The sequence below is a fragment of the Salinimicrobium profundisediminis genome (assembly GCF_026241755.1).
Lineage (GTDB): Bacteria > Bacteroidota > Bacteroidia > Flavobacteriales > Flavobacteriaceae > Salinimicrobium > Salinimicrobium profundisediminis.
The window spans coordinates 1-57671 of the sequence record NZ_JAPJDA010000022.1 but is presented as its reverse complement, the minus strand read 5'-3'; the positions used below and the strand labels follow the sequence as shown (position 1 = coordinate 57671).

The following is a 57671-nucleotide window of genomic DNA, read 5'->3' as shown; positions in this document are numbered from 1 at the left end:
ATAGAGAATATAATTCCGAAACCTGCAATGGCCATGGGAAGAAGGATAGGCCCAATTCCGCCGAAACCTTCAGCAACAATATTACCGCCCATGTCTTTGATCACATAGTTTCCAAGTACCATGGCGGCAAGTACGGTAGCCACATAACTTCCAAAGAGGTCGGCACCCATTCCGGCCACGTCACCCACGTTATCACCCACGTTATCGGCAATGGTTGCCGGGTTACGCGGATCATCTTCAGGAATACCTGCTTCCACTTTTCCAACAAGGTCGGCACCCACATCGGCAGCTTTGGTATAAATACCACCACCTACACGGGCAAATAGTGCAATAGACTCGGCTCCAAGAGAGAAACCGGCAAGGGTTTCAAGCACGATGGTCATTTGGTGAACATCGGTCCACTCCCCGCCCATAAAGACGTGGAAGAAGATAATGAAGAAAGTTGTTAATCCCAGAACGGCAAGACCGGCAACCCCAAGTCCCATAACGGTACCGCCACCAAAAGACACTTTTAGTGCCTGCGGCAGGCTTGTTCTTGCGGCTTGTGTGGTACGAACGTTAGATTGAGTTGCGATGCGCATCCCGATATTTCCGGCGAAAGCCGAAAAAATAGCTCCAAATATAAAAGCTACAACAATTAGAATATGAGTAGTGGGAACAATAAAAGATATTCCTGCCAGCAGTATACTGGCCACAATAACAAAAATAGTAAGGATCTTGTATTCGGCATTAAGAAAAGCAAGAGCTCCTTCATAAATGTGAGACGAAATATCCTTCATCTTTCCATCTCCCGCATCCTGTTTTAAAACCCAGGTGCGTTTTGCCCACATGAAAATGAGCCCTATGATTGCCAGGATAGCTGGCAACCAAATCATCAATGATTCCATAATTTTTTGTTAAATTTATTTTCGCTGTTAAAGTTAGCAAAAGAGGGATAAATATGGATTAATAAAAATGATCTTTCTCATAATCTGGGAGGAAATCTTTGTTTATCCTCAGCCATAACGGGAGATGAGCCTGAAAAAATACATTTTTGAAAGAAAATGTAAGGAAGATTTATTTTTAATTGCAGACTGGCTAAAATCGGGGTTTTAGAAACAGAGGTGAAAATGAGACGTGTATAAAAAAAGAGGCTGCCCGGTAAAGCTTTCTCCCTGTCGCTCCTGAAATATTTCAGTTCCTAATAGGATCCTGAAAAATTAAGAATAACGCGGTAATAGCCTTGCCAGACAGCCTCCTGTCTTATATTCCGAAGAAGTTAAAGGATAGAAAAATTACCTTTCTCCCCATTACTGTCTTTATATCGTTGAATACAATCTTTGATGATGGAGTTTGCTTCATTAACATCGCCCCAACCTTCAACATCTACTTTCTTTTGTTCAAGATCTTTGTAGACCTGGAAGAAGTGTTCGATTTCTTTTATAAGGTGGCCATTCACATCGCCAAGATCGTTAAGCCTGTTCCAGATAGGATCGGAAACCGGTACGCAGATCACTTTTTCATCGGGTCCTTTTTCATCGGCCATATGGAATACTCCAATTGGCTTTACCTCCATAACACAACCGGGGAAGGTTGGCTCTGTTACCAGCACCAGCACATCAAGCGGATCGCCGTCAAGGGCCAAAGTTTCAGGAATGAACCCGTAATCTGCAGGATACATCATCGAAGAAAAGATCATCCTGTCGTAACGTACTTTCTTTAGCTTAAAGTCATACTCGTATTTATTTCGACTTCCCTTGGGGATCTCGATAAGAACATCAAATGTTTTACTCATTACTCTATAGTATAATTTAGTCTGTTTTTGTCTTTAGGGGGCGGCAAATATAATACTTCATTCGGTTTTAAGCAGATATAAAATATTTAGAAGTTGCTCCCTGCCTCAAAGTTTAAGTTTTTCTTCACAAATGGCGTAGCAAATTCCAAACAACAAATCCCAAATTCCAGGCACCAAATTCCAATTTGAATCTAAGTTCCCTTTGGGGGATTTAGGGGGAAGAGAAGCCACAAGAACCCCAAGGTAAACTGTTTTAGAATTTGGCTTTTGGAATTTGGTACTTAAAAAAAGAAGCCTCCCAAAAAGGAGGCTCAAAAATGTCATTTTTGGAAGGGCTTTATTTAGTCCTTATACATCACCTTTTTCACTGCTTTGATCACATCGTTGTGATTTGGCAACCACTCTTCGAGTAGTACCGGAGAATAAGGAGCAGGAGTATCGGCAGTATTGATCTTTACAATTGGCGCATCAAGGAAATCGAATGCCTGTGACTGCACCTGGTAAGTGATCTCTGTAGCTACGTTTCCAAATGGCCATGCTTCTTCAACAATAACAAGGCGGTTGGTTTTCTTTACAGATTCCAGGATAGTTTCATGATCCATCGGGCGAATGGTACGCAAGTCGATGATCTCACATGAAATTCCTTCTTTTTCAAGTTCTTCAGCAGCCTTGTAACAGATCTTGATGATCTTTCCGAAGGAAACAATAGTTACATCGCTACCTTCTCTTTTAATGTCTGCCTTACCAATTGGCAATACATATTCTTCTTCGGGCACTTCTCCTTTGTCACCATACATTTGCTCAGATTCCATGAAGATCACAGGATCGTCATCGCGAATGGCGGCTTTTAAAAGTCCTTTTGCATCGTAAGGGTTAGAAGGTACAATTACTTTTAATCCCGGAGTATTGGCATACCAGCTTTCAAATGCCTGTGAGTGGGTAGCTCCCAATTGGCCTGCCGAAGCTGTTGGGCCACGAAATACAATGGGAACATTAAATTGCCCACCACTCATTTGGCGCATCTTGGCAGCGTTATTTATAATCTGGTCAATTCCCACCAGGGAAAAGTTAAAGGTCATGAATTCTATGATGGGACGGTTTCCATTCATGGCGCTACCAACACCTATTCCTGAAAAACCTAATTCTGAGATGGGTGTATCGATCACGCGATCTGGACCAAATTCATCCAACATCCCTTTTGATGCTTTATAAGCACCATTATATTCAGCAACCTCTTCTCCCATAAGGTACACAGATTCATCCCTGCGCATTTCTTCTGTCATGGCCTGGGCAATTGCTTCCCTGAACTGGATTGTCTTCATTACACGTATTTGATTAAAATTTTCGAATCACAAAAATAGTAATTCAAATAAGGATTATGGCCAACTTCAGAACAAAAATTTCTTATGCACGCACAGTATTTTTCCTCAGTTTTTATGTATCTTCGTAATCCATTTATAATTTTTATTTACAAAATTCTGAGATATATGAAAATATTAGTGTGTATTAGTCACGTTCCTGATACCACCTCAAAGATTAATTTTTCTGAAGGTGATACAAAATTCGACACCGCGGGGGTACAGTTCGTGATCAATCCAAATGATGAATTTGGTCTTACAAGGGCCATGTGGTTCAAAGAGAAACAAGGTGCAACAGTAGATGTGGTGAACGTAGGCGGCACAGAGACCGAACCTACTTTAAGAAAAGCTTTGGCTATTGGTGCCGATAGCGCCATACGTGTAAACACACCCGCTACAGACGGGATCTATGTTGCCAAACAAATAGCAAAAGTAGCACAGGATGGTGGTTATGACCTTATAATTGCAGGCCGCGAATCTATTGACTACAACGGCGGAATGGTTCCTGGTATGGTAGCCGGTCTTATTGGTGCAAATTTCGTGAACACCTGTATAGGGTTGGAGGTAGAAGGAAATGAAGCTACGGCCATTCGCGAAATCGATGGAGGAAAAGAAACACTAAAGACAAATCTTCCGTTAGTAATAGGTACTCAAAAAGGAATTGTACAGGAAAGCGACCTTCGCATTCCTAACATGCGCGGAATTATGCAGGCGCGAAAAAAGCCGCTTAACGTGGTTGAGCCTGTAGATACAGCGACACATTCTGAAGCAGTTAAATTCGAAAAACCCAAACCAAAAGGCGATATCAAGCTTGTTGATGCCGATAATCTTGATGAATTGATCAACCTGCTTCACAACGAGGCTAAAGTAATTTAAAGTCCAGGGTTTAAAGTTTAAGGTTCAAGGTTTGAACTGAAGGCTTTGGAATTTGGAATTTGTTAATTGGAATTTAAAGAAAAAAATATGTCAGTATTAGTATATACAGAATCGGAAGAAGGACAATTTAAAAAGACTGCCTTTGAGGTGGCTTCTTATGCAAAAGGTGTTGCCGACATGCTGGGAACAGAAGTTACAGCTATTTCCTTTAATGCGCAAAGTGCAGGTGACCTTGGGAAGTATGGAGTGAGCAAAGTATTAAAGGTAAATGACGAAAAGCTTCAAAAATTCAATGCTAAAGCCTACGCCGATGCCATTAAGCAGGCAGCCGAAAAGGAAGGATCAAAAGTGATTGTTGTAAGCCAGAGTGCAAACGCAAAATATTTAGCACCACTATTGGCTGTACAACTGGAGGCGGGATACGCTTCAAACGTGGTGGCTTTACCAGAAGGTACAGATCCACTACAGGTAAAAAGGACTGCATTCACCAACAAGGCTTTTAACTTTACCAAATTATCTACCGATGTGAAGATCATTGGGCTTTCTAAAAATGCCTTCGGATTAAAAGAAAATCAAACCGACGCTACGGAAGAAGATTTTTCCCCTTCTCTTTCTGAAGGAGATTTTGCAATCAATGTGGTTTCCGTAGACAAAGCAGCCGATAAGGTGACTATTGCCGATGCCGAAATTGTGGTATCTGGCGGAAGAGGTCTTAAAGGTCCTGAAAATTGGGGTATGGTTGAAGATCTTGCCGAAACCCTGGGAGCAGCGACAGCCTGTTCAAAACCTGTAAGTGACATGGGCTGGAGACCTCATAGTGAACACGTAGGCCAGACGGGTAAACCCGTTGCAGCAAACCTGTACATCGCTATTGGAATTTCTGGAGCAATACAACATCTTGCAGGGGTAAGTGCCTCAAAAACAAAAGTGGTGATCAATAATGACCCCGAAGCGCCTTTCTTTAAGGCTGCCGATTACGGGGTGGTAGGAGATGCCTTTGAGATAGTACCAAAGCTCACCGAAAAATTAAAGGAATTTAAGGCTGGTAACTCATAATTTTTTTAACTTGCAAGCCGTTAAAAGGGCTGTCTCAGATAGGTATTTTGCCCGTTTAGACAGCTTTTTTTGTATTTTTGAAGTATGAGTTTAGTGCGCCTTAACATTAAAGGAATTTCTTACAGCCAAACCCAAAATGGGGCCTATGCCTTAATTTTGAGTGAGGTGGAAGGAGAGCGTAAACTCCCTATTGTAATTGGAGCTTTTGAAGCTCAATCTATCGCTATCGCTCTTGAGAAAGAGATCAAGCCTCCACGCCCACTCACCCACGACCTTTTCAAGAATTTTGCCGACAGGTTTGAGATCGTTGTAAAACAGGTGATCATTCACAAACTGGTAGACGGGGTTTTCTATTCCAGCCTCATTTGTGAGCGCGATAAAATCGAAGAGATCATTGATGCCAGGACCAGCGATGCCATTGCACTTGCTTTGAGGTTCCAGGCGCCCATTTTCACCTATAAGAATATTCTTGACAAGGCCGGTATCTACCTCAAGGGAGATGCTGCAAAAGAGAAAGAAGAGCAGGAGAAAGAAGATATTATAGTAGATGAACTCTTTTCTAAGGAAGTCGAGATAAAATCTGACCAACCCGATTACAGGAAACTGTCACTCAACGAACTCAATAACATGCTAGACCAGGCCGTAAAAAACGAAGATTATGAGAAAGCGGCCCGTATACGAGATGAGATCTCCAAGCGAAAATAACCCCCATTCATAATGAATAAAATCTGGTGCTTCCTGTTCCTGATCTTCTTCGGAATTTCCCCATTACTTGCACAATCAATTTCTAAAACCTGGGATTTTGAAGCCGTAGAAGGCAGCCCCCAAAACACCATTTTTGACATCTCCCCCGGAAATGACTATTTAAAACTGGACAATGGAGGTTTTGAACTCGCCCTTACCAATGAAGACGCTCCCAGATCAACCGGGAATTATGTTTTTCAAAATGATGTACTGGTACTATTCTTTGACAGCCCGGGCGACAGTATCCAAAACTTTAGAGTAAAAACCTTAACCGATTCTACGCTGGTGCTTAGCACAAGAGATGTGACCTACTCCCTTAGGGAAGTGCCACAAACTGTACAGGAAGTACTGCCCGTAGATACCGCAAAGACCGTAATACCCAACCAGGGTTTTACCTTCACAAGTTTCTGGAGAGGTGCACTGGGAATGGTCTCTCTCATCTTACTCGCTTTTATCTTTAGCAGCAACCGCAGGGCTATAAACTGGAAGACTATTCTTGTAGGATTAGGCGCCCAGCTTCTTTTGGCAATAGGGGTTTTAAAGATCACTGTGGTTCAAAACGTATTTGAGACCGTAGGTTACTTTTTTGTACTTATTCTTGATTTCACCGCGGCAGGAAGCGAATTTTTGCTCGGCGGACTAATGAGTGTAGAAAGCTATGGTTTTATCTTCCTGTTCCAGGTATTACCCACCATCGTTTTCTTCTCTGCCTTAACTTCTGTACTGTTCTACCTTGGGGTGATACAGATCGTTGTAAAAGGAATGGCATGGGTACTAACCAAGCTCATGGGCATCTCGGGGCCCGAAAGTTTAAGTGTTGCCGGAAATATCTTTTTAGGACAAACTGAAGCCCCATTAATGATCAAGGCCTACCTTGAAAGAATGAGCCGATCGGAGATCCTTTTGGTCATGATTGGCGGAATGGCTACTGTGGCAGGAGGCGTACTGGCTGCTTATATTGGCTTTTTGGGGGGGGATGATCCTGCTCTTAGAGTAGAATTTGCAAAGCACCTGCTGGCTGCATCGGTTATGGCAGCACCGGGAGCTATCGTTATTTCAAAGATCCTTTATCCGCAGCAGGACAAGATCACTACCGATGTAGAAGTTTCTTCGGACAAAATTGGATCTAATATTTTAGATGCCATTGCCAACGGTACCACCGAAGGTTTAAAACTGGCAGCCAATGTCGCTGCAATGCTCCTGGTTTTTATAGCTTTTATCGCTATGATAAACTACGGCCTCGGAAAAATTGGAGACTGGACAAGCCTTAATGGTATCATGGCAGCAAACACTCCCTACGCCAGGTTGTCTCTTGAATCTCTCCTCGGAATTATTTTTGCTCCGCTCATGTGGCTTATTGGAGTAGCAAAAGCCGATATGATGCTCATGGGGCAGCTGCTGGGAATAAAACTTGCAGCCAGTGAATTTGTAGGATATATACAGCTGGCTGAACTAAAGAATCCGGTAAATGCGCTAAGCCTTACCTATGAAAAATCTATCATCATGGCCACTTACATGCTTTGTGGTTTTGCCAACTTCGCTTCTATTGGAATACAAATAGGCGGAATTGGTTCCCTGGCACCCGGACAAAGAAAAACCCTGTCGGAATTTGGTATGAAAGCGCTTATTGGCGGTACCCTCGCTTCTTTACTTTCGGCTACAATTGCCGGGATGATCATTGGATAATTTTCATTTCAAGAGAATCAGGAATCAGGAGTGAAGAATCAAGATTACTGTTACTCAGGCATAGCTAACCCTGAACACGATAGTTAATAAGTCTCTAATAATTCCTTTTTAGAATTAACTTCTTTAATTAGGACAGTTTTCTATTTTAGCTGAAATTGATCCGGAATTTGCCATTTTTGGCAGGTAAGCATCAGCACTATCTTTAAAATATAAACCCTTCATAATCAATTCATAATGAAGCAGTATCACGACTTGATAAAACACGTCCTGGAAAACGGAAATGAAAAAGGAGACCGCACCGGCACCGGCACAAAAAGCGTGTTTGGTTACCAGATGCGGTTTGATTTAAGTGAAGGTTTTCCCATGGTTACCACAAAAAAGCTCCATCTAAAATCTATTATTTACGAGCTGCTTTGGTTCCTCAACGGCGATACCAACATTAAATATTTACAGGAAAACGGAGTGCGTATCTGGAACGAATGGGCCGACGGGAACGGCGATTTGGGTCCGGTGTACGGTCATCAATGGCGCAACTGGAACAGTGAAGATATAGATCAAATAAAAGAGGTAGTAGAAACATTGAAGACCAGCCCCAACAGCCGCCGCATGCTGGTTACCGCCTGGAACCCTTCGGTACTGCCCGATACCTCAAAATCCTTTTCAGAAAATGTAGCGAATGGAAAAGCCGCGCTTCCTCCATGTCATGCATTTTTTCAGTTCTACGTTGCTAACGGCAAATTATCCTGCCAACTCTACCAGCGAAGTGCAGATATTTTTCTGGGGGTACCGTTCAACATCGCTTCCTATGCCCTGCTCACTATGATGATTGCGCAGGTATGTGGTTATGAAGCAGGAGATTTTATTCACACTTTTGGTGATGCTCATATTTACAACAACCACCTGGAGCAGGTAAACCTACAGCTGTCGCGGGATGCGAGGCCTTTGCCTGTCATGAAACTGAATCCTGAGGTGAAAAATATTTTTGATTTTAAGTTTGAAGATTTTAAATTGGAAAATTATGATCCGCATCCGGCTATAAAAGGGCAGGTAGCGGTTTAATTTTTGTCCAATTTTAAATTTTTTAAGCATTATGAAGAAGTTATTAGTTATTGCATGTTTTTTCTTTGGAGGAATAGCAGGTGCCCAGGCACAACAAACCTCACCAGTTTGGCCGGGCTGTGAAGACGCTGAAGATAAATCGGAATGTTTTAACGAAAAACTAAATGCCCATGTAAGGGAAAATTACGAATACCCCATGAAGCAGAATGCTTACGTTCGGGGAGAAGTAAAAGTATCTTTCAATATTAATGAAGAAGGGAAAGTTATTGTGAATTCGGTTGAAGGATCGGAGCCACTGGTGAATGAAGCTGCCAGGGAAATGCTCAAAAAGATTCCAGATATGAAGCCCGGGACTTTAAACGGAGAGCCCGATTCCCGGAATTTTACCACTACCTACCGCTTCTAAGAACAAGCCCCAGATCATGAAAAAATTATTTTTTGTCCTTTTCCTGTTTAGCGCAGGAGCAACATTTGCCCAGGAAGGTGTAAGTGTATCCAAAAATACGCTCACTACCAAAGAAACCCCTCCGGTTTGGCCGGGTTGTGAAGATTTTTCGGGGAATTCAAAAACCTGTTTTAAGGAGAAGCTCACCCAGCATCTCAAGGAGAATTACAAGTTCCCAAAAGATAAAGCTGGCAACTACATTAGGGGGAAAGCTATAGTTTCTTTTGTGATCAATAAAGAAGGGAAGCCGGTAATTTCTAAAGTTGAAGGCGCCAAAAAGGAACTCAATGAAGAAGCAAAGAGGATCATTCTTGCCATTCCGCCGATGACGCCGGGGCAGATGGCCGGGAAACCTGTGGAGGTGAGCTATAAAGTTCCTTTTACATTCTAAGCCTATTCTTATTATTCCTTTAACTAAAAGGGATACATAAAAGTTTAAATTTGAAGGAAACCTGCGGGTTTCCTTTTTTTATTCCCCAAAAAAGGTAATTACGCCGGAAATTTTTTTCCTTATGAACAACACCAAACCTCCGGAATTCAAAACCCAGTTTGCCGAAGACGTCTTTAAAGGCCTTACTTCATATCCTAAAAAAATTAGCTCAAAATTCCTTTATGATGAAAAGGGAGACGAGCTCTTTCAGCAGATCATGGACCTGCCCCAGTACTATCTTACGGGCAAGGAATATCAAATTCTTAAGCGCCACAGGGAAGAATTAGGAGATGAATTTGCCTCTTTAGAAGGTTTTGACCTTATAGAACTTGGTGCCGGGGACGGGAAAAAAACAAAGGTGCTGTTAAGTCACTTTGAAGAAAAGAACTATGACTATAAATACCTGCCGGTAGATATCAGTAAGAATGTGCTCGAGCAGTTAAAAGGCAGCCTGCAACAGGAATTTCCTGCTGTAGAGGTAGAACCACAGCAGGGCACATATGCCGAAGTACTCAGCCGCCTGGCCGATTACCGGGAGCGTAAAAAAGTGATCCTTTTCCTGGGTTCGAATATTGGGAATCTCACTCCCGAAGAAGCTGTGAACTTTTTAAAGAAGATATCTTCTGCAATGCATGAAAAAGATCTTTTCTTTATGGGAGTGGATCAAAAGAAGGATCCAAAGGTGATTTTGGATGCTTATAATGACGGCGCCGGAGTTACCGAAGCATTCAATAAAAACCTGCTCACGCGAATGAACAGGGAACTGGATGCCGAATTTGATCCTGAAGATTTTATGCACTGGCCCCTTTATGATCCAGAATCAGGAGTAGCCAAAAGCTTCCTGGTGAGCAAAAAGGAACAAACTGTAGCAATAAATGCTCTTGACATTAAAGTGCATTTTCAAAAATGGGAGACCGTACACACCGAAGTATCCCAAAAATATGATGACACCTCCATAGCCTGGCTGGCCAAAGAAGCCGGACTGGAGATTTCAGGCTGTTGGGCCGACAAAGACAGCTGCTTTAAAAACTATCTTTTTAAAAGAATAAAATAATGAAAGCAATTTGGAATAACACCGTAATAGCCGAAAGTGATCAAACTGTTGAAGTAGAAAACAACCAGTATTTCCCCCCGGAATCTATAAATTCTGAATTCTTCAACCTGAGCGATACCCATACAGTGTGCCCCTGGAAAGGCAGAGCCTCTTATTTTCACCTAAAAGTGGGAGATGAAAAAAATACCGATGCGGCCTGGTTTTATCCGCATCCAAAACCCGAGGCAGCACAAATTAAGAACCACGTGGCTTTCTGGAACGGAGTGAAAATAGAAAAATAAATTTGCCATTTAAAAAAAATGACCTAAGTTTACCAAAATCAAAAAAGAACAATCCAGGTGATTTTAAATAATAACAATAATAATTTCAATAACAATCTGAATCAAATCAGATTGCGGAGAGCTATTATTGTATAAAAAATCCCTTAAACAATATTCAAAGCCTTTCCGCCACCCGGAAAGGCTTTTTTTTTTGCAGAATAATGAAACGACTTCAAAATAATAATATCAATAATAATAGTCCGCCACCCGGGGGAGAGGATCTCTGTGCTTTAAAGCCTGCCTCCTTCCCGGGGCAGGCTTTTTTATTTCTTAAACATTTAAAACAAACATTATGAAAACTACATTACAACTATCACAAAAACTTGAAACTGAAGAAGCTGTTGACTTCGTAAAATCTGAATTTGAAAAACACCTTAAAGCACAGCTTTCACTGGTAAAAATATCGGCTCCCACCGTTGTACTTCACGGCACCGGCATCAACGACGATCTAAACGGAATTGAAAGACCGGTTGGTTTCCCTATAAAAGCTATGCAGGAGCGCCGCGCCGAAGTGGTGCAATCTCTCGCTAAATGGAAAAGATTAAGACTGCGGGAGTATGAAATTGAACCCGGAATGGGAATAGTGACCGATATGAAAGCCCTGCGGCCCGATGAAGAACTGGGGCCAATACATTCCATTTCGGTAGACCAGTGGGACTGGGAAAAAGTAATACTCCCCGAAGACCGTCAATTGGAATTCCTAAAGACCCAGGTACGCAGCATATATTCTTCCCTTCTCGCCACCCAGGCTGCCATCACCAAAAAATATCCTCTCCTCTCCCTCGACCTGCCTGAAGAAATCACCTTTTTACACACCGAAGACCTGCTGCAAAAGTACCCTCACCTCAGCCCAAAACAACGCGAAGACAGGGCAGCTAAAGAATTTGGGGCCGTATTTCTCATTGGCATAGGTGGAATTCTGGAAAGCGGAGAACCTCATGACGGCCGGGCTCCAGATTATGATGACTGGAGCACTCCTACCTCGGCTTCTACAAAAGGCCTCAACGGCGATATTTTAGTCTGGAACAGTGTACTGGAACAGGCTTTTGAATTGTCTTCAATGGGAATTAGGGTAGACAAAAAGACCCTGGAGCTACAACTACAAGAAAGAAAAGCCGAAGACCGTAAAAGTTTATACTACCATGACCAGCTACTTTCAGAAAAACTCCCTCAAACCATTGGTGGCGGGATAGGACAGTCAAGGCTGTGTATGTTCCTGCTTCAAAAAAGACATATTGGGGAAGTACAGGCGAGCATCTGGCCCGATGAAATGAGACAGGAATTAAAAACCGAAGGTGTGTTTTTGCTTTAAAAACACAGAGACTTCACAAAGACCTCACAGGTTTTTGAAACCTGTGAGGTCTAAATTATCGTCAATCATTGTAAAGGAAAAGACAAAATAAAACCTTTCAAAAATGGCATTTTTGGATACCCTTTTTATAACTGCTTCAGCAGGTTTTCCAGGTCTTCTTCGGAATTGAAGTAGTGGAAACTAAGCCTTATCCCCTCACCTCGTTGGGAGCAGATAATCCTGTTGGTACGTAGCTTCTGAAACAATTTATCATCTCCCCTGATGTTAAAGATCGAAGAATGCAGTTCCCGGTTAACCACTGCAGATTCCAGCACTCCTTTTTCACTGAGTTTAGCCTTGGCAACGGAAGCAAGTTCTTTGATGCCGTTTTCAATTTCTGCTATTCCCACCTGTTTTATAAGATCTATGGCGGTTTTAAGGCTTCCGAAGTTTAAAGTATCAAGGTGCCCTGGTTCAAAAGTCCCTATAAAACTACCTTTGTGAGGCTTGTTCTTTCCCTGCAGGTCTTTGATCTCAAATTCTCCCGACTGTACTTTTTCCTGCATATGTTCTTTGAAGAGAAAAAATCCATTCCCGTACCCGGCATTAAGCCATTTATAAGCACTGGCCCCAAGTACATCAAGTGCCGAGGCTTCAAAATCGAATTTTTCGGTACCACAAAATTGGGTGCCATCGGCGAAAAGGAGAAGCCCGGGATTATCTTCCTTAAGCTTCAGAAGAAAATCGGGATCTATTTTAATTCCGTTGATGTACTGCACAAGGCTGAAAGCAAAAATATCAGGCTTTTCGCGGGAAACTACTTCAGCAATATTATCTTCAAGGTTTTCATCAATTTCAGCATAACACACCTCAAACCCGCGCGATTCTACAGCCCAATTTACCGACGGATAATCGTTTTTGAGCAAAAGCACCTTTTTGCTGTGGTCAATTCCTTCCAGTAACGTATTAAATCCGAAGGAAAAGTTTGGCGTAAGCGCTACCAGATTGGGTGCACAGCCAAACAGATCTCCCACCGCTTTTCTTACTTTTAGAAAGAGAGCGTCACGTTTATCACGAAATAAACTGCCGCCAATGAGAAAGTCGAGATCATGGTCCTGCCTGAATTCCAGCAGATTTTCAGACAACAAACCGGAAGCCGCAGTATTGAGATAAGTATACTGTTCTAAAAGAGGAAACTGTTTTTTAAAATTCTTCATAAACAAGGAAGATTCCGTAGTAAAATCAATAAATTTGAGAATATCTCTAAAATTACGTTTAAATATGGGGCTGGAAAAAAATAGTGCTTCAAAAATAGATCCGGAGCAACGCAGACTTATTGAAAGGGCACAAATGCGGGCTCGGCAAAAAAGAAGATTGTACCAACATTTTATAGTCTTTCTACTGGGATCGGTGGTTTTAATCCTGCTCAATGTGATCTTTGACATAGGCCGCAACATTAATCCTTTTGGGATAGACTGGTTTGTGTGGGCCATCATCTTCTGGGCTTTGCTACTGCTTATTCATGTTTTCAACGTGTTTATCACCAATAAATTTTTTGGAAAAGACTGGGAAAACGAGCAGATTGACCGACTGGTGGCGAAGCAGCAAAAGAAAATTGCCGAACTTCAGAAGAAAGTGGAAAAAGACTATCCCCTCCCTACAAAAGGAGAACCATACATTCCTCCCACGACCCAAAAACCAATTGATCCTGATGCTCCAATAAATTCTTAACAATGGGAAAAGTTACTTTGATTGCAGCTGCAGGTGAGAACAATGAACTGGGTAAAGACAAAGACCTGGTGTGGCACCTGCCCGACGATTTTAAGAGGTTTAAAAAGTTGACTACCGGTCACTACATTATAATGGGACGCAAGACGTTTGAGACATTTCCTCAATTGCTTCCCAATCGCACCCACGTGATCATCACCCGCAAGGACGATTACAATCCCGAAGGCACCATTGTGGTAAATTCCCTCGAAAAAGCACTCGAAGCAGCGAAAGATGATCCGCAACCTTTTGTGATTGGCGGGGGCGAGATCTATAAGCTTTCTCTGGATAAAGCTGACGCCATTGAGCTCACGCGTGTGCACGGGAGTTTTGACGCCGACACCCACTTTCCCGATTTTGATGAGAAGAACTGGAAACTGGTAGCAAAAGAAGAACACCCTGCCGATGAGCGCCACAAATACGCTTTCACCTACCTCACCTATGAGCGTGTCAAATAATCAACAGGTCATATACGAACTGGCAAGCAGCCATGGCTTTACCGTAAAAGGTATCGATTCCCTTGCCGGCGGCAGCATCAACCAGGTGTACCTTATAAATACTTCGGAAGGAAAAAAAGTGGTGAAGGTCAACTCTGCCCACAAATTCCCCGGAATGTTCGCAGCCGAAAAACAGGGACTGGAAACCCTGAAGCAGGAAAATGCTTTTGATGTACCGGCTGTTTTTGGTCTCGGGGAAGTTGGTGGTAAGGCTTACCTCCTACTGGAATACAAAAAAGAAGAGCCTCAAAAAGGGCATTTTTGGAAGGTATTTGGGAAACAGCTTTCCCAACTTCATAAAACTTCTGCTGAAAGCTTCGGCTTTGCGGCATCCAATTATATTGGAAGTCTTCCGCAGTACAATGAGCCGCGAGAATCGGCAGCCGGTTTTTATGTAAATCAGCGGTTGGAACCGCAGGTGAAGATGGCTTCAGAAAGAGGCTTTTCGCTGGGCGATCTTTCAGGATTTTACAGGAATATTTCAGAAGAAATTCCGCAGGAAGCTCCTGCCCTGCTCCACGGAGATCTATGGAGTGGAAATTACATTACTAATGAAGAAGGCCTGCCCTGCCTTATAGATCCTGCTGTTTGCTACGGGCCAAGAGAAATGGATCTCGCCATGATGCAGCTGTTTGGTGGTTTTCCTTCAGAAGTATTTGATATTTATAATGAGCATTTTCCGCTTCAGCAGGGATGGGAAGAAAGAATCCCTCTTTGGCAATTTTATTATCTCCTGGTGCACCTCAACATTTTTGGCCGCAGTTACCTTCCGCAGGTTGAGGAAATAATCCGTCGCTTTTCATAATCTTAACAGCCCGCGCTCTTCTTTTAGGAGTTCTTTAGTGCACATAGGGCGCTAATTATTTTATATTTAAATAGTTAAATTAAAATAAGATATGAGCACAGAAAATCTAAATAAAGAAGAATCGTGGAAAAAACTAAGGGAACTGGTAGACGACATCAAGGTAGCAATGATGGTTACTGGGCTCGAAAAAAGGCCAATCAACGCCATTCCCATGAGGACAAAAAAAATTGATGATAATGGAAATATCTGGTTTGTGAGTGCAGGTAATAGTGAACACAATAAAAACCTGCAGATCAACGAACAGGTACATCTCTTATACAGCGACCCCGATGATAACGAATTTGTTACCCTCTATGGAGAAGCAGAGATCACCAAAGACAAAAAAATACTGGAAGATCTTTACAGTTCAACTTCCGACAATTGGTTTGACGGCGTAGATGACCCCAACCTCACGGCAATAAAGGTAAAGCCTGTAGAGGCATATTTTTGGGATAGTAAAACCAATAAATATGTCACCCTCTTTAAAATGGGTATAGGAGCTTTAACCGGTGAGAAACAGGATGTGGGTGAAAAAGGCAAATTAGACCTCTAAACCTATTAACATATTAGGAATCCCTTACGGCTTTGCTGTAGGGATTTTTTTATTTTCTTAATTTTGCAGCCTAATCACTAAAGTTATGAAAGCATACGTATTTCCGGGACAGGGAGCCCAATTCACAGGAATGGGACAGGATCTCTACGAGAAGTCCCCTCTAGCGAAAGAACTTTTTGAAAAAGCCAATGATATTCTGGGGTTCTCTATAACTCAAACCATGTTTGAAGGAACCGCTGAAGACCTTAAAAAGACAAAAGTGACCCAGCCTGCAATATTTCTTCATTCGGTAATCCTGTCTAAGGTTTTAGGCGATACCTTTAAACCAGATATGGTTGCCGGGCACTCTTTGGGAGAATTTTCGGCCCTGGTTGCAAATGGAACATTAAAGTTTGAAGATGCCTTAAAACTGGTTTCCAAAAGAGCACTGGCTATGCAAAAGGCCTGTGAACTGGAGGAATCTACAATGGCTGCTGTTTTGGGCCTTGAAGACCACCTGGTAGAAGCGATTTGTGCCGATATTAAAGGTACAGTGGTTGCTGCAAATTACAACTGCCCCGGGCAACTGGTAATCTCGGGAGACCTGCTGGCGGTAGAAAAAGCCTGTGAAGAATTAAAGGAAAGAGGTGCTAAAAGGGCCATGATCCTTCCTGTGGGAGGAGCTTTTCATTCGCCCCTTATGGAACCGGCAAGAGAGGAGCTGGCGGCAGCTATAGAAGAAACTGAATTCCATAAACCAGTTTGTCCTATCTACCAAAACGTCTCGACTTTTGCGGTAACCGATAGTGCCGAAATCAAGAAAAACCTGATCTTCCAGTTAACGGCTCCTGTAAAATGGACACAGAGTGTGCAGAATATGATCAAAGACGGGGCTTCAGAATTCATTGAAGTAGGTCCGGGAAAAGTATTACAGGGACTGGTAAAGAAGATAGACCGAAGTGCGGAAGTAAGATCTGCAGAAGTATAGGAGTTGCGGGTTGGAAATGTTGCAGGTTGCGGGTTATAAAACGTTGCAAGGTGCGGGTTGCGGGTTGGAAATGCTAACCAAAGAATCTTCTAATTTATATTATAGATAGATACAAAAAACCCGGAGCTAAAACTCCGGGTTTTTTGTTGCCCTAAGGCCAAAGTCTTATAAAAAGATTACTTCTTTAGAAAATCAGCAATAGTTTCTGTAATAAAAGAAATTTGCTCATCATCCAATTCGGTATGCATGGGCAGTGAGATCACCTCTTCTACCAGTTGATTGGTCACCGTGAAATCTTCTTCCCTGTACCGGTCATCTTTATACGCCTTTTGGCTGTGGAGTGGGATAGGATAATAAATCCCGAAGGGAATACCCTTTTCTGAAAGGTGTTTAGCCAAAGCATCTCTTTTTCCGTCCGCAATCTTTATGGTGTACTGGTGGTAAACATGTGTATCAGCAGCACCTTCGGTGTAAGGGACTGTCACCCCTTCTACATTTTGTAAAGCCGCGGTATATTTTTGCGCAGCCTCCTGCCGTGCCTTGTTATATTGATCTAATTGAGGAAGTTTCACCCGCAATACTGCAGCCTGTAAACTGTCAAGCCTGGAGTTCACCCCTACTACATCGTGATGGTAACGTTCATACATCCCGTGATTCACAATCCCTCTAATAGTGTGGGCCAGCTTATCATCATTTGTAAAAATAGCACCTCCGTCACCGTAACATCCTAAATTCTTAGAAGGGAAAAAAGACGTGGATGCCACATGACCTATTGCACCAGCCTTTTTTGTTGCACCGTCTTTAAAGTGATAATTTGCACCTATAGCCTGGGCATTGTCTTCAATCACGTAAAGATCGTGTTCCTGTGCAATTTCCATAATTTCATCCATATTTGCTGCCTGCCCAAAAAGGTGCACCGGCACTATGGCTTTGGTATTTGGTGTGATAGCTTTTTTGATGGCTTCGGGATTTATATTGAAGGTATCTGGCTCCACATCTACAAGTACAGGCGTAAGCTGTAGCAAGGCAATGACCTCTACCGTTGCCGCAAAAGTAAAGTCGGCAGTAATCACCTCATCACCTGGTTTTAAACCAAGGCCCATCATGGCAATTTGCAAAGCATCTGTACCATTGGCACAGGGAATCACATGTTTCACATCCAGGTACTCTTCCAGTTCTTTCTGAAAAGCATGAACTTCGGGGCCATTGATAAATGCAGTGGTATCAATAACTTCTAACATTGACTGAGTAACTGTGTCTTTTATTTTCTCGTATTGACCCTTAAGGTCAACCATTTGTAATTTTTTCATCTTAAAAAGTTAGGCTTACGAAAATACGAAGAATGCCAGTATTCCCAATGGTAATTTCTTAATTTAGCACTCAAAATACCCCATTTGCACTATCTCTATAACATAGCAATTAAAGCTACAGATTTCTTACTTCCCCTGGCCGGCAGGTACAATGAAAAGCTTGGGAAGTTTAGCCAGGGCAGAAAAGGCCTTTTTGAGAGTCTGGTTGCTCAAATTGCCCCCACCGATAAAACTATATGGATTCACGCCGCTTCTCTGGGAGAATATGAACAGGCAGTACCGGTTATTATCAAATTAAAAGAATTATTCCCGACTCATAAGATCGTTTTAAGCTTCTTCTCCCCTTCAGGTTTTGAAGTAAAGAAGAAAAATTCGCTAGCCCATGTGGTAACCTACCTCCCGCTTGACACCCCTGCAAATGCTGAAAAATTCCTGAATATTGTTCATCCCGACTGGGCGCTGTTCATCAAATATGAATTCTGGCCCAACTTCTTAAAAGAGCAAAAAAAACGAAATCTAAGAAGTGTATTAATTTCAGGTGCTTTCAGGGAAAATCAGGTGTTTTTTAAGCCCTACGGAAAATGGATGCGGAAGTACCTTAAAGCTTTTGAATTCTTTTTTGTTCAAAATGAAAGATCAAAACAGCTCTTACAGCAAATAGGCTTTGAGAACTGCAGCGTGAGCGGCGACACCCGTTTTGACAGAGTGTACGCCCAACTACAGCAGGACAATCACCTGGATTTTGTGGAAGAGTTTGTAGACGATCACCTCTGCATAGTCGCGGGAAGTACATGGCCCGAAGACGAAGACCTGATTATAGATTTTGTAAACAAGGAACATCAGAAGGTGAAGGTTATTATTGCCCCGCACGCCATAAAACCAGAAAAAATAAAGAGTTTACAGTCAAAATTGGAGGCAGACACCATACTGTTTTCAGAAAAAGAAGGCAAAACTTTAAAAGATGCCAATGTATTGATCATTGATACTGTTGGCCTATTGACGAAGATCTACAGTTATGCCCACATTGCCTATGTAGGAGGTGCGGCCGGCAACACCGGTTTACATAATATACTCGAACCCGCAGCTTTTGGTGTTCCGGTGATCATTGGGCAAAACTTTGAAAAATTTCCTGAAGCCGGAAAGCTTAAAGAAGCCGGGGGACTCTTCTCAGTAAAAAACAGCGCCGAAGCGAATGAAATTCTTGATAAGCTCATTAATGACAGGGACTTCAGGGAGAAATCCGGCGAAAATTCAGTTGCTTTTATTGAAAAAAACAAAGGTGCCACAAATAAAATTTATAATTATTTCTTAAAAAATAAAGAAAAATAACCTCGCTTTAACACCATGAGCGGGAGTTTATTGAAAGTGTGTTTTGCATATATAAAAAATAGTTTAAATTTGTTCCAACTAATTAAACATACTAACATGAAAAAATTATTTTTAGGATTGCTTGTAGCTGCATTTACGCTTTCTATCTACTCTTGTAGAGAGACTACAGAAGAAAATGTAGAAAATAACTTGGAAGAAGTAGAAACTGATCTTGAAGAAACAGGAGAAGACATCGAGTCTGGTCTTGAAGAAGCAGGAGATGAAATAGAGCAGGCTGGAGAACAGACTGAGCAGGAAATTGAAGAAGAAATTAACGAAACTGACGATATTCAGTAGACTTTTTCTTTAGAGATTTTCTCTAAAACTTTAAGGGGCTGCCTAAAAAGCCGTGTTTGTGTCAACCTGAGCATATTTTCAGGTTCTGTTGAAATCTTGAATGAGATTTTATTAGATTCTGAAGTAAAATCAGGAAGACCTTATTCTAGCTTTTTAGACAGCCTCTTTTAATTTGAATAAGTGAGTATGAAAAAAATAATTCTAAGCTTTGCAGTGGCAGGGATAATCTTAACGACCTACTCCTGCAGGGAATCTACACAAGACAAAACCAAAGATGCTGTAGAGGCCATTGGTGAAGATATTGAAGACGGAACCAGGCGTGCTGCCGAAGAAGTAGAAAAAGGTGCTGAAAAGGTAAAAAAGGAGATCGATGAAGAGATTCACGAAACCGATGATCACATTCAGCAGGAAGAACCGGGAGCAGTAGAACGATCCGAATAACTACCTAAAAAGCTGCCCCTGAGCAGCTTTTTTTATATAAAGCAAAGAATATAAAGTGTCAAAAATGGCATTTTTGAGGAAGGCTTTCTCCATTAAATAAAAATAAGGCATTTAAAATCAGATGAAATACATCCCCTTTCCTACTATTTATTTCTGAAGATCTATTTATCGCTGAAGCATTAAAAAAAGAGCTTCCGAAGCGAAAAATGAGACAAAAAACACACTTTTTACACTGAAAGTCCCTAAAAAGCAGCAGCTGTATGATCCTGTTTATCCGAATTTCTCAGATGCATGGAAATTGCATCTGAAAAATGGCATTTTTGGGCCTGCTCATAAGGAAAAGGCATATAATCAGCACCTTTTTACGCCTAAATATTGAAGCAGACTACTTCAGCCAGAAGCCAAATTAGATTATTCGTTCCGTTAGGTTTTCCGCAGAAAATCACCTCCTTACTTTGCCATTTTTTGCCCCAGGATTAATTGTATCTTTTCCACAAGGTCATCCATTTCGAAAGGTTTGGCTATAAAATCATTTGCCCCCGCTTCTTTACATTTTGCACCGGCATCATGCAGGGCAGACATCATGAGCACCGGAGTATCTTTAAATTCGGGGTTATTTCGCAGACGGGCACAAACATCGGTACCATTTATACCAGATATGAGCATGTCCAGCATCACCAAATCGATGTTTTCTTCAAGAATAAGCCTTTCAGTCTCTTCTGGTCTTGCCGTAACTATCACGTCAAAATCGTAAAACTCGAGAAGCGTCTTGAGCATTTCCCCTATTCCGGAGTCATCATCGACAACCAGTATCTTCTTTTTATTCATTTTCCTGTTTATTTTCAAGAAGCACAAAACTAAAGTCTGAACCTTCCCCTATTTTACTTTTTACTTCTATATAGCCGTTGTGGCGCTCAATAATTTCATTGGCAAGATACAAACCTATTCCAAAGCCTGAGTAGGTCTCTTTACTTTCCACTCCTATCCTGTAGAACCTTTTAAAGATATTCTTATGGAATTTTGCATCAATACCTATTCCTTTATCCCTAACACTCACCGCTACCTTATCTGAACCTACTTTTATAACGTGAATTTGAATGTACTGGCTGTCGGGTGAATATTTGATAGCATTGGTAATAAAATTAATAAGCACCTGCCCTATCCTGTCTTTATCTGCAAATACACGGGCCCTATGGGAGTGGAAAATCTCCATTTGGTGCTGTGTGTTGGTAAGCTTTATATCCTGAATGGTTTGCTCTACCATCTCGTTGAGATCAAATTCCTCTTCTTTTAGCTCCAGCTTGTTTTCTTCGAGCCTTGATAGATCAAGAATTTCGGCAATGAGCCTTGTGAGCCGCACAATCTGGTTATCTATGCGCTCCAGGGACGGCTTAAGCGGAACATTACCGGGGATCTCCAATTTATACTTTTCAAGCAGGTTTAGTAAGAGCTGCACGTAGCCCTTAATAGAAGTTACGGGAGTTTTTAGTTCATGGCTCACCATCTTGAGAAAATCTTCTTTTCTTTTTTCTTCTTCCTTAAGCCTTTGTATTTCGGTGCTTATACCAATCCACATGGTAATTTCTCCGTTCTCCCCTTTAACTGCTTCATTCCGGCTTAGGTGCCACAAGTAATTTCCATCTTTATCCCTAAGCCTTAACTGCATTTCAAAGGTTTTCCCGGTTTTAAGGGAATGGCTCCATTTTTTTCTTACCTCGTTCTCTTCGGAAGGGTGAATGAAGTTCTCCCAGCTATACTCTTTTAATTGTTCAAAATCAAGACCTACAAAGTCATACCAATTTTGATTGAAGAAGATAGGTTTACCACTGGCATCTGTATTAATAACCTTCCCCGGCATAAGATCGGCCATCAGTTTAAAATGGCGTTCCCTCTCCTTCAGAAGTGTTTTTGACTCAACCATTTCGGTGACATTAAGCCCCATATTGAGTATGCCTATAATCTCACCTTCCTCATTCCGCAGAGGCTTATAAGTGAAATTATAGTACCCGGTTTCCAAGCTGCCATTTCGCATAAGGTCTACCCTGTCTTCTTTACCCCAGTAAGTCTCCCCTGTAGTAAAAACTTTGTCCAGCAGGTCGTGAAAAGGCTGCCCTTCAAGTTCGGGAAGCGCCTCCCGCAGCGATTTGCCTACTACCTCGCGTGTTTTCCCCCAAAGATCGATCATAGCATCGTTAGCAAGCTCTATGGTCATTTCCCTCCCCGTATAGACAGCCGTGGCTACAGTTGCCTGTTCTACTATAGAGCGAATGCGGTGCTCATTCTCTTTGATCACCTGTTCTTTGAGATAGTCGTCGTGCACATCGGTCACCGTACCTATGAGGCCTTCAAATTCTCCTTCAGAAGTCCATTTGGGTCGGCCACGATCTACCACCCACCTGTAGGAACCATTCTTATTCCGAAGCCTGAATTTTGCGTGATATTCTTTTCGTTCCCGGTGAGCTTCCATGAAATTTTGATAGATCTTATCGCGATCTTCAGGGTGTAATGCCTCCACCCACCCGGCACCCAACGACTCTTTCCTGGTTTGCCCGGTATATTGATACCATTCTTTATTGAGATAATTTCCTTCTCCCAACGGATTGGTAATCCAAATAATTACGGGTACAGTATCAATGACATTTCGCAGTTCTTTTTCACTGTTCTCCAGGCTTTGACGGTTAAGCACTTTTTCGGTGACGTCTACGGCATGAACAAAAATTCCCTCCACATTTCCGGCTGCATCTTTTATGGGCTGATACACAAAATCGAGCATCACAGTTTTTCCCCCATTCTCTCCCTTAAGATCAAGGCTTATTTCTTTACCAATAAAGGGTTTGCCGGTATTGTATACCCCATCAAGCATTTTTATAAAGCCCTGATTCTCTACTTCAGGAAGAACTTCTTTGACAGATTTCCCTATAATTTCACGAAATTCTAAAAGGTCCTGGTATTTGTGATTAGCGAGTTCAAAAATATGGTCTTTCCCTCTCAAAGTACAAATTAAAGCAGGTGCTTCAGAAAGTACTTCATGCAACAATTTACGGTAGTCAATATTCCCATCGGGAAGAACATGCACTTCGGTAAAACACAGAAGAAAATAAGTTTTTTGATTATAAAGGGGCAGCCGATTAGCATTAATTGAAAAACGATGCCTTTTAAGATTGGCTGAAGATAACAGAACCGGGAAATCTTTAACCGCCTCTTCTGAAGTTCTTAAGGTCTCCAGAAGTTCAGGAATTCGCGAACTCTCCTTCTTATCTTCAAGTAAAGACAGAAGGTTCATTCCTTGAAGAGTAGCAGGAGGCGTTTCAAAAACCTCATACATTTTGCGAGTTGCAGCCAGTATCATTCCCTCTTCATTGATCACCACGACAGGATCGCGCAGGGAAATGAGGATATTTTTAGCAAATTCTATCTGTTCAGGATCTTCCTTAAAAGGAACCTGGCTACTCTTCATAAAAAAGATATTTGTTAGGAAAAAAGCTAAAATAAACTTTTCGGGATGCTATTTTACAAAAGAAATCTCAAAATTTTAAATTAGAGCTAAAGCACAGAAACATTTATAGAATTTCCCTAAAGACTTCTCCCTAAGTACAGAAACTTCCCTGATATTTTTATTTGCAAACATAATTTATATCGTAATATCACAATAGATTAGGTAAATTGGCTGCCCGGCATTATTTAAAAAAAAGCCGGAAAATTATTGTGGCTCCAGGTGCACTTAAATATGATTTTGATGTACATATGCTCAATGTAAAATTTAAAAAATGGGAGTAACGAAAAGCGACCTCTTCACAGAAGCTCAAAACGATGTAGCACTGGCCGCCAAGGCACTGGCTCATCCTGCACGGATCGCCATTATTGAATTCCTGCTAAAGTCAAACACCTGCTTTAACGGAGATCTGGTAAATGAACTGGGGCTGGCACAGGCCACTATAAGTCAGCACTTACACGAACTAAAAGATGTTGGCATCATACAGGGAACTATTGAAGGCACGAAAGTGTGCTATTGCATCAATCCGCAGCGATGGAAGGAAATTCAGGAGAAGTTTAACGGCCTTTTCAATAAGTTTGAGGATCCTTCTACAAATGACTGTTGCTAAATTTGCAACTGTCTCTAACTTCTCATGGCTTACTTAAGCTTATACAAAGTAGTTACTAAAACTCCTTTAAATCCGGGAGATCGAACAGACAACAATTGTTTTTCTTCCCTGGCCTGAAAATTAAACGGGGATGCGGAAAGGACAACGCCACTTTGTTTTTTTAACCGGGTACCCTGCCCGGAGATAATGTTCATATTAGGTTCAAAATCTCCTTCCGGGATGTGCTCAGTTAGAAGGACATATTTAAAACCGTATAATTTTTCAACCACGCTTTTTATTTCCTCATTCGATAAATGTTGCAGGACCTGTCTAAGAATCGCAACGTCTCCCAAAGGCAATTCATCTTTTGCAAGATCCAGGGTACAAAATTCTAAATTTTCTGCTTTAAACTTTTTCTTATTATGTGCTATAAGCTCTGGAACTATGTCCAGTGCAATATACTTCCCTGAGTATTTCACCAGGTCTTTACCCACATTAAAATCCCCACAACCAAGGTCACAGACTATCGGAGGAGTTTCAAATTTTGATAAAAAAGGAGATACCACAGCTAAATATGGATTCACTGTCTCGGGTTGATGAGAGCCTGAACCCGAGTAGAATTCAGATTTATTACCACCCCACAAGTTGTTTTCATAGATCTGTACCATGGCATCTTTGGTAGGCCAAGGCTTCTTCGTTTTACTATTTTTGGACATTATCAGCTGAAAAAGGTTTTTTCTTTAGAAGCGCGAGTAATCAAACTAAGACAAAAATATAAAACCCGGAAGCACTAAAGATTGGAAACCACAATTCAATACACATTCTCAACGCTATAACCTTTTAGGATAATTATTTGTTAAGTTTCCAATTCTAATTGGTTTTAAGCCAGCTGTAGCAGAAATTTGCACGATGCAAGAAGATTATGGTGTAAGAGACAAAAAGCGGGAAAAGATAATACTCCTGGTACTGGGAACTTTAATCGCCCTCGGGCCATTTTCCATAGACATGTACCTTCCCGGCTTTGAGAGTATCGCAGAAGAATTCAGTATTACCAAAGCCCAGGTAGGCTTTTCACTTACCAGCTATTTTATAGGAATTGCCCTGGGGCAGTTAGCTTACGGACCTATTATGGACAGGTATGGCCGCAAGCGCCCCCTGCTCATTGGGCTGGTGATCTATGCAATTGCAGCAATGAGCTGCTTTTATTCACCAAACCTTACGTGGCTCATCATTTCCCGTTTCTTCCTTGCGGTAGGAGCATCTGCAGGAATGGTGGCTTCTAAAGCGGTAGTGCGGGATATCTTTCCTTCTGAAGAAGTGGCCAGGGCTATTTCCTTCCTCATGTTGATCATGGGAGGTGCGCCAATTATTGCTCCTACAGTGGGAGGTATGGTAATCGCTTACTTTTCCTGGCATAGTATTTTCCTCGTGCTGGCAGTTTTAGCCGGACTAATGTTTTTTAGTGTCCTCAAATTTCTTCCTGAAAGTGTAGCTCCCGATGAGTCGGTCAAGCTGGAATTGAAAAACATGACTTCTAAGTACTGGGGAATCTTTAGAAACAAAATTTTCCTGACTTTTTCCCTGGCCGGGAGTTTGACTATAGGTGCAATGTTCGCCTACATCTCAAACGCGCCTGTTTTGTTTATGGACAGGTTTAATATGAGTGAAACCCATTTTGGCTGGTTATTCGGACTCAATGCCGCCGGATTAATAGCCGGAAGTCAGCTAAACCGGCTGGTATTAAAACGCTACACCACCTTTAGAGTTACTGTGGTGATAAGCGTGATCCTGGTAGGCCTTTCTATGCTCTTCGTGCTAAACAGTTTTTTTGGAGGAAATTTCTATACGACAACCCTGTTGTTATTCCTGATTCTGTTTTTACTGGGCTTTCAAAACCCGAATACTACTGCCCTTTCCCTGTATCCGTTTGAAAGGAAAGCAGGAAGGGCATCAGCTTTGGTTGGCAGCCTAAAAATGATTTTGGGTGCTGTGGCTTCTTTTATCATTAGTAAGTTCACCGGCATTAGCATGCTCCCGCTGGCACTTACAATTCTGGTTTGCCTGAGCCTTAGTTCTCTACTGCTCTTCCGGTTTCAGGCCAAAGAGAAAAGATCAATGGTGTTGATCACCAGGTAAGGAGGTAAATAGTTTTTTTTTTAAAAATGTAGCAATTTAGGAAAGTCATAAAGACATTTACATCTAAAGCATCCTGTATTCTTCGACTGTACAAGATAATGTCAAAAAGATAGAGCTAAAAACTAAAAACCCTCTAAATCAATAAGATAAAGAGGGTTTCTGTACTCGGAGCGGGACTTGAACCCGCACGAACATTGCTGTTCATTGGATTTTAAGTCCAACGTGTCTACCAATTCCACCATCCGAGCGTGGAACTTTATATGGAGCTCATTGGATCTTAAGTCCAACGTGTTTAAAAAACAAACCCGGGCAACCCGGGTCTCTCCATGCAGAGCGAAAAACGGGATTCGAACCCGCGACCTCCACCTTGGCAAGGTGGCGCTCTACCAACTGAGCTATTTTCGCGTTTTAAAGAACTTCTCTCCTATTAGAGAGTATTGCGGTGCAAATTTAATACATTTCTGAAACTGGCAAAGATTTTTTTGAAAAAACAACAGGGTTTTTTCTAGCCTTAAACCCCCGCCTTCTGTCTGCTGGTAAGCATCCGCTTGATCTCATTGAGCTTCATCAAAGCCTCTACAGGCGTAAGTGTATTAATATCAAGATGATGAATCTCTTCCCTGAGCTCTTCAAGAATAGGATCATCAAGATTAAAGAAACTAAGCTGCATATCTTCTTCTGCCGATTTCTTTAAGGCTCCCGATTTTTCTTTCATCCCGTGGGAGTCTTCCAGCTTTTTCAAGATCTTATTGGCTCTTCTCAACACCTGTTGCGGCATCCCGGCCATTCGGGCCACATGAATTCCGAAACTGTGCTCACTACCTCCCGGCACCAGCTTCCTTAAGAACAGCACATTGTCTTTCAACTCTTTTACTGAAACATTGAAATTCTTAATACGGTTAAAGGTTTCTCCCATATCATTCAGCTCGTGATAATGGGTAGCAAAGAGCGTTTTTGCTTTGGCAGGATGTTCATGCAAATATTCGGTGATCGCCCAGGCGATGGAAATTCCGTCGTAGGTACTTGTACCCCGGCCAATCTCGTCGAGCAAAATGAGGCTCCTATCTGAAAGGTTATTCAGGATACTCGCCGTTTCATTCATTTCTACCATAAAAGTAGATTCTCCCATAGAAATGTTGTCACTGGCACCCACCCTGGTAAAGATCTTATCAATAAGACCAATTCTTGCCGTCTCGGCAGGCACAAAACTGCCCATTTGTGCCATGAGTACGATAAGTGCTGTTTGCCGTAGAATGGCCGACTTACCACTCATATTTGGCCCGGTGATCATGATGATTTGCTGATTCTCCCTGTCCAGGTAAACATCATTGGCAATATAAGCTTCCGAAAGCGGCAACTGCTTCTCTATTACCGGGTGCCTTCCATTAGTGATCTCCAGTTCAAAAGAGTCATCAATTTCGGGTTTGCTGTAGTTTGCGAGGATCGCGTGCTGTGCAAAAGAACACAAACAGTCCAGCTGACCTATTATAGTAGCGTTCTGCTGTACCGGCTGAATATAATCTCCAATCCACGTGACCAACTTTGTAAAGATCTCCTGCTCCAGGTGCAGTATTTTCTCTTCAGCCCCCAGAATTTTCGCTTCATATTCTTTTAGCTCCTGGGTAATATAACGTTCGGCGTTTACAAGGGTTTGTTTTCGCACCCAGTTCTCGGGCACCTTATTTTTATGGGCATTACGCACCTCAATATAATAGCCAAAGACATTGTTGCTCCCAATCTTGAGCGACGTGATCCCGGTGGCGGCACTCTCCCGCTCCAGCAGCTTATCTAAATAATCGCGGCCCGAAAATGCTATTTCCCGAAGTTCATCCAGCTCGCCTGAAAATCCTTCGGCAACAGTATTCCCCTTATGAATATTCACCGGCGCATCCTCGTAGAGCGTCTCTTTTATTTTATTCCGAAGCAAATCACAGCTCTGCAAATTCTCCCCCAGTACTTTTAGCGCCTCTTCCCCCGACTCTGTTGCCAGGGCTTTCACAGGGATCACAGCCTCCAGGGAATTCTTTAACTGAATTACCTCCCGCGGACAAACCTTACCCGTGGCTACTTTAGAAATAAGCCGCTCCAGGTCACTGATCTTCTTGATATGGTTTCTCGTTTTTTCGAGAATTTCGGTCTTCTCTACCAGGTGGGCCACCACCCGGTGCCGTCTTTTAATTTTTTCAGAATTCTTAAGAGGTAACGCCAGCCAGCGCTTCAACATTCTCCCGCCCATAGGCGAAATAGTGTGATCAATAACATCTAGCAGCGTCACTGCATTTTGTGCGTTAGAAGTATATAGTTCAAGGTTGCGGATAGTAAACCTGTCCATCCACACATATTCCTCTTCGGCAATGCGCGTAATCCCGGTAATGTGCTGCAGGCGATGGTGCTGGGTCTCGCCCAGATAATAAAGTACTGCCCCTGCCGCGACAATTCCCTCAAGCAGGTGCTCCACTCCAAAACCCTTTAAAGATTTTGTACTAAAGTGGGTATTGAGGTTTTCATAAGCGTAATCGTGCTTAAACACCCAGTCTTCAAGAAAGAATACGTGATGATCCTGCCCAAAACTGCTGTAAAATTCCTTTTTCTTCTGCTTTGGCACCAGCACTTCACTGGGACTAAAATTTTGAAGTAGCTTGTCAATATAATCTGCCGTACCTTCTGCAACCAAAAATTCTCCGGTAGAAACATCCAGGAATGATATTCCCAGCGACTTTTTTCCGAAGTGAACCGCACATAAAAAATTATTGGTCTTGCTTTGCAGCACCTCATCATTCATAGCCACGCCGGGCGTTACCAGTTCGGTCACCCCACGCTTTACGATCGTTTTGGTAAGTTTAGGATCTTCAAGCTGGTCGCAAATGGCCACCCGCTCCCCCGCTTTTACCAGCTTTGGCAGGTAAGTATTAAGGGAATGATGCGGAAAACCGGCCAGTTCACTGCGCTCACTCCCATTATTGCGATTGGTAAGCACAATATTGAGAATACGCGAAGCTTTCACAGCATCTTCTCCAAAAGTCTCGTAAAAATCGCCCACCCTAAACAGCAACATGGCATCAGGATATTTCTTCTTGATCTTGTTGTACTGCTGCATTAACGGCGTGACTTTCTTCTCTGATTTTCCTGACACTGGGCTCAATTTTTTTGCTGAGGGCTAAAATATGCATTCTCTCCCTTTAAAGATAATCTTCCCTTTTCTCATTTTCAAACTTTTATCCACAAGCTGTCAACCAAAGCTCTTAATTTATGCTGAAGTGAAATTCATCGCCCTGCTATTTTCTGAAAGTACTGCTGAATTCTCTATTTTTGGCACATGGAAAACCGAAAGCTGAAGAACAGCGAACTCGATAGAAAATCTACTGAAGAATTCAAGTCGGCCAGAAAGACCCCGGTAATTGTCATTTTAGACAACGTGAGGAGCCTGAACAATATAGGTTCCGTTTTTCGTACTGCCGATGCTTTTTTAATCGAAAGAATCTATCTCTGCGGAATCACAGCCACTCCGCCACATAAAGATATTCATAAAACAGCCCTTGGGGCTACCGAAACTGTTGCCTGGGAGCATCGCGAAGATGTTCTGGAACTGGTAAAAGAACTGCAGCAGCAAGAAGTAAAAGTATACTCGGTAGAACAAGCCGAAGGCGCCGAATTCCTCGATGCCTTTACTCCTCAAAAAGGGCAAAAATACGCCCTCGTCTTTGGTAACGAAGTAAAAGGCGTACAGCAAAAAGTAGTATCGGCCAGCAACGGCGTCCTGGAAATTCCGCAACTGGGCAGCAAGCATTCTTTAAATATTGCCGTAAGCGCCGGAGTGGTGCTATGGGATATTTTTTCGAAAATGAAATATTCTTCCTAAATAATTTTACCCTGTTCTTTTCCCATTGATGAAAAAGAACCAAAAAATCTAGGCTTAAGAACCTTTGCCTAAATTTTTCATTTGCTTCCTAAATTTTAGGAACTCGCGGGAATTAAGGTGCAAAAAAGAAACAATCTTCACGCTCAAACCTGCCTACCGGCAGGCAGGCAGCCTAAAATTTTACGGCAGCTGCACTTCAAATTTTACGTCAAATGTTCTTAGGCCGTTGAACACATTATCGAACTAGCGTGTAGAGGTCAGGTTCAACCTCGAATTTTTAATCCTTTTTATCAATTTTTAAAAATAAAGCTTACGTTTAAATCGATCCTACGGAATTCAAAACTGCAAAAGAGAATTTCTGCGAAGATCTGCGGAATCAGCGGGAAACCTGAAGAAGTTAGAAGTACGAAGAAAAAAATAGGAGATTTCTTTTGCGAGCTTTGCGCCTCCTTAGCGGTCTCTGCGTGAACTCATAAAATCTCCCTGAACCTTAAACATTGAACCAGTTTAGCCAGTGATATCCTTGAGAAGGAGCAAATAATCTTCCCTCTTTTGCACAAAATCAAGTTCAGATATATCGATGATCTTGACGTTTAGTCCGGGTTGCGACTTGATAAAGGAGAGGTAGCTGCGGTTGATGTTTGCCAGGTAATCGGCTTCAATATTCTGCTCGTATTCCCTGCCACGCTTTTTGATGTTTGCCAGTAATCTTTCGGTATTTTGATAGAAATACACATAAAGATCGGGCTTTACCAGCTCCTTATACATGAGGTTGAACAGCTTCTGGTAAAGTGAGTATTCATCTTCGTGCAGCGTGATCTTGGCAAAAATGAGAGATTTGAAAACATCATAATCTGAAACCACGAAATCTTTAAAGAGGTCGTATTGCGCAAGATCATCTGAAAGCTGCTGATACCTGTCGGCCAAAAAAGACATTTCCAGCGGAAAAGCATATCGCGATTTATCTTCATAAAACTTCGGAAGGAAAGGGTTATCCTTAAACCGCTCCAAAATGAGTTTGGCATTGAAATCCTGCGACACCATGGTCGCAAAGCTGGTCTTCCCGGCACCAATATTTCCTTCAACCGCGATGTAATTGAAGTTGGAAAAGGAAAATTTCTTCGGAAGCTGAAGTTCTTCAGAAATACGTTTTAAACCTGATTTTTCTAAGGTGTCAAAAAGGGCATTTACAGATAGCTTTTTTACGGGATGTTTTATTTCCGAAGCAATATCGGCAAGCGGCGCCAGTACAAAATTGCGGTGATGCATTTCGGGATGTGGCACTGTAAGATCTTCCGAAGTGATTATTTCATCTTCAAAAAGTAAAATATCAAGATCTATAGGCCGGTTTTGATATCCACTACCAATTTTTCTCTCGCGGCCCAGCTTTTTCTCTATCGCGAGCAGTTGCTTTAAGATTTTATGTGGCTTAAACCTGGTTTCTACCAAAATACAGGCATTGAGGAAAAAACTGCCTTCAAATCCCATCGCAGGGGTTTCATAAACCCCCGAAACTGCCCTTACATCTCCTGTCTTTTGCTGAATTTCTTCAATAGCGCGTTGTAAAAAAACAAGTCTGGCACCTTCATTGCTTCCTAAAGCTATAAATACGGTTTTTAAAGGGTTCAAGAGATCTTAAGAAAATTTTAGTAAGACGGGATCAAGTATTTCACAGCAAATTAAACAAAACAAATGCACATACCCTTAACTTTGTTTTAAAGAGTTTCAACAAAATTAACGCTTCCTGCTACTTGCAGTTAAAAGCAGACTTTGAGGAAAATGGAACTTAAAAAAGGTAAAAAATGAAAAAGTTTTTAAAAATACTGGGAATTGTTTTAGGAGTAATACTACTTATTTTGTTCTTAACGCCCTTTTTATTCGAAAAGCAACTGAAGGACCTGGTGCAGGAAACCATCAACAAAAACGTTAATGCCACAGTCACTTTTGAAGATATTGACCTTAGCATCTTCAGGAATTTTCCCGATGCTACGCTTGCCATTCAAAATCTAAAGATCATCAACAATGCGCCATTTGAGGGCGACACGCTGGCTTTAAGCGAAGAAGTGACCCTTCAAATGTCACTTGCAGAACTTTTTAAAGGTGGAGATGAACCCAAAAAAGTAGATGCTTTAAAAATTGACAATACCTTTCTTAACATCGCAATAGATACCCTGGGAAACAGCAATTACGACATTGCCATACAGGACACGATTTCTACCAAAACTTCGGAGGGCGGCGGCTTTAGCTTTGATGTGGACCACTATGAGATCAACAATTCACGAGTGAAATACGTAGATAAGGGGTCAAAAATGGCATTTCTCGTGGAAGATTTGAATCACCGCGGAACAGGCGATTTTTCGGCCAGCACCTCAACCCTTAGCACCTACTCTACCGCCCTGGTGAGCTTCGAGATGGACAGCGTAAATTACCTGAACCGAAACAAACTGAAACTGGAAGCCGATTTTGAAATGGATCTTGAAAAACAGAAATATACTTTTCTTGAGAACGAGGCCCTTATCAATCAGTTGCCGCTCACTTTTGACGGTTACGTGCAGGTCAATGAAGATAATAATGAAGTAGACATCAGCTTTAAAACCCCTACTTCCTCCTTTAAAAACTTCCTGGCTGTAATGCCTGAGGAGTACGCAAAGAATATTGAGAACGTGGAAACCACAGGAGATTTTGTGGTAGATGGATTCATCCGCGGAATTGTAGATGAGACTTACATTCCTAAAATGGAGATCAACATTGTTTCAAATAATGCTGCTTTTAAATATCCAGACCTTCCGAAGGCTGTAAAAGATATAGACATAGCAGCTGTGCTTAAAAATGATACAGGGCTGGTTGAAGATACTTATCTGAATATCGACAAGCTTAACTTCAGGATAGATGAGGATGCCTTTAGAGCCAGCGGAAGCATTAAAAACCTTACCGAAAATATGCTCGTGAACCTGGCTTTGCAGGGCACCATCAACCTTGCAAACATCACCCGGGCCTACCCGCTTGACCTGGAACAGGACCTCAACGGAATTGTCACGGCAGATCTCACCACCAGTTTTGACATGAACTCTTTAGAGAAGGAACAGTATCAAAATGTGAAGAGCAGCGGTACTGCAGTGATCAGGGATTTTAGTTACACTTCTCCCGAAATTCCCAATGAGATAAAACTCTCTACTGCCAATCTAAAATTCAATCCCACAACAGTGAGCCTTGACAATACCGTATTGACCACGGGAAAAACCGACCTTGCCGTTAACGGTACCATACAAAACTTCATGGGATTTTTGTTCACAGACCAAAAGCTTAAAGGAAACTTTACCGCAACTTCCAATACATTTTCGGTCAATGATTTTATGGTTAAAGAAACTGCAACCGAAGAAGCTGAAGCTACACCCGCTACCACAGCTGAAGTACCGGGAGATGAAGCCATTAAAATTCCGTCATTTTTGGATGCCAACATAGACTTTTCGGCAAAGAAAGTCCGTTATGATAATCTGGTGCTTGAAAACACCAGCGGAAGTTTAAGAATAGTAGACGAAACGGCTACTTTGTCTAATGTTTCCTCAAGTATCTTTGCCGGAAAGATCTTGTTAAACGGACTTGTTTCAACACGAGATGCAATTCCGAATTTCTCGATGCAACTCGGTTTACAATCTATTGATATTGTCCAGGCGTTTAAGGATATGGAGTTATTAAGAAACCTCGCCCCAATTGCACAGGCGTTACAGGGTGAACTTACCACCAACATTGACCTGCGAGGGAACCTGAACGATGACCTCACCCCGCAGCTACAAACGCTAACCGGAAATGCGCTTGCAAAAATACTGGGAGCAAAGGTAAACCCTGCACAAACTCCGCTGCTTACAAAGCTGGATCAAAACCTCAACTTTATTGATCTTAACAATCTAAATTTAAAAGACCTGGAGACCAGGCTTACCTTTAATGACGGGCAGGTAGAGGTGCAGCCGTTCGATTTTAATATTAAGGGAATTAAAGCGAGGGCCTCGGGTACCCACGGGTTTGATATGGACATGAATTACAAGGTGGCCCTGGAGATACCTGCAAAATATTTGGGAAGCCAGATAGGCACTACCCTCTCTCGCCTAAGCGCACAGGAGCAGGAAAATATGACGGTTGGCTTGCCTATAAATATTTCAGGTAGCTTTAGCAACCCTAACATCAACCTCAATATGCAGCAGGCGGTGAGTAGCCTTACCCAACAAATTATTGATAATCAAAAAGAGACGCTAAAAGAAAAAGGACGGGATGTTTTGAGCGACATTATTAGCGGCGGAAAAAACAAGGACACCGCAGATACCACAACCACACGGACACCCGCGCAAAAAGATTCTATTGTTCGCAAGAACACCAGCGACGCTGTAAAAGAAACTGCAAGAGACATTTTGGGTGGCATTCTGGGAGGTTCCAGAAAGAAAAAAGATACGACCCAAAATCAGTAATGCTTTAGTCTAGTTGTCGCAGATGACTTTACTTATGTTGTGTAACCGGAAAGTACAGGTTCTAAAACTCTCCGGAAGGCATGATCAAATTTTTCTGATCACTGCTAACCTATTGCAGGGAAAGATTAACGTTAAAGCCTTCGTGCTTTCGTACATTAAATACCATGCCGTCTTCAAATATGAGGTACTGCCCTTTGATCCCTTTTAGAACACCCTCGTAAAATGGCGTTTTTGCGAGGTTAAGGGTTTTGCATTTTGCAGGATAATTAAGCACCGGAAACTTAATTTCAAGTTCGGTGGAACTTGCCAGGTAGTAGTCCTGAACTTCTTCCGGCAAATATTGTCTCATATCATCTCGTATAGCCGCAAGATCAAGATCTTTCAGGTCATTTGTGAGCATACTGCGCCAGTTGGTTTTATCTGAAAGATGTTCTTTTAGGGCAACTTCTGTGATTCCGGCAAGGTAACGGTTGGGAACTTCCACTACTTCTATGGCTTCGTGTGCCCCCTGGTCGATCCAGCGGGTTGGGATTTCACTTTTTCGGGTCACCCCCACTTTCACATTGCTCGAGTTGGCCAGGTAGACCACATGCGGCTGTAGCTGTACCTTTTTTTCAAACTCAAGGTCACGATGCTCCTGGTCAAGATGGGCCTTACTGAGTTCGGGGCGTATTACCCACTCCCCCATTTCGGGCCGTTCCATAAAGCAATTGTAGCAAACGCCATTAGCAAAAACCTTCTTTTTCTTACCACAACCCGTACACTCATAATTGAGGAAATTGATAGCAAGGCGTTTATCAAGTACCTGATTCACATTCAGGAAATCCTGCTCAAAAATGAGATAATACTGTACTGTTTCTGCCAATTCAGTTTTCATTTTTCTGAGCACACCTTCATAAGTCATAGAAAAGAGTATTTTTATCGCCGCTTAATTTTTTGCCAGCTGTAAGAATAGTTTTAATTTTAACCGATTACATCCCGGTTTGAAGGGGTCAAAGATAAAAAGAAAAAATGCCAATTCCGTTAGTACATTCTGTAGCTTCCTGGTTTCTCAAGAAGCGTATTCATCAAATGGAATTGTTCATTAAATACCCGCATGACGTTCAGCTTGAACTTTTGAAAAAACTCCTTCAGAAAGCAAAAAACACCGAAGTAGGCCTACAGTACGATTTTGCCTCAATAAAAACTTATCAGGAATTTGCAGAAAGGGTACCGTTACAACAGTACGAGGATTTTGAACCTCAAATAGAACGTAGCCGCCGGGGTGAGAACAATATATTTTGGCCTACGCCCATCAAATGGTTTGCAAAATCCAGCGGCACCACCAACGCCAAGAGCAAATTTATCCCGGTTAGTGATGAATCGCTGGAGAACTGTCACTATGCCGCGGGCAAGGATATGTTGTGCATGTACCTCAACAACAACCCCAACTCGCAGTTATTTAGCGGTAAGAGCTTGAGGTTGGGTGGCAGTAAGGAATTGTACAGGCAAAACGGTACCCAGTTTGGCGATCTTTCGGCTATTCTTATAGACAATATGCCTTTTTGGGCAGAATACAGCAGCACCCCAAGCAATGAAATCTCCCTTATGAGCGATTGGGAAGTGAAAATGCCGGCTATAGTAAACGAAACCATCAACGAAAATGTTACCAGCCTTGCCGGAGTGCCGTCATGGATGCTGGTATTGCTCAACAATGCCCTTGAAGCTTCGGGCAGGAACAACCTTTTTGAGATATGGCCCAACCTGGAAGTGTATTTTCACGGCGGCGTAAACTTTGCTCCTTATGTAGATCAATATCAAAAGATACTGCCTTCAAACAGCTTCAGGTATTTTGAGATCTATAATGCTTCGGAAGGATTCTTCGCCATTCAGGATACCAATGAATCTAAAGAATTGCTACTAATGCTCGACTACGGAGTGTTTTATGAATTCATTCCTATGGAAAGCTTCAGCACTTCCGAAGAAAAAGTAATACCTCTTTCTGAAGTTGAGCTGGGAAAAAATTATGCGGTGCTCATTACCACCAACGCCGGATTATGGCGCTATAAAATTGGGGATACCGTGCGGTTTACTTCGCTGGATCCTTACCGCATAAAAATTACGGGCAGAACAAAACACCACATCAACGTTTTTGGTGAGGAACTCATCATTGAAAACGCCGAAGAAGCTTTAAAAAGAGCTTCCCAGCAAACCGATTGTGAGATTGTAGATTATACGGCTGCCCCAATCTTTATGCACAACAAGGAAAAAGGCGCGCATGAATGGATGATCGAATTTAAGACACCGCCGCAGGATTTTAGCTTCTTTGTTGAATGTCTTGACAATCACCTGCAAAACATTAACAGCGATTATGAGGCCAAACGCTTCAACAACATGACCCTGAACGCCCCAAGGGTGCATGTAGCCAGAGAAAAGTTATTCTACGACTGGCTCAAGAAAAAGAATAAACTGGGAGGCCAGCATAAGATCCCACGACTTTCCAACCAACGTGTTTATTTGGAAGAACTGCTGGAGATGAATGGGAAATAGATTTGAGTAGTTAGAATTGAGTAGTGAGTGTTTTAAGCTACGAGCTCCTGTTTCAAACAAGAAAACCTCACAGGTTTTTGAAACCTGTGAGGTTTAGCTTCATATATATTCTAGCCTTACAACTCCTTAGACACCTGATGCACGGCCTCAATAGTCGCATCAAGATCTTCATAAGAGAGCGCATCTGTAATAAACCAGGTTTCAAAAGCACTGGGTGCAATGTAGACGCCGTGTTCCAGCAGCCCATGGAAAAATTTCTTGAATTTCCCATTACCCGCAGATCGTGCTGCAGATGCAAAATTTGTTACCGGTTCTTCTCCAAAATGCACCGAGATCATTGAACCCTGACGGTTAATCGAATGAGCAACCTTATTTCGGTTAAGCACATTTACAAGTCCCTTATGCAGGTAAGCTGTTTTCTCTTCAAGCCTGTTATAAATTTCAGCATCTTTATTTAGTTCCTGGAGCATGGCCAATCCTGCTGCCATTGCCAGCGGATTCCCGCTTAAAGTTCCGGCCTGGTACACAGGTCCTGTTGGGGCCAGGTAATCCATAATTTCATTGCGTGCGGCGAAGGCTCCTACAGGGAGTCCGCCACCAATCACTTTTCCGAAGCACACAATATCGGCATTCACGCCATATACTTCCTGTGCCCCGCCTTTAGCAAGCCTGAAGCCGGTCATTACCTCATCAAAGATCAGCAAGACATCATGCTGGTCACACAGCTGGCGAAGACCTTCCAAAAATCCCTTTTTTGGAGGGATACAGCCCATGTTTCCAGCCACAGGTTCTAAAATGATACAGGCCACCTCGCCTTTGTTCGCTTCAAGTACCTCCTTTACATTCTCAAGATCATTGTAAGTTGCCAACAAAGTATCTTTTGCCGTACCATTCGTGACGCCGGGACTATTTGGCGTTCCAAAAGTCACTGCCCCACTGCCAGCCTGAATAAGAAATGAATCACTGTGCCCGTGATAACAACCGGCAAATTTGATGATCTTATCACGGCCTTTAAAGCCCCGTGCAAGCCTCACGGCACTCATAGTGGCCTCGGTACCCGAATTCACCATGCGAATCTTATCGATATTCGGCACCATAGAAACTGCAAGTTCGGCAATAGTGGTTTCCAGCTGTGTGGGAGTTCCAAAAGAAGTTCCTTTTTTGGCCTTTTCAACCACTGCATCCACTACCGGTTCATAAGCATGCCCAAGAATGAGCGGCCCCCATGAATTGATGTAATCAATATATTTATTCCCATCTTCATCGTACAGGTAAGCTCCTTTAGCTTCTTTTATAAAAATAGGTTCTCCTCCAACTGCGGAAAAAGCCCGTACAGGAGAATTTACCCCGCCGGGAATTACTTTTTTAGCTGCAGCAAACAATTCACTGCTTCTTTTATAGATCATAATTTTGATTTATTGAGGCACGTAAAGTGTTTGGCCAATGCCAATGTTAGTACCTCTAAGGTTGTTCATTTTTTGTAACTGCTCTACCGTTAAATTATGCCTTTTCGCGATGGAGTACAAAGTATCTCCCTGCTGCACGGTATATTCTCTCGTTGAAGAATTCCCGGCACTTTGCGACGCTGAATAGGCTATCTCGCGTGCAGGGGCATCGCCATCATAAAGATATAATTGATATCTTTCTATAAGGCTAATGAGTTTATCGGGGTACTTCCGGTCGGTAGCATATCCGGCAGCTCTTAAGCCCCTGGCCCATCCTTTATAATCCTGTATGTCAAGATCAAATAAAGCTGCATAGCGTTTTCTTTCGGCTAAAAAAAGTGAATGATCCCTGTAAGAATATTTAGGATCCTTGTATTTCCTAAAACATTCCTGCCTTTCATCATCATCGTGATATACTTTTTGGCCGCTCCAGCCGTGACATTTAATTCCAAAATGATTATTAGCCCTGCGGGTCAATTGCCCTTCTCCCGCCCCACTTTCAAGGATTCCCTGCGCAAGCGTTATACTCGCGGGTATCTTATAAAGCTGCATTTCCTCCTGGGCAATAGGTGCATATTCGTGAATGTAAGCCTCAATTTTATCGGAGTATGTTCGCGGAGTTGATGGCACCTGGGTCTTCCCTTCCCGGGGAGCATTTCTATCTACAACAGCAGGAACTTCCTTTTTAGAAGATCGCTTTGAAGCTTTTTTACCTGTCCCACAGGAAACCGTAAAAACGAGGAGAAAAAGGGTTAGAAATTTAAATGCTGCTTTCATCATAAGTCAAAATTGGAGGTAGATTCTTCATCTTTAACACCTTGTTCATACCGGCAATGCCCTGGAGGCCTCCCGTATGAATGGCTAAAATATGAGTATTTTCCAAAAAATATCCTGTCCGGGCGAGATCAAAAATGCCGTATAGGAGTTTCCCTGTGTACACGGAATCCAACTGAATACCATAACGACTTCGGAAGTCATTGATAAAGTTTATGAGCTTTTCATCCACCTTAGCATAACCTCCAAAATGGTAATTTGTTATAAGGTCCCAGTTATTTTTTTTGCTGAAGCGGGCAATCTCCGGCTTCAAAAAATCCCCTTTTAGCGCAGGAAATCCCAACACCTGCTGATGCTCTTCAGAAGCATTTATGATCCCGCTGATGGTTCCACCCGTGCCCACCGCACAACAAATAACATCAAATTCTGCATCCTGTGGAGTCAGGATCTCTTCACAGCCCTGTACCGCAAATTCATTAGTACCACCTTCGGGCACCAGGTAAAAATCTCCGAATTGCTTCCGAAGATCTTCAATAAATGCTTCGGAAGTTTTCTCCCGGTAATCGCTTCGGCTTACAAAATGGAATTCCATTCCGCAGCCATGTGCAAACCTTAAAGTCGGGTTCTCCTGAAGGGTCTTCTCAAGATCTTCCCCGAGCTCCTCACCTCTTATAACCCCAATAGTTTTAAAACCCGAGATCTTACCGGCGGCTGCAGTGGCCGCAATATGATTAGAGTATGCCCCGCCAAAGGTGAGCAAAATTTGCCTTTTTTGAGAGGTAGCTTCAGTGATGTTATACTTCAGCTTCCGGAATTTGTTGCCCGATACTTCAGGATGCAAAAGGTCTTCCCGCTTCAGGTGAATTGAAACGCCATTCACTTCAGCAATAAACTGATTGGGCACTTTTGCTGAACTGGTAAAAAGGTTTGCGGGTTGAGACATTTTCAAAATATAAACTATTGCGGACTAACCACGAGGCTGCAAATATTAAGAACTAATTATAAGAAACAAAGGACGGTTTGTCAAAAAGTATATTTAATTTCTGAAATTAATTTAGACCCGATGAAAAAATTTGATGCCATTATAATTGGAACGGGACAGGCAGGCCCTCCCCTGGCTTCCAGCCTCGCCAAAAACGGATTGCAAACTGCCATTATTGAGAAGAGGGAACTGGGCGGTACTTGTGTCAACACAGGTTGTACGCCCACAAAAGCTTATGTTGCCTCGGCCAGGAGAGCCTTTATCGCCCGAAACAGCCGGGAAATGGGCGTGAACATTGAAGGACATGTGCAGGTAGATCTTAAAACTATCAAAGCCCGGAAAGATCAACTAATAGCCGATTCTCATGAAGGTCTCGAAAGAACTTTTGAAAAAGAAGAGCTTATCACCCTTTTTCGGGGAAAAGCTGTGTTTCTCGATGACCATACTATTTTGGTTAACGGGGAAGAGTTAACGGCAGAAAAGATTTTTATCAATGTGGGAGGCAGGCCAAGGGTACCAAAAGATTTTGAAGCTGTAAATTATCTCACCAACCGCAGTATGCTCGAGCTGGAAGAGGTGCCCAAAAATCTTGTTATTGTAGGAGGCGGATATGTGGGGCTGGAATTTGCCCAGATGTTTAGCCGCTTTGGGAGTGAAGTGACCATTCTTGAGCGGGGTTCGGCCCTCATGAAAAAAGAGGACGACGATATTGCTGAAGCCATTACAGAGATCATCAAAGAAAGCGGCATCAATGTTCTACTGAATTCTGATTGTATCAAGGCTGCTGAGAAAAATGGAGAAATTGAAGTGACCTATAATTGTGAAGCAGGAAGTAAAAAAATAACCACCTCTCACCTTTTACTGGCAGTGGGAAGAGTTCCAAATACAAATGATCTCGGGCTGGAAAAAACCGGTGTAGAGCTGGACGATCACGGTTTCATCAAAGTAAATGATGAGCTGCAGACATCGGTGTCGCACATTTGGGCTTTGGGAGATTGTAACGGAGAAGGTGCCTTTACCCACACCGCCTACAATGACTTTCAAATTGTAAATTCTACTTTTTATGAAGACCGGAAGAGAAAATTATCTGACCGTTTTCCCTGTTATGCCGCATATATCGATCCGCCGCTTGCCCGGGTAGGTCTTGATGAAAAACAGATCAAAGCCAAGGGAATAAAAGCTAAAGTTGCTGAAATGCCCATGAAGAAGGTTGCACGTGCTAAAGAAAAAGGAGAGACCGCCGGAAAAATGAAGATCTTCATTGATGCCGATACAGACAAAATCCTGGGAGCAACATTTTTAGGAACCGGGGCAGATGAATACATCCACACCGTAATAGACCAGATGTATGCAGGCGCAACCTACCAGGTAATGCGGGATGCCGTACATATTCACCCCACGGTAAGCGAACTTATTCCCACCATGCTAGAAAATCTTCGGGAGCTATAGCCTTGAAAAGGCCTTTTAGAGATATTTTCTGAAACCCCAGAATGAACGTCGGGGAATGTAATTCAGGTTTCTTTCGTTGGCATAAGCTTCGCGCTCAAAACAAATTCTACTATAAGCTTTATAGGAGTCCCTGTACTTTATGAGCCTGATGAAATATTCAAAAAAGTACCACACAAAGAAGAAGATCACCAGTAGCTCCACCTGTTGCTTGAGGTGAATGCGCTCATGGTTCATGAAGACCGGGTTACTTTTAAGATCTTTTCGCTTTATTATAATAAATGGCCAAAGGACTACGCCATCAAAGTGTTTGGCAAGAATAAATTTATTAACCACCACAAACATTAGGGCAAGATAAGAAAATGCTATTTTTGTGATATGAGTTTTTCAAGAAAAAAAATTCCGCTTGAAGAAGGCGATTATTATCTCACCCCCGAAGGCTACTGCTGCTTTACCGAACAATACCACCTCAAAAGAGGTTATTGCTGTGAAAGTGGCTGCCGTCACTGCCCTTACGGCTTCAATAAAAAAACGAATCAACAGAAAAAATAATTCTATATGGACTTCAAAAATGCCATTTTAGAAGGTATTCCCAACATCCTGCCTCCCGCAAAAGATTATGATCTCAATGTAAATCATGCTCCAAAACGCAAGGACATCCTCTCTGCTGAAGAAAAAAAACTCGCCCTGCGCAATGCACTTAGGTATTTTGACAGCAAACATCACGAAAAGCTGCTGCCCGAATTCCGCGAGGAACTTGATACCTACGGAAGGATCTATATGTACCGCCTGCGTCCCGATTATGAGATGTATGCCCGGCCAATTTCTGAATATCCCGGAAAATGTGAGCAGGCAAAAGGGATCATGCTCATGATCCAGAACAACCTGGATCCTCAGGTGGCCCAACATCCGCATGAGTTGATCACCTATGGCGGCAACGGCGCTGTTTTCCAGAATTGGGCACAATACCGCCTGGTGATGAAATATCTGGCCGAAATGACCGAAGAACAAACTTTGGTGATGAACTCAGGTCACCCGCTGGGACTCTTTCCTTCACATAAAGATGCACCGCGCGTGGTGGTAACCAATGGCATGATGATCCCCAACTACTCCAAACAGGACGACTGGGAAAAATTCAATGCGCTTGGCGTAACTCAATACGGACAAATGACTGCGGGCAGCTATATGTATATAGGCCCTCAGGGAATCGTTCACGGCACCACGATTACGGTACTGAATGCGCTTCGGAAAATTGCTCAAACGTCCACCTCTCCCCAGGGCAAGGGTGTCAAAAAGGGCATTTTAGGAGAGGGTTCTTTGTTTGTTACTTCAGGACTTGGTGGCATGAGCGGCGCACAACCCAAAGCCGGAAATATCGCCGGTTGCATTACGGTTTGTGCCGAAGTGAATCCAAAAGCAGTAGAAACACGTCACTCTCAGGGCTGGGTAGATGAAGTTGTTAAAGACCTCAATGTGCTGGTCCAAAAAGTTTCTGAAGCAAAAAAAGTAGGAAAAACCATCTCTTTTGCATACCTCGGAAATGTGGTAGAAGTATGGGAGAAATTTGATGAAGAGAATATTCATATTGATTTAGGAAGCGACCAGACTTCCCTGCACAACCCGTGGGCAGGAGGTTATTATCCGGCAGGCCTCACGATGGAAGAAGCAAACACCATGATGAGCCGCGATCCCGAAAGGTTCAAAGAAAAAGTACGGGAAAGTCTGCGGCGACAAACCGAAGCCATTAACCGCCACACCAAAAAAGGCACCTACTTTTTCGATTATGGAAATGCCTTTTTACTGGAGGCTTCGAGAGCAGGTGCCAAAATCTATAAAGACGAGGCAGGTGATTTTGTTAGCGGAGCTGCAGCAGGAGAAGACAAAGATTTCGCATACCCGAGTTACGTGCAGGACATTATGGGGCCCATGTGTTTTGATTACGGTTTTGGTCCCTTTCGCTGGGTATGCGCTTCAGGAAAGAAAGAAGATCTGGAGAAAACCGACCAGATTGCACGGGAAGTACTTCAGAAGTTAAAACAAGAGGTTCCCGAAGAAATTCAGCAGCAAATGCAGGACAACATCAAGTGGATCGAAGGTGCCAGGGCGAATAAGCTGGTGGTAGGTTCACAGGCCCGAATTCTTTATGCCGATGCTGAAGGCAGGATTGAAATCGCACGTGCCTTCAATAAAGCCATCGAAAAAGGGCAAATTGGAACTGTAATTTTGGGGCGTGACCATCACGATGTTTCGGGCACCGATTCTCCTTACCGCGAAACTTCCAATATTTACGACGGCTCCCGCTACACAGCCGATATGGCCATACAAAATGTGATTGGCGACAGCTTTAGAGGCGCCACCTGGGTGAGCATTCACAACGGCGGCGGTGTAGGCTGGGGTGAAGTGATCAATGGAGGGTTCGGTATGGTTCTTGAAGGAAATAAAGAGTCGGAGAGACGACTTAACTCAATGTTATTCTGGGATGTAAACAACGGGATTGCCCGTAGATCATGGGCCCGAAACGAAGGTGCTGTGTTCGCCATAAAACGCGCGATGGAAGTAGAACCTCGTTTAAAAGTCACTATGCCCAACATTGTAGATGATCGCCTGTTGGACAATTAACCTAAAAACAATATTTATATGAGAGCGATTAAAATTACTTCGGTACTCGTTCTGTTCGTGCTGGTAATGACTTCCTGTAGTACCGTGAAAGTAGCGACAGATTACGACAGGGAAGTCAACTTCTCACAGTACCAGACCTATGCCTTCTTCAAACCCGGTATTGACAAAGCAGAAATTTCTGATCTTGACAAAAAAAGGATTTTAAGAGCCATAGACCAGGAAATGCAGGAAAAAGGCTTTACAAAGTCAGATAATCCGGACATGCTTGTAAGCATTTTCACCAAGACCAAGGAGAACGTGAACATCTATAACAACGCCTACGGCTATGGTTACGGATGGGGCTGGCACCCTTGGTATTGGGGATCTGGATATAACACCGTAAGCTCTACTACCGAAGGTACTTTGTATATAGACCTTATTGATGCAGGAAAAAAAGAACTGGTATGGCAGGGAATGGGCACTGCAGCCCTTTCTACCAAAGTGGAACAAAAACAGGAAAGGATTAACGAAATTGTGGAAGAGATCCTGGAGAAATATCCACCTTCTTTGAACTAATTTACATTTTAAGTCCCCCACCTAAAGCCGCTAAAAACTTAAAAGATTAGCGGCTTTTTTGATTTACACTGAAGCCTATACAAATGGCATTCAATAGATTACAAACTTTATATTTTTGTATCTTTAAAACCTGTTCATTACCTATAGCTATGGAAAAAGAATTTGAATCGAATGAGATCATTGACCGGCTTCCGGCACACCTGAAGCAATTCATAAAGCCTCAGAATTACGAAGACTACACGCCAATCAATCAAGCGGTATGGCGGTATGTGATGCGCAAAAATGTAGATTACCTTAGCAAGGTTGCCCACTCCTCTTATCTCGACGGACTCAAAAAAACAGGAATTTCCATAGATCATATTCCCAATATGTACGGGATGAACAGGATCCTCAAGGAAATTGGCTGGGCCGCCGTAGCGGTTGACGGATTTATTCCGCCGGCAGCTTTTATGGAGTTTCAGGCTTTTAATGTACTGGTGATAGCCAGTGACATCAGGCAACTCGAGCACATAGAATACACCCCGGCACCTGATATTATCCATGAAGGTGCAGGCCACGCTCCTATTATTGCAAATCCCGAATACGCCGAATACCTCCGGCGCTTTGGGGAGATTGGTTGCAAAGCCATTTCCAGCGCAAAAGATTACGAGATCTACGAAGCCATTCGCCACCTTTCCATCATCAAAGAAGCCGAAGATACACCGCAGGAAGAGATCGAAGCTGCCGAGAAAAAAGTTGACGAACTGCAGAATGACCAGCGGGAGCAAAGCGAGATGGCCCAGATTAGAAACCTGCACTGGTGGACCGTGGAATATGGACTCATAGGTACGCCCGAAGATCCCAAAATATATGGCGCCGGACTCCTTTCCTCGATTGGGGAAAGCGCCTGGTGCATGACCGATAAGGTTAAGAAAATACCTTATACCATTGAAGCTGCACAGCAGGAATTCGACATTACAAAACCTCAGCCACAGCTGTACGTAACACCCGACTTTGCTCACCTGAGTCTTGTCCTGGAACAGTTCGCCAATAAAATGGCACTGCGCGTTGGCGGCCTGGAAGGCCTTCAAAAACTTATAAATTCCAAAAATATTGGTACGATAGAACTCAGCACCGGGATACAAATCTCGGGTAATTTCACCCGCGTGATTGAAGATCATGGAAAACCGGTTTATTTCCAAACAACCGGAGAAACTGCCCTGGCTGCCAGAGAGAAAGAACTGGTGGGCCACGGCAAGAAAAACCATCCCGATGGCTTTGGTTCTCCCGTTGGAAGGTTAAAAGGCATCAACCTTGCCATTGAAGATATGAGTCCGCGTGACCTGCGAGCTTACGATATTTATGAAGGCGAACAGGTGAATTTTGAATTTGAAGGCGGGATAACTGTTAAGGGGGAGATCATCACCGGCACCAGGAATTTACAGGGAAAGATCATACTTATAAGCTTAAAGAATTGCACCGTCACCTGGAAAGATGAGGTGCTGTTTAAGACAGAGTGGGGTAATTATGACATGGCCATTGGAAAAGAAGTGATCTCGGCCTTTGCAGGACCTGCAGATGCAAAATCCTTTAATCTTATCACTCACACTCCTTCCTCGACCACCATTAAAAGTAAAAAAACACCGGAGCGGGAGGAATTGGAATCCCTCTATGAATCTATTAGAAATATAAGGCAGGGAAAAAACACCAAATTCTCGCTGGAAGCAGCTTTTGATCTTGTGAAAAAATATCATCCTAAAGACTGGCTGCTTTCCGTAGAGATCTTTGAACTTGCCAGCGGGAAGGATGAGAAACTGGCTTCGGCAGTACTGGAACATCTGGAAGATATCAAACAAAGAAGACCAGAAGTTTCACACCTTATCGATAACGGGATCGGTTTGGTAAAACCCGGGTTAGTAACGCACTAATTACAGCTTCAACTCCTGCATTTCCTGTTCGGCGCTAAATTCCTGATCGTTATAGGTAAGCGTCCAGCCAAGGGTGTTGGTGAGGATATAGATCTTTTGCAGCTCACTTATCAGCCGGTTTTTGGCGTTGGATTTTAAAGTGGAATTCTCCACTTTTTCCCGCATTGATTTATTGATGCGCGTTTTGATCTTGTTATAATCATCGGCCGTAAACTGGTTAAGGTAATCCTGGGTGATGTCGTAATATTTTATATCGGGGTAGATATTTATCTCCTCTTCCGGAATATGTTTTATGTGAACCGTTTTATTTTCAACATCAACCTCAGTGACCAGTTTACTCAGGTCGTACGCCACCGTCGCTTTCGTATTCACAATAATTAGTGCCCTTTTTCGGGCCGGGAGCACATCCAGAAACCTGTTTTTTGTGTCTTTATAAGTATAAACCTGCGAAAAAGTTCCCTCGGTCACCACAAGTTTCCCAACGTTCTTAATTTGCTGCTGAATAAGCGCAGTGCTTTCCTCCAGGCGATCTCTTTCGGCATTTCGGTTCTCAAAATAGCGATAAACCATGAAAATAAGCAGTACTGCAAGGGCACCAAGAATGTATTTCTTCATGTTCTAAAAATACAAATTAGGAACCTGCTTTTTTTGAAGAAAATGTGAAGATTTCCCTTAAAAATTAATCTGAGGCACTTCTTTTTCGAGTTTTTCTATTTTTTGTTGAAGATTTATTCGGAATTTCTGATGTGCTTCAGAAGTTTCATTAAAAGGCCGGTGTAAAAGCCCTTTTTGGATGGTATCTACCTGTTTCATTACTTCGGAAGCTGCTGAAGCTATCCAGGTCTGCCTGAATTTTTCCCAAATATAATCTACCGCCACACTATTAGGGTGCACCATATCTTCAGTATAGAACCTGTAATCCCGAAGCTCGTCCATCATGATCTCATACGACGGAAAATAGCCAGAATTTTCTTCTGAAGCCACTACTTCCTGAATCGCAGTGATGAGTTTTGCCTTGCTTAACTGATTTTCAACAAAACCATCCTTTAAATGTCGCACAGGGGAAACAGTGAAGATAATTTCGGCTGAAGGATTGAGCGACCTCACAATTTCTGAGATGTCAAAAATGGCATTTTTGACATCTGTTATTTCCTTGCTAAAATTCGCCTGTGGCACTTTATGGCAATTAGCCACCAGCCGGCCAGTTTCATTTAGCCTATAGCCCCAGGCTGTTCCCGGCGTGATGATCACATGAGTGGCTGTCTTCAAAAACTCGCGGGTTTCCTTGACTGCAGCGTTCAATTTGCTCAGGATCTCCTCTTTTTCTACGGAATTAAGATCGGAATGGGCTTCATAGCATTTCCAGGTTTCATTGTGGTAAAAAATATCTGCTTCAGTAAAAACATGCTGCTCTTTTACCCTTTTTAAGAAGTTGTGAATGGCCGCAGGATGAAAAAGAATTCCGAAGGGATTGAGCAGGCTCGGGAATTTAAAGTACTCCAGTTTCTTTCCGATATTTTCCACAAAACAGGAACCCAAAAGCAGCACTTTTGAAGAGTAACCGATTTTTGGTTCTTTCGAAATGACGGGAACTTGAGTACGGAATTCCATTTGTTTCTATTTGCAGACCTACAAGGTTTTAAAACCTTGTAGGTCTTTTTAAATGAGAAATATTCTAGCAAAAACCTACAAGGTCAAAAAAAGACCTTGCAGGTTAATTTGAGATATAAAACCTAACAGGTCTTGGAGACCTGTTAGGTTTAGACGATTTAAAAATCTTATTTTACAAACTCCTCAGCCTTTTGCAGGGCCTCGTCCAATCCGGCAGGATTTTTACCTCCTGCGGTGGCGTAAAATGGTTGTCCGCCGCCGCCGCCCTGGATGTAGCGACCGAGTTCCTTTACTACCTTTCCGGCATTAAGACCTTTTTCCTGTACCAGGTTCTTTGAAATGTAACAGGACAGCATTGCTTTTTCATCCTGCCGGGTACCAAAAAGAAGGAATAGATTATCCATTTCATCTCCCCACTGGAAAGAAAGGTCTTTGATGCCGCCTATGTCTAAATCCACTTTTTGAGCCAGGAAGTTGATGCCGTTAATTTCTTTGATCTGGTTTTTAAGATCTCCCTTCAGGTTTTTTGCCTTATCGCGAAGCAGAGATTCGATCTGCTTCTTTAATTCGGCATTTTCTTCCTGCAGGTTCACCACTGCTTTCACGGGATCTTTGGCGTTCTTAAGCACAGCTTTGATCTCGCTGAAGGTTTGGGTTTGGGCAGTAAAATATTCTTTGGCAGCCTCGTTGGTAATAGCTTCAATCCGGCGAATCCCCGAAGCCACGGCACCTTCAGAAATGATCTTAAAATGCCATATATCGGCTGTATTTCCAACATGCGTTCCGCCGCAGAGTTCCATAGATTTTCCGAAGCGAATAGCGCGGACTTTATCGCCGTATTTCTCTCCAAAAAGGGCAATTACACCCTCGTTTATAGCATCCTGATAAGGCATTTCCCTGTTCTCAACAAGCGGCAGTTTATCGGCAATCCGCGTGTTCACAAAATCTTCTATCTGCTGCAATTCTTCCGAAGAAACTTTGCTGAAGTGAGAGAAGTCAAATCTTAAATAATCGCTTTGCACCATAGAACCTTTTTGCTCTACATGCGGCCCGAGAATTTCCCTGAGCGCCTGGTGCAATAAGTGCGTGGCACTGTGATTGGCCGCAGTACGTGCGCGTTGAGCCGCATTTACTTTGGCCGAAAAAGTACCCGAAAGATCTTCGGGAAGTTCTTTGGTGAGGTGAATAATAAGGTTGTTCTCTTTACGGGTGTCTAAAATGTAATTTACAGCGCCATTTTTTGACTCCAGAGTTCCTTTGTCACCTACCTGACCTCCGCCTTCAGGATAAAAAGGCGTCTTACTGAAGACCAGCTGGTATAGCTCCCCTTCTTTTTTAGATTCCACTTTGCGGTAGCGCAAGATCTCCACTTCGGCTTCAAGGCTGTCATAGCCCACAAAACCTTCGGTCTCTGCTTCCTTCACCACCTGCCAGTCTCCCGAAGTCACCTTGGAGGCATTCCGCGAACGGTCTTTTTGTTTCTGAAGCTCGGCTTCAAATTCCTTTTGGTCAAGGCTGTAGCCTTTTTCACTCAGAATTAGTGCGGTAAGGTCAATAGGGAATCCAAAAGTGTCATATAATTCAAAGGCTTTTTGGCCGGAAACTTTTTTGTCTTTGCTCTCTTGCATGATCTGATCCAGCAGCACCAACCCCTGATCAAGCGTGCGTAAAAAGGAATTTTCTTCTTCCCTTATCACGTTTGTGATGAGGTTTTGCTGAGAACGAAGTTCGGGAAATGCTTCTCCCATCTGGCTTGCCAGCGTTTTAACCAGTTTATAAACAAAGGCTTCTTTTTGGTTGAGGAAAGTGAAGCCATAGCGAATGGCCCTTCTAAGGATACGACGAATCACATAACCGGCGCCGGTACTACCCGGCAACTGCCCGTCGGCAATGGCAAAAGATACCGCCCGCACATGATCGGCAATTACGCGAATTGCGATGTCGGTCTCTTCGCTCTTCCCGTATTCTGAAGTTGTCACCTCGCTAATCTTCTTGATGAGCGGGGTGAAAACATCTGTATCGTAATTGGATTTTACGCCCTGCAGCGCCATACAGAGACGCTCAAAGCCCATCCCGGTATCCACGTGTTTCTCCGGAAGTTTTTCGAGGGAACCATCGGCTTTTCGGTTAAACTGAATGAAAACCAGGTTCCAGATCTCCACTACAAGCGGATGATCGTTATTAACAAGGTCCCTTCCGGGTGTTTTTGCTTTCTCTTCAGCCGATCTAAGGTCAATATGGATTTCAGAAGAAGGTCCGCACGGCCCCTGATCACCCATTTCCCAGAAATTATCTTTTTTATTTCCGTAGATAATGCGGTCTTCGGGCACTATTGCCTTCCAAAGATCTAATGCTTCCTGGTCTACTGGCAGATCTTCTTCTTCACTGCCTTCAAAAACCGATACATAAAGGTCTTCCTTGTTCAATTTATAAACTTCCGTGAGCAGTTCCCATGCCCAATGTATCGCTTCCTTCTTAAAATAATCTCCAAAACTCCAGTTGCCCAGCATCTCGAACATGGTATGATGATAGGTGTCTTTACCCACCTCTTCAAGATCGTTGTGCTTCCCGCTCACGCGAAGACATTTTTGGGTATCGGCGATGCGGCGGCTGGTTGGGGTTCCGTTTCCAAGAAAGAATTCCTTGAACTGGTTCATCCCGGCATTGGTAAACATGAGCGTAGGGTCATCTTTGACTACCATGGGCGCCGATGGCACTATGCTGTGGGATTTATTTTGAAAGAATTCGAGGAATTTAGAACGTATCTCCTGGGATTTCATGAAGGCTAGAATTTAATATTATGCTGTCGGGAAAACAATTTTTATATTTGTTCGTTTCTCAAGCTGATTGTTGCACTGTTTTTGCAACATATTAAGTAACGCAAAAATAGAATAATTTAACTTATATGTCTAAGGTTAAATATTATTACGACAGCGAGACGCTATCTTACAAAAAGATTGAGCGCAAAAAAGGCCGCCGCCTTGGAATTGCTGCTCTTAGTGTGCTGGGGACCTTCCTGGCAGGCTTTGTTCTCCTGGTAATCTACCTCAACATCCCGCAGCTGGAAACTCCCAAAGAAAAAGCACTTTCCCGCGAGCTGGAAAATATGAAGTTACAGTACAGCATGCTTAACCGTAAAATGGAGCAAATTGAGAATGTACTGGCCAATGTAGAAGATCGCGATAACAACATTTACCGTCTTTACTTTGAAGCAAACCCTATACCCGAAGAACAGCGCCTTGCCGGATTTGGAGGGATAAACCGCTATAAAGACCTGGAAGGTTTTGACAATTCAAAACTTATTATAGAAAGCCACAAAAAGCTGGATATGCTTACCAAGCGCCTGGTAGTACAGTCCCGCTCCCTTGACGAGATCGTAGAGCTGGCCAATGATAAAGAGAATTTGCTGGCTTCAATTCCTGCAATTATTCCTGTGAAGAACGAAAACCTAAAAAGGATGGCTTCAGGTTATGGCTGGCGCACAGATCCTTTTACCAAAGTGCGAAAATTCCATTATGGAATGGACTTTACAGCACCACGTGGCACGCCTGTTTATGCCACTGGTGACGGGGTTGTAGAACGCGCAGACAACCGTTCCAGCGGTTATGGTAACCACATTAGAATTAATCACGGCTATGGCTACGTGAGCCTTTACGGACATTTGTACAAGTACAATGTAAAGAGAGGACAAAAGGTGCAAAGAGGAGATCTTATTGGCTTTGTTGGCAGCACCGGCCGTTCACAGGCGCCTCACCTGCACTACGAGATCTTTAAGGATGATGAAAAGATCAATCCTATCAACTTTTACTACGGACATTTATCTCCAGCTGAATACGACGAAATCCTGGAGCAGGCACAACTTGAAAACCAATCTCTGGATTAATGCACGTAAACCTGCCAGATAAATTGTACTATTCTATTGGCGAAGTGGCCGAAGCTTTTAACGTGAACACCTCTCTCATCAGGTTTTGGGAGAAGGAATTTGATGCCATAAAACCGCGGAAGAACGCCAAGGGCAATCGTAAATTCACTAAAGAAGATATTAAAAACCTCGAATTGATCTATCACCTGGTCAAAGAAAGAGGCTTTACCCTGGAGGGTGCAAAAATCCATCTGAAGGAAGAGAAAAGCCGGAAAACATTGTCTAACTTTGAAGTCATTCGCAAGTTAGAAAATATAAAGTCTACACTAATAAACTTAAAAAAGGAATTGTAATATGAAAAAGTGGCTCGTCCCCGTATTGATCATTGGGGCTATTGTCTTAGGTCTTTACCTGTTAACCGTTGGAAAATACAACAATGCTGTAGTAAAGCAGGAAACTGCACAAACAGCCTGGTCACAGGTAGAGAGTGCATACCAACGCCGAAGCGACCTCATCCCAAACCTGGTGAATACCGTGAAAGGTGCGGCAGACTTTGAAAGAGGAACACTTACCGATGTTATTGAAGCCCGGGCAAAAGCAACTTCTGTAAATGTAGATGCCAGCAATATCACGCAGGAGAACCTTCAGCAGTTTCAGCAGGCACAGGGAGAAGTTTCTTCAGCTTTGTCGCGTTTACTGGTAACCGTTGAAAGATATCCGGAACTTCGGGCTACACAAAATTTTCAGCAGCTACAGTCACAGCTTGAAGGCACAGAGAACCGAATTAACGTAGAGAGAAACCGTTACAACGAACAGGTAAGGGATTACAACACCTACATCAGGAAGTTTCCTAACAACCTTATTGTAGGCATGTATGGTTTTGAAAGAATGCCTCTTTTTGAAGCCGATCCAGGTTCAGAAAACGCACCCGAAGTAGATTTTGATTTCTAAAAGTTCCAAAAATGTCAAAAATAGAAGAGTTTCTTTCCGAAGCAGACGAAGCCGAAGTGGTAGCAGCCATTAGAGAGGCCGAGAATAAAACTTCAGGAGAAATTCGGGTACATATTGAGAAGACCAGCAAGGGCAAAATCTGGGACCGTGCTATGGAAGTTTTTCATTTGTTAAAGATGGATAACACCAAAGAAGACAATGGGGTGCTCATCTATGTTGCCATTGAAGACCGGCAGTTTGTGATCTACGGCGATAAAGGGATCAATAAAGTGGTGCCCGAAGGTTTTTGGAAAACCACCAAAGATGCTATTTCTTCAAGGTTCAAAAATGGGGAATTTAAACAAGGCCTCATTGACGGTATACTTATGGCCGGAAAGGAATTACAGGAACATTTTCCCTGGAGCGAAGATGACACCAATGAACTTTCGGATAAAATATCCAAATAATGAACAATTTACTTCGGAATTTCCTTTTTACAATCATCTTTTTCAGCCTCGGCTTTACTACCTATGCTCAAAGGGACATTCCCGCAAGACCTTCTTTAGAGACCAGTATTTATGATGAAGCCGAAGTACTCTCGCCACAGGAAGAGCAGGCTTTAGAACGCAAGCTTATTAGCTACGCCGATACTACCTCCACCCAAATAGTAATTGCTACAATAGAATCCCTGCAGGGGGAATATATTGGCACCTATGCTGCCGAATGGGCTCATGAATGGGGCGTGGGACAGGCCGAAGAAGACAACGGAATATTGATCTTACTGGCCGAAAGCGAACGCAAGATCTGGATCTCTACGGGCTACGGAATTGAAAGTACACTTACCGATGCCCTCTCAAAACAAATTATTGAAAGTGTGATCCTTCCGGAATTTCGCTCCGGAAGTTATTACCGCGGATTAGATGCGGGTACAACTGCTATTTTCCAGGTGCTTGACGGCACTTTTGAAGGTTCGCGACCAGCTTCGGGCGACGGAGCTTCTCCAAGATTCATTGTCCTGGCCCTCATTTTTATCGTTTTTCTCATCATCCTTAGTTCCCGCAACAAAAGAGGCGGTGGCCGTGGCGGATTCCGTCGTGGCGGCGGACTCCTCGACATCCTGGTGCTTAGCAGCCTTGGTCGTGGTGGCTTTGGCGGTGGCAGCTTTGGTGGCGGAGGAGGCGGTTTTGGCGGCGGCGGTGGCTTTGGTGGAGGCTTCGGCGGCGGTGGCTTTGGCGGCGGCGGTGCCGGCGGGGGATGGTAATTTTTTAGTGTGCAGTAGGATTCAGTGATCAGTGATCACTGGTCAGTTGTCAGTTGTCAGGAAAATTCAAATATTATAGTTCAGGCACTTAATTCAAAAAAATAAGTTTATACACGACACGGATTGCAAATCCGCGCCAACAATAGTGCAAATTCCAATTTTCAAGCACCAAATTCCAAAAAATAAATTCCAATGGAAAGCCCCAGCGGGGCAAAATATTGGTAGACGGGGTTTTCAACCCCGGGATTAAAGAACACCACCCACATCAGGAGCCCTGAAAGGGCGAGATATTTATAGCATTTTGTTCCCGAATCATAAAGAGTCCCGGAGGGACGGAATATTGGAAAATTGAAAGATGATTTAGTGCATGGCACGGATTGTAAATCTGCGCCATCGGGAGTACAAATCTCAAATTCCAAGGACCAAATTCCAAAAAACGAATTCCTATTTAAAGCCCCAGCGGGGCGGCATATTTATAGCACTTTATTTCCGAATCATAAAGAGTCCCGGAGGGACGGCATATTGGGAGGTTGAAAGATAATTTAGTGCACGACACGGATTGTAAATCCGCGCCAACAATGTTCAAATTCCAATTTTCAAGCACCAAATTCCAAGCACCAAATCCAAAAAAACGAATTCCAAAAAAACGAATTCCAATTGAAAGCCCCAGCGGGGCGAGATATTTATAGCATTTTATTCCCGAATCACAAAGAGTCCCGGAGGGACGGCATATTGGGAAGTTGAAAGATAATTTAGTGCATGGCACCGATTGCAAATCCACGCAAGCGGGAGTTCAAATCTCAATTTTCAAGCATCTAATTCCAAAAAAAATCCAATTCATACCCCAGCACGGATTGAAAATCCGCTCCAACAATAGTGCAAATTCCAATTGAAAGCCCCAGCGGGGCGGCATATTTATAGCATTTCATTCCCGAATCATGAAGAGTCCCGGAGTGACGGAATATTGGTAAATTGAAAGATAATCTAGTGCATTGCACGGATTGTAAATCTGCGCCATCGGGAGTACAAATCTCAAATTCCAAGCACCAAATCCCAAAAAACAAATTCCAATGGAAAGCCCCGGAGGGGCGGCATATTTATAGCATTTTATTTCCGAATCATAAAGAGTCCCGGAGGGACGGCATATTGGAAAATTGAAAGATGATTTAGTGCATGGCACGTGCAAATCTGTGCCAGCGGGAGTTCAAGCACCAAATTCCGAAAAAATAAATTCCAATATGTATACGGCACGGATTGTAAATCCGCGCCAGCTGAGATTTAGCCTTCCTATTTACTGTTTACTAACAACTGCAAACTAACAAAGGAGGGGTTCCAAAAATGTCATTTTTGGAACCCCTCCTTTTTATTCGTCTACCTTCTATCTTCCCCTACATTCTTATGATCCCTCCGCCTCTTCGGTTTGGATCCTTTCCTCCAAACTTACTTAGTTTGTAGGTGAAGCTAAGCATAAAATACTGTTCAAGGATGAGTTCGCGGGTGTCCTGCACAAAATCTTCCCCGGTGGTACGGGATGTACTCACATTTTCGTTTAACAAATCGTAAACCTTCAGCTTTAATGTGGCATCGTCTTTCAGGAATTTGTAGCCAAGGCTCATATTCCATAAAAGTGAAGTATCCTCAAACCCAGGCGCAACATTTCCGTAGGAATTAAAGGAAAAATCATTGCCAAAAACCACATTTTTGGGCCAGTAGGTTGTTGCTTCCAAGGCCACCGTATGATTCACATACTCTTCTTCCCTATTGTTGTTAATACCGTACTGCGTGTTGACATAACTCAACTCATACCGGGGATTGATCTCTATCACATCTTCATAGTTATAACCCAGCCTTAATGAAGGGTTAGCTCCAAAACGATCTGCCTTATAACGGGTTCCATTTGAAAATCCTAACTGCCGGTTATAATTTCCGTTAAGACCAACGCGATAATTGTACTCCTGCTTTTCCTTTTTATATCGCTTTGAATAGAAAACTCCGGCATAGGAAGTCAAACCTCCATCCAAATTTCTGTATGTGGTGGTTGTGATAAGGTCTTCAGTAATTGAATAGGGCACCACCTGGTTGTCGTAAAATGTTGCCGAAGCATAGATATTCATTCCGCTGCGGGTGGCAAAGTCGAAGTTATGGTATCCAAAATTCAGATTTTGGGAGTAGGTTGGATCCAGTTCGGGATTTCCCACAATAATGTTCAGTGGATTGGTAAGGTTGGGCACCGGCTGCAACTGTGAAATTGATGGGATGTTATTATCTGTACGATACCTGAAGTAAAATGATTTACCACGGGTGATCTCATACCTAATGTCGGCTTCCATAAAAAGCTCATTGTAATTTTTCTTAAAGGAGCTCTCTACCAGGAAATCCTCATTTTCAAGAGAAGTATTTAGAAGTCCCAGGTTAAACCCTCCCCTTAATTTTTTGCCTTCGTAATTAATTCCGGCATTTGGGATATGCTTGTAACTCGTCACTTCAAAGTCGTTGCTGAGTTCCCCTTCTAAAAGGTCATAATCACCGCTGTCTTCGTCAAACTGGTAAACAGAACGGGTATTGGAAAGGTTGAGCACAGAGAAATCATAAGAAAGATCAAGAAAAAGCTTATCGGCAAGAACAGAGCGCTGGGTAATTCCCGCTTCATATTCATCTGAGCTGTTATCTTCATCAATGAACTGATCCTGTATCGCAGTGCCTATGGTGGTGCCATCTTCTACGGTAAACCTTTCGGAATAGAAGAAATTATCGCTTTCCTGTTTTTCGTTACGGTTATTAAAATCAATTTGCAAATAAGCCCCGCGGCTGCCAAATTTCCTGATAAAATCTATTCTATTACGGAAGTTGCTGCTGTACAATTCTTCATTATCAAAGGTGTTGGAAAGGAGTTGAGAGGCCCCTTCCATTCTTTCTGAAACGCTGTTGCGATCTGAAAATCCATTATTGATATTTACCGATGGCCTTACCGAGATCCTGGTTAGCGTATCGAGCTCTACCTCAAAAGCCAGGTTTGCCCGGTGACTTTCATTAACCATGTTTCCTGAAGATTCAGAATTAGTGAAAAAAGTACTAT

52 protein-coding genes and 2 tRNA genes (1 of these 54 running past the window's edge) are annotated in these 57671 nt (G+C 42.8%); 33 read left to right on the top strand and 21 right to left on the bottom strand.

Features of this window, described 5'->3' with window-relative positions:
* From OQ279_RS13495 to OQ279_RS13485, 3 genes are all read right to left on the bottom strand, one after another.
* A protein-coding gene (locus OQ279_RS13495; protein WP_266070495.1) for a sodium-translocating pyrophosphatase crosses the window boundary here: on the bottom strand, positions 1–887 show its beginning. 1483 nt of this gene lie to the left of the window's left edge; the window shows 887 of its 2370 coding nt (coding positions 1–887); it begins with the start codon at positions 885–887; its stop codon lies beyond the left edge, outside the window.
* A 371-nt stretch (positions 888–1258) separates the two neighbouring features.
* Entirely contained in the window at positions 1259–1774 is a 516-nt protein-coding gene (locus tag OQ279_RS13490; protein WP_266070493.1) for an inorganic diphosphatase, read from the bottom strand.
* Positions 1775–2115: 341 nt separating this feature from the next.
* Positions 2116–3096: a pyruvate dehydrogenase complex E1 component subunit beta gene (locus OQ279_RS13485; protein ID WP_266070492.1), complete on the bottom strand. Its 981-nt coding sequence runs from the start codon at positions 3094–3096 to the stop codon at positions 2116–2118.
* A gap of 165 nt (positions 3097–3261) precedes the next feature.
* Here OQ279_RS13485 and OQ279_RS13480 point away from each other — a divergent pair, with 165 nt between their 5' ends.
* From OQ279_RS13480 to asnA, 10 genes are all read left to right on the top strand, one after another.
* Positions 3262–4008 carry an electron transfer flavoprotein subunit beta/FixA family protein gene (locus tag OQ279_RS13480; protein ID WP_266070491.1) on the top strand — a complete coding sequence of 249 codons (747 nt, stop codon included), beginning with the start codon at positions 3262–3264 and terminating at the stop codon, positions 4006–4008.
* A gap of 87 nt (positions 4009–4095) precedes the next feature.
* Positions 4096–5064, top strand: coding sequence for an electron transfer flavoprotein subunit alpha/FixB family protein (locus OQ279_RS13475; protein ID WP_266070490.1), 969 nt, complete (start codon positions 4096–4098; stop codon positions 5062–5064).
* An 84-nt stretch (positions 5065–5148) separates the two neighbouring features.
* Positions 5149–5769, top strand: a complete 621-nt coding sequence (locus OQ279_RS13470; protein ID WP_266070489.1) for a bifunctional nuclease family protein — start codon at positions 5149–5151, stop codon at positions 5767–5769.
* Positions 5770–5781: 12 nt separating this feature from the next.
* Entirely contained in the window at positions 5782–7494 is a 1713-nt protein-coding gene (locus OQ279_RS13465; protein ID WP_266070488.1) for a nucleoside transporter C-terminal domain-containing protein, read from the top strand.
* A gap of 234 nt (positions 7495–7728) precedes the next feature.
* Positions 7729–8553 (top strand): thymidylate synthase, encoded by an 825-nt coding sequence (locus OQ279_RS13460; RefSeq protein WP_266070487.1) that lies wholly within the window; start codon positions 7729–7731, stop codon positions 8551–8553.
* Positions 8554–8584: 31 nt separating this feature from the next.
* On the top strand, positions 8585–8959 hold the full coding sequence (locus OQ279_RS13455) for a TonB family protein (RefSeq protein WP_266070486.1): 375 nt from the start codon (positions 8585–8587) through the stop codon (positions 8957–8959).
* Between the two features lie 16 nt (positions 8960–8975).
* Complete coding sequence (locus OQ279_RS13450; RefSeq protein WP_266070485.1) at positions 8976–9389, top strand: energy transducer TonB; 414 nt, start codon at positions 8976–8978, stop codon at positions 9387–9389.
* Positions 9390–9510: 121 nt separating this feature from the next.
* Positions 9511–10482 carry an L-histidine N(alpha)-methyltransferase gene (gene egtD / locus OQ279_RS13445; RefSeq protein WP_266070484.1) on the top strand — a complete coding sequence of 324 codons (972 nt, stop codon included), beginning with the start codon at positions 9511–9513 and terminating at the stop codon, positions 10480–10482.
* Positions 10482–10763, top strand: a complete 282-nt coding sequence (locus OQ279_RS13440; protein WP_266070483.1) for a DUF427 domain-containing protein — start codon at positions 10482–10484, stop codon at positions 10761–10763. The genes egtD and OQ279_RS13440 overlap by 1 nt, the downstream gene beginning before the upstream one ends.
* Before the next feature lie 331 nt (positions 10764–11094).
* The gene (asnA, locus tag OQ279_RS13435) at positions 11095–12114 is read left to right on the top strand and encodes an aspartate--ammonia ligase (protein ID WP_266070482.1); all 1020 of its coding nucleotides are present in this window, start codon (positions 11095–11097) and stop codon (positions 12112–12114) included.
* Positions 12115–12239: 125 nt separating this feature from the next.
* On the opposite strand, the gene OQ279_RS13430 is transcribed toward asnA, so the two are convergent.
* Positions 12240–13310, bottom strand: a complete 1071-nt coding sequence (locus tag OQ279_RS13430) for an aminotransferase class V-fold PLP-dependent enzyme (RefSeq protein WP_266070480.1) — start codon at positions 13308–13310, stop codon at positions 12240–12242.
* A gap of 64 nt (positions 13311–13374) precedes the next feature.
* Between OQ279_RS13430 and OQ279_RS13425 the strand changes: the two genes are divergently transcribed.
* The 5 genes from OQ279_RS13425 to fabD all read left to right on the top strand — a co-directional run bounded on the left by OQ279_RS13425 (position 13375) and on the right by fabD (position 16721).
* Positions 13375–13824, top strand: coding sequence for a 2TM domain-containing protein (locus tag OQ279_RS13425; protein ID WP_266070479.1), 450 nt, complete (start codon positions 13375–13377; stop codon positions 13822–13824).
* A 2-nt stretch (positions 13825–13826) separates the two neighbouring features.
* Entirely contained in the window at positions 13827–14318 is a 492-nt protein-coding gene (locus tag OQ279_RS13420) for a dihydrofolate reductase (protein ID WP_266070478.1), read from the top strand.
* Positions 14266–15162 carry a fructosamine kinase family protein gene (locus OQ279_RS13415; protein WP_266070477.1) on the top strand — a complete coding sequence of 299 codons (897 nt, stop codon included), beginning with the start codon at positions 14266–14268 and terminating at the stop codon, positions 15160–15162. The genes OQ279_RS13420 and OQ279_RS13415 overlap by 53 nt, the downstream gene beginning before the upstream one ends.
* Before the next feature lie 91 nt (positions 15163–15253).
* Entirely contained in the window at positions 15254–15754 is a 501-nt protein-coding gene (locus OQ279_RS13410) for a pyridoxamine 5'-phosphate oxidase family protein (RefSeq protein WP_266070476.1), read from the top strand.
* 85 nt (positions 15755–15839) lie between these two features.
* Positions 15840–16721 carry an ACP S-malonyltransferase gene (gene fabD / locus OQ279_RS13405; RefSeq protein WP_266070475.1) on the top strand — a complete coding sequence of 294 codons (882 nt, stop codon included), beginning with the start codon at positions 15840–15842 and terminating at the stop codon, positions 16719–16721.
* 176 nt (positions 16722–16897) lie between these two features.
* Here fabD and OQ279_RS13400 read toward each other — a convergent pair whose 3' ends face one another.
* The gene (locus OQ279_RS13400; RefSeq protein WP_266070474.1) at positions 16898–18031 is read right to left on the bottom strand and encodes a DegT/DnrJ/EryC1/StrS family aminotransferase; all 1134 of its coding nucleotides are present in this window, start codon (positions 18029–18031) and stop codon (positions 16898–16900) included.
* 84 nt (positions 18032–18115) lie between these two features.
* On the opposite strand from OQ279_RS13400, the gene OQ279_RS13395 reads away from it, so the two are divergent.
* The 3 genes from OQ279_RS13395 to OQ279_RS13385 all read left to right on the top strand — a co-directional run bounded on the left by OQ279_RS13395 (position 18116) and on the right by OQ279_RS13385 (position 20137).
* The gene (locus tag OQ279_RS13395; RefSeq protein WP_266070473.1) at positions 18116–19360 is read left to right on the top strand and encodes a 3-deoxy-D-manno-octulosonic acid transferase; all 1245 of its coding nucleotides are present in this window, start codon (positions 18116–18118) and stop codon (positions 19358–19360) included.
* A 96-nt stretch (positions 19361–19456) separates the two neighbouring features.
* A complete protein-coding gene (locus OQ279_RS13390) occupies positions 19457–19696 on the top strand; it encodes a hypothetical protein (protein WP_266070472.1) in 240 nt (79 codons plus the stop codon).
* 186 nt (positions 19697–19882) lie between these two features.
* Positions 19883–20137 (top strand): hypothetical protein, encoded by a 255-nt coding sequence (locus tag OQ279_RS13385; protein WP_266070471.1) that lies wholly within the window; start codon positions 19883–19885, stop codon positions 20135–20137.
* Between the two features lie 450 nt (positions 20138–20587).
* Here OQ279_RS13385 and OQ279_RS13380 read toward each other — a convergent pair whose 3' ends face one another.
* On the bottom strand, positions 20588–20965 hold the full coding sequence (locus OQ279_RS13380; RefSeq protein ID WP_266070470.1) for a response regulator: 378 nt from the start codon (positions 20963–20965) through the stop codon (positions 20588–20590).
* Positions 20958–23594 (bottom strand): PAS domain S-box protein, encoded by a 2637-nt coding sequence (locus OQ279_RS13375; RefSeq protein WP_266070469.1) that lies wholly within the window; start codon positions 23592–23594, stop codon positions 20958–20960. Before OQ279_RS13375 ends, OQ279_RS13380 begins: the two co-directional genes overlap by 8 nt.
* 310 nt (positions 23595–23904) lie before the next feature.
* Between OQ279_RS13375 and OQ279_RS13370 the strand changes: the two genes are divergently transcribed.
* Positions 23905–24240 (top strand): ArsR/SmtB family transcription factor, encoded by a 336-nt coding sequence (locus OQ279_RS13370; RefSeq protein WP_266070468.1) that lies wholly within the window; start codon positions 23905–23907, stop codon positions 24238–24240.
* A 29-nt stretch (positions 24241–24269) separates the two neighbouring features.
* On the opposite strand, the gene OQ279_RS13365 is transcribed toward OQ279_RS13370, so the two are convergent.
* A complete protein-coding gene (locus tag OQ279_RS13365) occupies positions 24270–24935 on the bottom strand; it encodes a class I SAM-dependent methyltransferase (RefSeq protein ID WP_266070467.1) in 666 nt (221 codons plus the stop codon).
* Between the two features lie 193 nt (positions 24936–25128).
* Here OQ279_RS13365 and OQ279_RS13360 point away from each other — a divergent pair, with 193 nt between their 5' ends.
* Entirely contained in the window at positions 25129–26355 is a 1227-nt protein-coding gene (locus tag OQ279_RS13360; protein WP_266070465.1) for a multidrug effflux MFS transporter, read from the top strand.
* Between the two features lie 162 nt (positions 26356–26517).
* Here OQ279_RS13360 and OQ279_RS13355 read toward each other — a convergent pair.
* The 3 genes from OQ279_RS13355 to mutS all read right to left on the bottom strand — a co-directional run bounded on the left by OQ279_RS13355 (position 26518) and on the right by mutS (position 29452).
* Positions 26518–26603: transfer RNA gene (locus tag OQ279_RS13355), tRNA-Leu, on the bottom strand.
* Positions 26604–26687: 84 nt separating this feature from the next.
* A tRNA-Gly gene (locus OQ279_RS13350) sits at positions 26688–26760 on the bottom strand.
* 106 nt (positions 26761–26866) lie between these two features.
* Complete coding sequence (gene mutS / locus OQ279_RS13345; RefSeq protein WP_274704472.1) at positions 26867–29452, bottom strand: DNA mismatch repair protein MutS; 2586 nt, start codon at positions 29450–29452, stop codon at positions 26867–26869.
* A gap of 219 nt (positions 29453–29671) precedes the next feature.
* Between mutS and OQ279_RS13340 the strand changes: the two genes are divergently transcribed.
* Complete coding sequence (locus tag OQ279_RS13340) at positions 29672–30214, top strand: RNA methyltransferase (RefSeq protein ID WP_266070463.1); 543 nt, start codon at positions 29672–29674, stop codon at positions 30212–30214.
* A 507-nt stretch (positions 30215–30721) separates the two neighbouring features.
* Here OQ279_RS13340 and folK read toward each other — a convergent pair.
* A complete protein-coding gene (folK, locus tag OQ279_RS13335; RefSeq protein WP_266070462.1) occupies positions 30722–31843 on the bottom strand; it encodes a 2-amino-4-hydroxy-6-hydroxymethyldihydropteridine diphosphokinase in 1122 nt (373 codons plus the stop codon).
* 173 nt (positions 31844–32016) lie between these two features.
* Here folK and OQ279_RS13330 point away from each other — a divergent pair, with 173 nt between their 5' ends.
* A complete protein-coding gene (locus OQ279_RS13330; protein ID WP_266070461.1) occupies positions 32017–34674 on the top strand; it encodes an AsmA family protein in 2658 nt (885 codons plus the stop codon).
* A 109-nt stretch (positions 34675–34783) separates the two neighbouring features.
* Here OQ279_RS13330 and OQ279_RS13325 read toward each other — a convergent pair whose 3' ends face one another.
* The gene (locus tag OQ279_RS13325) at positions 34784–35578 is read right to left on the bottom strand and encodes a DUF2797 domain-containing protein (protein ID WP_266070460.1); all 795 of its coding nucleotides are present in this window, start codon (positions 35576–35578) and stop codon (positions 34784–34786) included.
* Positions 35579–35685: 107 nt separating this feature from the next.
* Between OQ279_RS13325 and OQ279_RS13320 the strand changes: the two genes are divergently transcribed.
* Complete coding sequence (locus OQ279_RS13320; RefSeq protein ID WP_266070459.1) at positions 35686–37203, top strand: GH3 auxin-responsive promoter family protein; 1518 nt, start codon at positions 35686–35688, stop codon at positions 37201–37203.
* Between the two features lie 116 nt (positions 37204–37319).
* Here the strand turns inward: OQ279_RS13320 and hemL are convergent, their stop codons facing one another.
* Genes hemL through OQ279_RS13305 form a run of 3 tightly spaced genes read right to left on the bottom strand, consistent with a single transcriptional unit; the run spans position 37320 to position 40365 of the window.
* Complete coding sequence (gene hemL, locus OQ279_RS13315) at positions 37320–38609, bottom strand: glutamate-1-semialdehyde 2,1-aminomutase (RefSeq protein WP_266070458.1); 1290 nt, start codon at positions 38607–38609, stop codon at positions 37320–37322.
* 9 nt (positions 38610–38618) lie between these two features.
* Positions 38619–39425 carry a glucosaminidase domain-containing protein gene (locus OQ279_RS13310; protein WP_370866531.1) on the bottom strand — a complete coding sequence of 269 codons (807 nt, stop codon included), beginning with the start codon at positions 39423–39425 and terminating at the stop codon, positions 38619–38621.
* The gene (locus tag OQ279_RS13305) at positions 39409–40365 is read right to left on the bottom strand and encodes a 1-aminocyclopropane-1-carboxylate deaminase/D-cysteine desulfhydrase (protein ID WP_266070456.1); all 957 of its coding nucleotides are present in this window, start codon (positions 40363–40365) and stop codon (positions 39409–39411) included. The genes OQ279_RS13310 and OQ279_RS13305 overlap by 17 nt, the downstream gene beginning before the upstream one ends.
* Before the next feature lie 120 nt (positions 40366–40485).
* On the opposite strand from OQ279_RS13305, the gene OQ279_RS13300 reads away from it, so the two are divergent.
* Positions 40486–41853 (top strand): FAD-containing oxidoreductase, encoded by a 1368-nt coding sequence (locus OQ279_RS13300; protein ID WP_266070455.1) that lies wholly within the window; start codon positions 40486–40488, stop codon positions 41851–41853.
* Between the two features lie 15 nt (positions 41854–41868).
* Here OQ279_RS13300 and OQ279_RS13295 read toward each other — a convergent pair whose 3' ends face one another.
* Positions 41869–42195, bottom strand: a complete 327-nt coding sequence (locus OQ279_RS13295; RefSeq protein WP_266070454.1) for a hypothetical protein — start codon at positions 42193–42195, stop codon at positions 41869–41871.
* Positions 42196–42228: 33 nt separating this feature from the next.
* On the opposite strand from OQ279_RS13295, the gene OQ279_RS13290 reads away from it, so the two are divergent.
* The 4 genes from OQ279_RS13290 (at position 42229) to OQ279_RS13275 (ending at position 46931) form a co-directional block, all read left to right on the top strand.
* Positions 42229–42402, top strand: coding sequence for a C1orf53 family protein (locus OQ279_RS13290; RefSeq protein ID WP_266070453.1), 174 nt, complete (start codon positions 42229–42231; stop codon positions 42400–42402).
* Positions 42403–42408: 6 nt separating this feature from the next.
* Positions 42409–44469, top strand: a complete 2061-nt coding sequence (gene hutU, locus OQ279_RS13285; protein WP_266070452.1) for a urocanate hydratase — start codon at positions 42409–42411, stop codon at positions 44467–44469.
* Positions 44470–44487: 18 nt separating this feature from the next.
* The gene (locus OQ279_RS13280; protein WP_266070451.1) at positions 44488–45024 is read left to right on the top strand and encodes a DUF4136 domain-containing protein; all 537 of its coding nucleotides are present in this window, start codon (positions 44488–44490) and stop codon (positions 45022–45024) included.
* Between the two features lie 149 nt (positions 45025–45173).
* On the top strand, positions 45174–46931 hold the full coding sequence (locus tag OQ279_RS13275) for an aromatic amino acid hydroxylase (RefSeq protein WP_266070450.1): 1758 nt from the start codon (positions 45174–45176) through the stop codon (positions 46929–46931).
* Here OQ279_RS13275 and OQ279_RS13270 read toward each other — a convergent pair whose 3' ends face one another.
* The 3 genes from OQ279_RS13270 to alaS form a co-directional block, all read right to left on the bottom strand.
* The gene (locus OQ279_RS13270; protein ID WP_266070449.1) at positions 46932–47546 is read right to left on the bottom strand and encodes a DUF4230 domain-containing protein; all 615 of its coding nucleotides are present in this window, start codon (positions 47544–47546) and stop codon (positions 46932–46934) included.
* 57 nt (positions 47547–47603) lie between these two features.
* On the bottom strand, positions 47604–48542 hold the full coding sequence (locus OQ279_RS13265; protein ID WP_266070448.1) for a GSCFA domain-containing protein: 939 nt from the start codon (positions 48540–48542) through the stop codon (positions 47604–47606).
* Between the two features lie 167 nt (positions 48543–48709).
* Positions 48710–51322, bottom strand: coding sequence for an alanine--tRNA ligase (alaS, locus tag OQ279_RS13260; protein ID WP_266070447.1), 2613 nt, complete (start codon positions 51320–51322; stop codon positions 48710–48712).
* A 125-nt stretch (positions 51323–51447) separates the two neighbouring features.
* On the opposite strand from alaS, the gene OQ279_RS13255 reads away from it, so the two are divergent.
* Genes OQ279_RS13255 through OQ279_RS13235 form a run of 5 tightly spaced genes read left to right on the top strand, consistent with a single transcriptional unit; the run spans position 51448 to position 54595 of the window.
* Positions 51448–52425, top strand: a complete 978-nt coding sequence (locus OQ279_RS13255) for a M23 family metallopeptidase (protein WP_266070446.1) — start codon at positions 51448–51450, stop codon at positions 52423–52425.
* Positions 52425–52757: a MerR family transcriptional regulator gene (locus tag OQ279_RS13250; protein WP_266070444.1), complete on the top strand. Its 333-nt coding sequence runs from the start codon at positions 52425–52427 to the stop codon at positions 52755–52757. Before OQ279_RS13255 ends, OQ279_RS13250 begins: the two co-directional genes overlap by 1 nt.
* A gap of 1 nt (position 52758) precedes the next feature.
* On the top strand, positions 52759–53355 hold the full coding sequence (locus OQ279_RS13245; protein ID WP_266070443.1) for a LemA family protein: 597 nt from the start codon (positions 52759–52761) through the stop codon (positions 53353–53355).
* An 11-nt stretch (positions 53356–53366) separates the two neighbouring features.
* Positions 53367–53801: a TPM domain-containing protein gene (locus OQ279_RS13240; RefSeq protein ID WP_266070442.1), complete on the top strand. Its 435-nt coding sequence runs from the start codon at positions 53367–53369 to the stop codon at positions 53799–53801.
* Positions 53801–54595, top strand: coding sequence for a TPM domain-containing protein (locus OQ279_RS13235; protein ID WP_266070441.1), 795 nt, complete (start codon positions 53801–53803; stop codon positions 54593–54595). Before OQ279_RS13240 ends, OQ279_RS13235 begins: the two co-directional genes overlap by 1 nt.
* Before the next feature lie 1388 nt (positions 54596–55983).
* Here the strand turns inward: OQ279_RS13235 and OQ279_RS13230 are convergent.
* Positions 55984–57671: outer membrane beta-barrel protein (locus tag OQ279_RS13230; protein ID WP_266070440.1), on the bottom strand; the 1688-nt coding region annotated here is incomplete at its 5' end.

What these genes read in the sequence shown, in the direction of transcription:
- OQ279_RS13375 (WP_266070469.1), bottom strand. Translation starts at nt 23,594, where the DNA reads ATGAAGAGTAGCCAGGTTCCTTTTAAGGAAGATCCTGAACAGATAGAA.
- OQ279_RS13305 (WP_266070456.1), bottom strand. Translation starts at nt 40,365, where the DNA reads ATGTCTCAACCCGCAAACCTTTTTACCAGTTCAGCAAAAGTGCCCAAT.
- OQ279_RS13440 (WP_266070483.1), top strand. Translation starts at nt 10,482, where the DNA reads ATGAAAGCAATTTGGAATAACACCGTAATAGCCGAAAGTGATCAAACT.
- OQ279_RS13295 (WP_266070454.1), bottom strand. Translation starts at nt 42,195, where the DNA reads ATGTTTGTGGTGGTTAATAAATTTATTCTTGCCAAACACTTTGATGGC.
- alaS (WP_266070447.1), bottom strand. Translation starts at nt 51,322, where the DNA reads ATGAAATCCCAGGAGATACGTTCTAAATTCCTCGAATTCTTTCAAAAT.
- hutU (WP_266070452.1), top strand. Translation starts at nt 42,409, where the DNA reads ATGGACTTCAAAAATGCCATTTTAGAAGGTATTCCCAACATCCTGCCT.
- OQ279_RS13235 (WP_266070441.1), top strand. Translation starts at nt 53,801, where the DNA reads ATGAACAATTTACTTCGGAATTTCCTTTTTACAATCATCTTTTTCAGC.
- OQ279_RS13330 (WP_266070461.1), top strand. Translation starts at nt 32,017, where the DNA reads ATGAAAAAGTTTTTAAAAATACTGGGAATTGTTTTAGGAGTAATACTA.
- OQ279_RS13380 (WP_266070470.1), bottom strand. Translation starts at nt 20,965, where the DNA reads ATGAATAAAAAGAAGATACTGGTTGTCGATGATGACTCCGGAATAGGG.
- OQ279_RS13360 (WP_266070465.1), top strand. Translation starts at nt 25,129, where the DNA reads ATGCAAGAAGATTATGGTGTAAGAGACAAAAAGCGGGAAAAGATAATA.
- fabD (WP_266070475.1), top strand. Translation starts at nt 15,840, where the DNA reads ATGAAAGCATACGTATTTCCGGGACAGGGAGCCCAATTCACAGGAATG.
- OQ279_RS13490 (WP_266070493.1), bottom strand. Translation starts at nt 1,774, where the DNA reads ATGAGTAAAACATTTGATGTTCTTATCGAGATCCCCAAGGGAAGTCGA.
- OQ279_RS13390 (WP_266070472.1), top strand. Translation starts at nt 19,457, where the DNA reads ATGAAAAAATTATTTTTAGGATTGCTTGTAGCTGCATTTACGCTTTCT.
- OQ279_RS13425 (WP_266070479.1), top strand. Translation starts at nt 13,375, where the DNA reads ATGGGGCTGGAAAAAAATAGTGCTTCAAAAATAGATCCGGAGCAACGC.
- OQ279_RS13245 (WP_266070443.1), top strand. Translation starts at nt 52,759, where the DNA reads ATGAAAAAGTGGCTCGTCCCCGTATTGATCATTGGGGCTATTGTCTTA.
- OQ279_RS13365 (WP_266070467.1), bottom strand. Translation starts at nt 24,935, where the DNA reads ATGTCCAAAAATAGTAAAACGAAGAAGCCTTGGCCTACCAAAGATGCC.
- OQ279_RS13410 (WP_266070476.1), top strand. Translation starts at nt 15,254, where the DNA reads ATGAGCACAGAAAATCTAAATAAAGAAGAATCGTGGAAAAAACTAAGG.
- OQ279_RS13430 (WP_266070480.1), bottom strand. Translation starts at nt 13,310, where the DNA reads ATGAAGAATTTTAAAAAACAGTTTCCTCTTTTAGAACAGTATACTTAT.
- OQ279_RS13320 (WP_266070459.1), top strand. Translation starts at nt 35,686, where the DNA reads ATGCCAATTCCGTTAGTACATTCTGTAGCTTCCTGGTTTCTCAAGAAG.
- OQ279_RS13450 (WP_266070485.1), top strand. Translation starts at nt 8,976, where the DNA reads ATGAAAAAATTATTTTTTGTCCTTTTCCTGTTTAGCGCAGGAGCAACA.
- OQ279_RS13300 (WP_266070455.1), top strand. Translation starts at nt 40,486, where the DNA reads ATGAAAAAATTTGATGCCATTATAATTGGAACGGGACAGGCAGGCCCT.
- OQ279_RS13325 (WP_266070460.1), bottom strand. Translation starts at nt 35,578, where the DNA reads ATGACTTATGAAGGTGTGCTCAGAAAAATGAAAACTGAATTGGCAGAA.
- OQ279_RS13240 (WP_266070442.1), top strand. Translation starts at nt 53,367, where the DNA reads ATGTCAAAAATAGAAGAGTTTCTTTCCGAAGCAGACGAAGCCGAAGTG.
- mutS (WP_274704472.1), bottom strand. Translation starts at nt 29,452, where the DNA reads ATGCAGCAGTACAACAAGATCAAGAAGAAATATCCTGATGCCATGTTG.
- OQ279_RS13460 (WP_266070487.1), top strand. Translation starts at nt 7,729, where the DNA reads ATGAAGCAGTATCACGACTTGATAAAACACGTCCTGGAAAACGGAAAT.
- OQ279_RS13275 (WP_266070450.1), top strand. Translation starts at nt 45,174, where the DNA reads ATGGAAAAAGAATTTGAATCGAATGAGATCATTGACCGGCTTCCGGCA.
- OQ279_RS13470 (WP_266070489.1), top strand. Translation starts at nt 5,149, where the DNA reads ATGAGTTTAGTGCGCCTTAACATTAAAGGAATTTCTTACAGCCAAACC.
- OQ279_RS13280 (WP_266070451.1), top strand. Translation starts at nt 44,488, where the DNA reads ATGAGAGCGATTAAAATTACTTCGGTACTCGTTCTGTTCGTGCTGGTA.
- OQ279_RS13480 (WP_266070491.1), top strand. Translation starts at nt 3,262, where the DNA reads ATGAAAATATTAGTGTGTATTAGTCACGTTCCTGATACCACCTCAAAG.
- OQ279_RS13255 (WP_266070446.1), top strand. Translation starts at nt 51,448, where the DNA reads ATGTCTAAGGTTAAATATTATTACGACAGCGAGACGCTATCTTACAAA.
- egtD (WP_266070484.1), top strand. Translation starts at nt 9,511, where the DNA reads ATGAACAACACCAAACCTCCGGAATTCAAAACCCAGTTTGCCGAAGAC.
- OQ279_RS13400 (WP_266070474.1), bottom strand. Translation starts at nt 18,031, where the DNA reads ATGAAAAAATTACAAATGGTTGACCTTAAGGGTCAATACGAGAAAATA.
- OQ279_RS13475 (WP_266070490.1), top strand. Translation starts at nt 4,096, where the DNA reads ATGTCAGTATTAGTATATACAGAATCGGAAGAAGGACAATTTAAAAAG.
- OQ279_RS13385 (WP_266070471.1), top strand. Translation starts at nt 19,883, where the DNA reads ATGAAAAAAATAATTCTAAGCTTTGCAGTGGCAGGGATAATCTTAACG.
- OQ279_RS13465 (WP_266070488.1), top strand. Translation starts at nt 5,782, where the DNA reads ATGAATAAAATCTGGTGCTTCCTGTTCCTGATCTTCTTCGGAATTTCC.
- asnA (WP_266070482.1), top strand. Translation starts at nt 11,095, where the DNA reads ATGAAAACTACATTACAACTATCACAAAAACTTGAAACTGAAGAAGCT.
- OQ279_RS13310 (WP_370866531.1), bottom strand. Translation starts at nt 39,425, where the DNA reads ATGAAAGCAGCATTTAAATTTCTAACCCTTTTTCTCCTCGTTTTTACG.
- hemL (WP_266070458.1), bottom strand. Translation starts at nt 38,609, where the DNA reads ATGATCTATAAAAGAAGCAGTGAATTGTTTGCTGCAGCTAAAAAAGTA.
- OQ279_RS13340 (WP_266070463.1), top strand. Translation starts at nt 29,672, where the DNA reads ATGGAAAACCGAAAGCTGAAGAACAGCGAACTCGATAGAAAATCTACT.
- OQ279_RS13485 (WP_266070492.1), bottom strand. Translation starts at nt 3,096, where the DNA reads ATGAAGACAATCCAGTTCAGGGAAGCAATTGCCCAGGCCATGACAGAA.
- OQ279_RS13250 (WP_266070444.1), top strand. Translation starts at nt 52,425, where the DNA reads ATGCACGTAAACCTGCCAGATAAATTGTACTATTCTATTGGCGAAGTG.
- OQ279_RS13270 (WP_266070449.1), bottom strand. Translation starts at nt 47,546, where the DNA reads ATGAAGAAATACATTCTTGGTGCCCTTGCAGTACTGCTTATTTTCATG.
- OQ279_RS13455 (WP_266070486.1), top strand. Translation starts at nt 8,585, where the DNA reads ATGAAGAAGTTATTAGTTATTGCATGTTTTTTCTTTGGAGGAATAGCA.
- OQ279_RS13370 (WP_266070468.1), top strand. Translation starts at nt 23,905, where the DNA reads ATGGGAGTAACGAAAAGCGACCTCTTCACAGAAGCTCAAAACGATGTA.
- OQ279_RS13290 (WP_266070453.1), top strand. Translation starts at nt 42,229, where the DNA reads ATGAGTTTTTCAAGAAAAAAAATTCCGCTTGAAGAAGGCGATTATTAT.
- OQ279_RS13265 (WP_266070448.1), bottom strand. Translation starts at nt 48,542, where the DNA reads ATGGAATTCCGTACTCAAGTTCCCGTCATTTCGAAAGAACCAAAAATC.
- OQ279_RS13420 (WP_266070478.1), top strand. Translation starts at nt 13,827, where the DNA reads ATGGGAAAAGTTACTTTGATTGCAGCTGCAGGTGAGAACAATGAACTG.
- OQ279_RS13415 (WP_266070477.1), top strand. Translation starts at nt 14,266, where the DNA reads ATGAGCGCCACAAATACGCTTTCACCTACCTCACCTATGAGCGTGTCA.